This window comes from Streptomyces sp. NPDC005799, from assembly GCF_040630525.1.
Classification (GTDB): domain Bacteria; phylum Actinomycetota; class Actinomycetes; order Streptomycetales; family Streptomycetaceae; genus Streptomyces; species Streptomyces griseorubiginosus_B.
Genome location: NZ_JBEXXQ010000029.1, coordinates 1 through 56,908 on the forward strand (window position 1 = coordinate 1; position 56,908 = coordinate 56,908).

At 72.6% G+C, this 56,908-nt stretch carries 51 protein-coding genes and 2 pseudogenes (1 of these 53 cut by a window edge); 26 read left to right on the forward strand and 27 right to left on the reverse strand.

What is annotated here, in order from left to right; all coding sequences use genetic code 11:
• The 4 genes from ABZ453_RS26820 to ABZ453_RS26835 all read right to left on the reverse strand — a co-directional run.
• Positions 1–689 (reverse strand): homocysteine S-methyltransferase family protein (locus ABZ453_RS26820; protein ID WP_359018475.1); only part of this gene is annotated, 689 nt, incomplete at its 3' end.
• Entirely contained in the window at positions 686–1,669 is a 984-nt protein-coding gene (locus tag ABZ453_RS26825) for a carbohydrate kinase family protein (RefSeq protein ID WP_133043075.1), read from the reverse strand. The genes ABZ453_RS26820 and ABZ453_RS26825, both read right to left, overlap by 4 nt.
• A 1-nt stretch (position 1,670) precedes the next feature.
• Positions 1,671–2,834, reverse strand: coding sequence for a methionine adenosyltransferase (gene metK, locus ABZ453_RS26830; protein WP_359018477.1), 1,164 nt, complete (start codon positions 2,832–2,834; stop codon positions 1,671–1,673).
• Positions 2,835–3,018: 184 nt separating this feature from the next.
• The gene (locus ABZ453_RS26835) at positions 3,019–4,803 is read right to left on the reverse strand and encodes an MFS transporter (RefSeq protein WP_359018479.1); all 1,785 of its coding nucleotides are present in this window, start codon (positions 4,801–4,803) and stop codon (positions 3,019–3,021) included.
• Positions 4,804–4,933: 130 nt separating this feature from the next.
• On the opposite strand from ABZ453_RS26835, the gene ABZ453_RS26840 reads away from it, so the two are divergent.
• Together ABZ453_RS26840 and ABZ453_RS26845 are read left to right on the forward strand one after the other, a co-directional pair.
• The gene (locus ABZ453_RS26840) at positions 4,934–5,620 is read left to right on the forward strand and encodes an N-acyl homoserine lactonase family protein (RefSeq protein WP_359018481.1); all 687 of its coding nucleotides are present in this window, start codon (positions 4,934–4,936) and stop codon (positions 5,618–5,620) included.
• A gap of 17 nt (positions 5,621–5,637) precedes the next feature.
• On the forward strand, positions 5,638–6,024 hold the full coding sequence (locus tag ABZ453_RS26845; protein WP_359018483.1) for an antibiotic biosynthesis monooxygenase family protein: 387 nt from the start codon (positions 5,638–5,640) through the stop codon (positions 6,022–6,024).
• Between the two features lie 61 nt (positions 6,025–6,085).
• Here the strand turns inward: ABZ453_RS26845 and ABZ453_RS26850 are convergent, their stop codons facing one another.
• The 5 genes from ABZ453_RS26850 to ABZ453_RS26870 form a co-directional block, all read right to left on the reverse strand.
• A complete protein-coding gene (locus tag ABZ453_RS26850; protein ID WP_359018485.1) occupies positions 6,086–6,487 on the reverse strand; it encodes a cupin domain-containing protein in 402 nt (133 codons plus the stop codon).
• Between the two features lie 4 nt (positions 6,488–6,491).
• Positions 6,492–8,402, reverse strand: a complete 1,911-nt coding sequence (locus ABZ453_RS26855) for an AMP-binding protein (RefSeq protein WP_359018487.1) — start codon at positions 8,400–8,402, stop codon at positions 6,492–6,494.
• Positions 8,402–11,935, reverse strand: a complete 3,534-nt coding sequence (locus ABZ453_RS26860) for an FAD/NAD(P)-binding protein (RefSeq protein ID WP_359018489.1) — start codon at positions 11,933–11,935, stop codon at positions 8,402–8,404. Before ABZ453_RS26860 ends, ABZ453_RS26855 begins: the two co-directional genes overlap by 1 nt.
• The gene (locus tag ABZ453_RS26865; protein WP_133043067.1) at positions 11,932–12,387 is read right to left on the reverse strand and encodes a cobalamin-dependent protein; all 456 of its coding nucleotides are present in this window, start codon (positions 12,385–12,387) and stop codon (positions 11,932–11,934) included. The genes ABZ453_RS26860 and ABZ453_RS26865 overlap by 4 nt, the downstream gene beginning before the upstream one ends.
• A gap of 65 nt (positions 12,388–12,452) precedes the next feature.
• Positions 12,453–13,382, reverse strand: coding sequence for a hypothetical protein (locus tag ABZ453_RS26870; protein ID WP_359018492.1), 930 nt, complete (start codon positions 13,380–13,382; stop codon positions 12,453–12,455).
• A gap of 168 nt (positions 13,383–13,550) precedes the next feature.
• Between ABZ453_RS26870 and ABZ453_RS26875 the strand changes: the two genes are divergently transcribed.
• From ABZ453_RS26875 to ABZ453_RS26885, 3 genes are all read left to right on the forward strand, one after another.
• A complete protein-coding gene (locus ABZ453_RS26875) occupies positions 13,551–14,306 on the forward strand; it encodes an SDR family NAD(P)-dependent oxidoreductase (protein WP_359018684.1) in 756 nt (251 codons plus the stop codon).
• 360 nt (positions 14,307–14,666) lie between these two features.
• Positions 14,667–16,103, forward strand: coding sequence for a multicopper oxidase domain-containing protein (locus tag ABZ453_RS26880; protein WP_359018494.1), 1,437 nt, complete (start codon positions 14,667–14,669; stop codon positions 16,101–16,103).
• A gap of 40 nt (positions 16,104–16,143) precedes the next feature.
• The gene (locus ABZ453_RS26885) at positions 16,144–17,349 is read left to right on the forward strand and encodes a cytochrome P450 (RefSeq protein ID WP_359018496.1); all 1,206 of its coding nucleotides are present in this window, start codon (positions 16,144–16,146) and stop codon (positions 17,347–17,349) included.
• Here the strand turns inward: ABZ453_RS26885 and ABZ453_RS26890 are convergent.
• Entirely contained in the window at positions 17,324–17,824 is a 501-nt protein-coding gene (locus ABZ453_RS26890; RefSeq protein WP_359018498.1) for a MarR family transcriptional regulator, read from the reverse strand. The genes ABZ453_RS26885 and ABZ453_RS26890 overlap by 26 nt on opposite strands.
• Before the next feature lie 164 nt (positions 17,825–17,988).
• Between ABZ453_RS26890 and ABZ453_RS26895 the strand changes: the two genes are divergently transcribed.
• From ABZ453_RS26895 to ABZ453_RS26910, 4 genes are all read left to right on the forward strand, one after another.
• Positions 17,989–18,483, forward strand: coding sequence for a hypothetical protein (locus ABZ453_RS26895; RefSeq protein WP_359018500.1), 495 nt, complete (start codon positions 17,989–17,991; stop codon positions 18,481–18,483).
• Positions 18,484–18,700: 217 nt separating this feature from the next.
• Positions 18,701–20,047: a hypothetical protein gene (locus tag ABZ453_RS26900; RefSeq protein ID WP_359018502.1), complete on the forward strand. Its 1,347-nt coding sequence runs from the start codon at positions 18,701–18,703 to the stop codon at positions 20,045–20,047.
• 44 nt (positions 20,048–20,091) lie between these two features.
• Positions 20,092–20,883, forward strand: coding sequence for a hypothetical protein (locus tag ABZ453_RS26905; RefSeq protein WP_359018504.1), 792 nt, complete (start codon positions 20,092–20,094; stop codon positions 20,881–20,883).
• The gene (locus ABZ453_RS26910; protein WP_359018506.1) at positions 20,883–22,592 is read left to right on the forward strand and encodes a hypothetical protein; all 1,710 of its coding nucleotides are present in this window, start codon (positions 20,883–20,885) and stop codon (positions 22,590–22,592) included. The genes ABZ453_RS26905 and ABZ453_RS26910 overlap by 1 nt, the downstream gene beginning before the upstream one ends.
• Before the next feature lie 584 nt (positions 22,593–23,176).
• Here ABZ453_RS26910 and ABZ453_RS26915 read toward each other — a convergent pair.
• Positions 23,177–24,745 carry an FAD-dependent oxidoreductase gene (locus ABZ453_RS26915; RefSeq protein ID WP_359018508.1) on the reverse strand — a complete coding sequence of 523 codons (1,569 nt, stop codon included), beginning with the start codon at positions 24,743–24,745 and terminating at the stop codon, positions 23,177–23,179.
• The gene (locus ABZ453_RS26920) at positions 24,742–25,710 is read right to left on the reverse strand and encodes a methyltransferase (protein WP_359018510.1); all 969 of its coding nucleotides are present in this window, start codon (positions 25,708–25,710) and stop codon (positions 24,742–24,744) included. The genes ABZ453_RS26915 and ABZ453_RS26920 overlap by 4 nt, the downstream gene beginning before the upstream one ends.
• 299 nt (positions 25,711–26,009) lie before the next feature.
• Here ABZ453_RS26920 and ABZ453_RS26925 point away from each other — a divergent pair, with 299 nt between their 5' ends.
• The 5 genes from ABZ453_RS26925 (at position 26,010) to ABZ453_RS26945 (ending at position 31,965) form a co-directional block, all read left to right on the forward strand.
• Positions 26,010–26,501, forward strand: a complete 492-nt coding sequence (locus ABZ453_RS26925) for an SgcJ/EcaC family oxidoreductase (protein ID WP_359018512.1) — start codon at positions 26,010–26,012, stop codon at positions 26,499–26,501.
• A gap of 79 nt (positions 26,502–26,580) precedes the next feature.
• Positions 26,581–27,066, forward strand: coding sequence for a MarR family transcriptional regulator (locus ABZ453_RS26930; RefSeq protein ID WP_133043057.1), 486 nt, complete (start codon positions 26,581–26,583; stop codon positions 27,064–27,066).
• Positions 27,067–27,158: 92 nt separating this feature from the next.
• Positions 27,159–27,737, forward strand: a complete 579-nt coding sequence (locus ABZ453_RS26935; protein WP_359018515.1) for a DUF4865 family protein — start codon at positions 27,159–27,161, stop codon at positions 27,735–27,737.
• A gap of 96 nt (positions 27,738–27,833) precedes the next feature.
• Positions 27,834–30,011, forward strand: coding sequence for an MMPL family transporter (locus ABZ453_RS26940; protein ID WP_359018517.1), 2,178 nt, complete (start codon positions 27,834–27,836; stop codon positions 30,009–30,011).
• Positions 30,012–30,456: 445 nt separating this feature from the next.
• Positions 30,457–31,965 carry a peptide MFS transporter gene (locus ABZ453_RS26945; protein WP_359018519.1) on the forward strand — a complete coding sequence of 503 codons (1,509 nt, stop codon included), beginning with the start codon at positions 30,457–30,459 and terminating at the stop codon, positions 31,963–31,965.
• A gap of 15 nt (positions 31,966–31,980) precedes the next feature.
• Here ABZ453_RS26945 and ABZ453_RS26950 read toward each other — a convergent pair whose 3' ends face one another.
• Positions 31,981–32,703, reverse strand: a complete 723-nt coding sequence (locus ABZ453_RS26950; RefSeq protein WP_359018521.1) for a transglycosylase SLT domain-containing protein — start codon at positions 32,701–32,703, stop codon at positions 31,981–31,983.
• Positions 32,704–33,031: 328 nt separating this feature from the next.
• On the opposite strand from ABZ453_RS26950, the gene ABZ453_RS26955 reads away from it, so the two are divergent.
• Together ABZ453_RS26955 and ABZ453_RS26960 are read left to right on the forward strand one after the other, a co-directional pair.
• Positions 33,032–33,868: a prephenate dehydratase gene (locus ABZ453_RS26955; protein ID WP_359018523.1), complete on the forward strand. Its 837-nt coding sequence runs from the start codon at positions 33,032–33,034 to the stop codon at positions 33,866–33,868.
• 85 nt (positions 33,869–33,953) lie between these two features.
• Entirely contained in the window at positions 33,954–34,319 is a 366-nt protein-coding gene (locus tag ABZ453_RS26960; protein WP_359018525.1) for a DUF4440 domain-containing protein, read from the forward strand.
• 217 nt (positions 34,320–34,536) lie between these two features.
• On the opposite strand, the gene ABZ453_RS26965 is transcribed toward ABZ453_RS26960, so the two are convergent.
• A complete protein-coding gene (locus ABZ453_RS26965; RefSeq protein WP_359018527.1) occupies positions 34,537–35,100 on the reverse strand; it encodes a CGNR zinc finger domain-containing protein in 564 nt (187 codons plus the stop codon).
• A gap of 310 nt (positions 35,101–35,410) precedes the next feature.
• Here ABZ453_RS26965 and ABZ453_RS26970 point away from each other — a divergent pair, with 310 nt between their 5' ends.
• Positions 35,411–36,325: an LAETG motif-containing sortase-dependent surface protein gene (locus ABZ453_RS26970; RefSeq protein ID WP_359018529.1), complete on the forward strand. Its 915-nt coding sequence runs from the start codon at positions 35,411–35,413 to the stop codon at positions 36,323–36,325.
• 89 nt (positions 36,326–36,414) lie between these two features.
• On the opposite strand, the gene ABZ453_RS26975 is transcribed toward ABZ453_RS26970, so the two are convergent.
• From ABZ453_RS26975 to ABZ453_RS27010, 8 genes and pseudogenes are all read right to left on the reverse strand, one after another.
• Entirely contained in the window at positions 36,415–37,284 is an 870-nt protein-coding gene (locus ABZ453_RS26975; RefSeq protein WP_359018531.1) for a sugar phosphate isomerase/epimerase, read from the reverse strand.
• On the reverse strand, positions 37,281–38,294 hold the full coding sequence (locus ABZ453_RS26980) for a Gfo/Idh/MocA family oxidoreductase (protein WP_359018533.1): 1,014 nt from the start codon (positions 38,292–38,294) through the stop codon (positions 37,281–37,283). Before ABZ453_RS26980 ends, ABZ453_RS26975 begins: the two co-directional genes overlap by 4 nt.
• A 73-nt stretch (positions 38,295–38,367) precedes the next feature.
• A complete protein-coding gene (locus ABZ453_RS26985; protein WP_359018535.1) occupies positions 38,368–39,318 on the reverse strand; it encodes a TIM barrel protein in 951 nt (316 codons plus the stop codon).
• Between the two features lie 74 nt (positions 39,319–39,392).
• A pseudogene (locus ABZ453_RS26990) lies at positions 39,393–39,704 on the reverse strand (PfkB family carbohydrate kinase); the annotation flags it as partial.
• A gap of 186 nt (positions 39,705–39,890) precedes the next feature.
• Positions 39,891–40,601: a DUF4232 domain-containing protein gene (locus ABZ453_RS26995; protein WP_359018537.1), complete on the reverse strand. Its 711-nt coding sequence runs from the start codon at positions 40,599–40,601 to the stop codon at positions 39,891–39,893.
• Positions 40,602–40,740: 139 nt separating this feature from the next.
• Complete coding sequence (locus ABZ453_RS27000; RefSeq protein WP_359018539.1) at positions 40,741–42,357, reverse strand: MFS transporter; 1,617 nt, start codon at positions 42,355–42,357, stop codon at positions 40,741–40,743.
• A gap of 129 nt (positions 42,358–42,486) precedes the next feature.
• Positions 42,487–42,906 carry a MazG-like family protein gene (locus ABZ453_RS27005; RefSeq protein WP_359018541.1) on the reverse strand — a complete coding sequence of 140 codons (420 nt, stop codon included), beginning with the start codon at positions 42,904–42,906 and terminating at the stop codon, positions 42,487–42,489.
• A 23-nt stretch (positions 42,907–42,929) separates the two neighbouring features.
• Positions 42,930–43,499 carry a DoxX family membrane protein gene (locus tag ABZ453_RS27010; protein ID WP_359018543.1) on the reverse strand — a complete coding sequence of 190 codons (570 nt, stop codon included), beginning with the start codon at positions 43,497–43,499 and terminating at the stop codon, positions 42,930–42,932.
• Positions 43,500–43,630: 131 nt separating this feature from the next.
• Here ABZ453_RS27010 and ABZ453_RS27015 point away from each other — a divergent pair, with 131 nt between their 5' ends.
• Together ABZ453_RS27015 and ABZ453_RS27020 are read left to right on the forward strand one after the other, a co-directional pair.
• Positions 43,631–43,957, forward strand: coding sequence for a nuclear transport factor 2 family protein (locus ABZ453_RS27015; protein ID WP_359018545.1), 327 nt, complete (start codon positions 43,631–43,633; stop codon positions 43,955–43,957).
• A gap of 83 nt (positions 43,958–44,040) precedes the next feature.
• A complete protein-coding gene (locus ABZ453_RS27020; RefSeq protein ID WP_359018547.1) occupies positions 44,041–45,027 on the forward strand; it encodes an aldo/keto reductase in 987 nt (328 codons plus the stop codon).
• A 13-nt stretch (positions 45,028–45,040) separates the two neighbouring features.
• Here the strand turns inward: ABZ453_RS27020 and ABZ453_RS27025 are convergent, their stop codons facing one another.
• Entirely contained in the window at positions 45,041–45,751 is a 711-nt protein-coding gene (locus ABZ453_RS27025; protein ID WP_359018550.1) for an ABC transporter ATP-binding protein, read from the reverse strand.
• Between the two features lie 78 nt (positions 45,752–45,829).
• A complete protein-coding gene (locus ABZ453_RS27030; RefSeq protein ID WP_359018552.1) occupies positions 45,830–47,281 on the reverse strand; it encodes an FtsX-like permease family protein in 1,452 nt (483 codons plus the stop codon).
• Positions 47,282–47,481: 200 nt separating this feature from the next.
• Between ABZ453_RS27030 and ABZ453_RS27035 the strand changes: the two genes are divergently transcribed.
• Entirely contained in the window at positions 47,482–48,618 is a 1,137-nt protein-coding gene (locus tag ABZ453_RS27035) for a serine hydrolase (RefSeq protein ID WP_359018554.1), read from the forward strand.
• A gap of 242 nt (positions 48,619–48,860) precedes the next feature.
• Here ABZ453_RS27035 and ABZ453_RS27040 read toward each other — a convergent pair whose 3' ends face one another.
• Complete coding sequence (locus tag ABZ453_RS27040) at positions 48,861–49,619, reverse strand: SDR family oxidoreductase (RefSeq protein ID WP_359018556.1); 759 nt, start codon at positions 49,617–49,619, stop codon at positions 48,861–48,863.
• A 65-nt stretch (positions 49,620–49,684) separates the two neighbouring features.
• On the opposite strand from ABZ453_RS27040, the pseudogene ABZ453_RS27045 reads away from it, so the two are divergent.
• A pseudogene (locus ABZ453_RS27045) lies at positions 49,685–50,119 on the forward strand (alkaline phosphatase D family protein); the annotation flags it as partial.
• Here the strand turns inward: ABZ453_RS27045 and ABZ453_RS27050 are convergent.
• Positions 50,106–51,134: a Gfo/Idh/MocA family oxidoreductase gene (locus ABZ453_RS27050; RefSeq protein WP_359018558.1), complete on the reverse strand. Its 1,029-nt coding sequence runs from the start codon at positions 51,132–51,134 to the stop codon at positions 50,106–50,108. The pseudogene ABZ453_RS27045 and the gene ABZ453_RS27050 sit on opposite strands and share 14 nt — an antisense overlap.
• An 87-nt stretch (positions 51,135–51,221) precedes the next feature.
• Between ABZ453_RS27050 and ABZ453_RS27055 the strand changes: the two genes are divergently transcribed.
• From ABZ453_RS27055 to ABZ453_RS27075, 5 genes are read left to right on the forward strand one after another with little or no spacing between them, the layout of a single operon-like run.
• Positions 51,222–52,520, forward strand: a complete 1,299-nt coding sequence (locus ABZ453_RS27055; protein WP_359018560.1) for a multidrug effflux MFS transporter — start codon at positions 51,222–51,224, stop codon at positions 52,518–52,520.
• Positions 52,472–53,665 carry a serine hydrolase domain-containing protein gene (locus tag ABZ453_RS27060; protein ID WP_359018562.1) on the forward strand — a complete coding sequence of 398 codons (1,194 nt, stop codon included), beginning with the start codon at positions 52,472–52,474 and terminating at the stop codon, positions 53,663–53,665. The genes ABZ453_RS27055 and ABZ453_RS27060 overlap by 49 nt, the downstream gene beginning before the upstream one ends.
• Positions 53,666–53,677: 12 nt before the next feature.
• On the forward strand, positions 53,678–54,673 hold the full coding sequence (locus tag ABZ453_RS27065; RefSeq protein WP_359018564.1) for a small ribosomal subunit Rsm22 family protein: 996 nt from the start codon (positions 53,678–53,680) through the stop codon (positions 54,671–54,673).
• Positions 54,674–54,698: 25 nt separating this feature from the next.
• A complete protein-coding gene (locus ABZ453_RS27070; protein ID WP_359018566.1) occupies positions 54,699–55,394 on the forward strand; it encodes a TetR/AcrR family transcriptional regulator in 696 nt (231 codons plus the stop codon).
• Positions 55,395–56,129, forward strand: a complete 735-nt coding sequence (locus ABZ453_RS27075; RefSeq protein ID WP_359018568.1) for a bifunctional DNA primase/polymerase — start codon at positions 55,395–55,397, stop codon at positions 56,127–56,129.
• 143 nt (positions 56,130–56,272) lie between these two features.
• Here ABZ453_RS27075 and ABZ453_RS27080 read toward each other — a convergent pair whose 3' ends face one another.
• Positions 56,273–56,908: the 3' portion of a hypothetical protein gene (locus tag ABZ453_RS27080; RefSeq protein ID WP_359018570.1), read on the reverse strand. 357 nt of this gene lie beyond the right edge of the window; only the last 636 of its 993 coding nucleotides appear in the window; the start codon falls outside the window, past its right edge; the stop codon is at positions 56,273–56,275.

Consider the following 56,908-nt stretch of genomic DNA (forward strand, 5'->3'; position numbering starts at 1 on the left):
GCGCAGTTCAGGCCGATCATGTCGATGCCCAGCGGCTCCAAAGCGGTCAGCGCGGCACCGATCTCCGAGCCCAGCAGCATCGTGCCGGTCGTCTCCACCGTCACCGACACGATCAACGGAACGTCGGCGCCCAGTGCTTGGAGTGCGCGTCGGGCGCCGAGGACCGCCGCCTTCGTCTGGAGCAGGTCCTGCGTGGTCTCCACGAGCAGGGCGTCCGAGCCGCCCGTGAGCAGTCCCTCGGCATTCTGCTGATAGGCGTCGCGCAGGACGCCGTACGACACATGCCCCAGGGTCGGCAACTTCGTGCCCGGGCCCATCGAACCCAGCACCCAGCGCAGCCGGCCGTCCCGGGCGGCGAACTCGTCCGCCGTCTCACGGGCGATCCGGGCCCCGGCCTCGGACAGCTCGGCGACGCGCTCGGGGATCTCGTACTCGGCGAGCGCCGCGTGGTTGGCGCCGAAGGTGTTGGTCTCGACGCAGTCGACGCCCGCGTCGAAGTAGGCCGAATGGACCGAACGGACGATGTCGGGGCGGGTGACGTTGAGGACCTCGTTGCAGCCCTCCAGTTGCTGGAAGTCGTCGAGGGAGGGGTCCTGGGCCTGGAGCATCGTGCCCATCGCCCCGTCGGCCACCACCACCCGGGTGGCCAGGGCCTCACGCAGCGCCGCGGCCCGGGCCGCCGGTGTCATGACAGCGCCCCCAGCCTGGGGATGAGACGGCGTACCGCGCCGGCGCCGTAGGTGCCGCACAGCCGGTCCAGGAGGTCGTTGCCGTCCAGGGCGTAGGTCTGGGTGCCGCGGCTCTCCAGCACCACCGAGGCGACGGCGCTGCCCAGCCGGGCCGCGTCCTCCAGGTCCAGCTCCCAGGCCAGGGCGGCGAGGAAGCCGGCCCGGTAGGCGTCCCCGGCGCCCGTGGGATCGACGGCGCCCCGGGACGCGACGGCCGGGACGAGGGTCGTGGTGCGGCCCGCGCGGGTGATCCGGGAGCCGCGCTCGCCCTGCGTGGTGACCCAGGTGCCGACGCGGCCCAGCACCTGCTGTTCCGTCCAGCCGGTGCGCTCCTGGATGAGCAGGGCCTCGTACTCGTTGGTGAACAGCCAGCGCGGGGAGTCGAGCAGGGCCCGCGTCTGGGCGCGGTCCAGCCGGGCCAGTTGCTGCGAGGGGTCGGCGACGAAGGGGACGCCGAGGCGCACGCACTGGCGGACATGACGGACCATGGCGTCCGGGTCGTCGGGGGAGATGACGACGAGGTCGGCGCCGCCGGTACGGGCGAGCAGTTCGGGCAGGTCGATGTGGCGGGCCTCCGCCATCGCGCCGGCGTAGAAGAAGCCGATCTGGTTCTGGGCGGTGTCGGTGGCGCACACGAAGCGCGCGGTGTGCAGGGTGTCGCTGATGCGCACGCCCGCCGTGTCGACGCCGTGTTCCTTCAGCCAGACCTCCTGGTCGGCGAAGTCGGCGCCGGCCGCGCCGACCAGCAGCGGGTCGAGGCCGAGCGAGCCGAGCCCGAAGGCGATGTTGGCGGCGACCCCGCCGTAGCGGATCTCGAGTTCGTCCGTCAGCAGGGAGAGCGAGATCCGGTCCAGGCGTTCCGCGAGGAGCTGGTCGGCGAACCTGTGCGGGAAGGACATGAGGTGGTCCTTGGCGATGGACCCGGTGACGGCGATACGCACCTCACACCCCCGCGGCCTTGCGCAGGGCGTCCACGCGGTCGGTCTTCTCCCAGGTGAAGTCCGGGAGTTCACGGCCGAAGTGGCCGTAGGCGGCGGTCTGGGCGTAGATCGGACGCAGCAGGTCGAGGTCGCGGATGATCGCGGCCGGACGCAGGTCGAAGACCTCGTCGATGGCCTTCTCGATCTTCTCGTGGTCGATCTTGGCGGTGCCGAAGGTCTCCACGAACAGACCCACCGGCTCGGCCTTGCCGATCGCGTACGCCACCTGCACCTCGCAGCGCGAGGCGAGACCCGCGGCGACGACGTTCTTGGCCACCCAGCGCATCGCGTACGCCGCCGAGCGGTCCACCTTGGACGGGTCCTTGCCGGAGAAGGCGCCGCCGCCGTGCCGGGCCATGCCGCCGTACGTGTCGATGATGATCTTCCGGCCGGTCAGACCCGCGTCGCCCATCGGGCCGCCGATCTCGAAGCGGCCGGTCGGGTTGACCAGGAGACGGTAGTTCTCGGTGTCCAACTTCAGGCCCTCGGTGGCCAGTTGGCCGAGGACGTGATCCACCACGTGCTCCCGGACGTCCGGGGTGAGCAGCGAGCCGAGGTCGATGTCGCTCGCGTGCTGGGAGGAGACGACCACCGTGTCGAGGCGGACCGCCCTGTCGCCGTCGTACTCGATGGTGACCTGCGTCTTGCCGTCCGGGCGCAGATAGGGGACCGTCCCGTCCTTGCGGACCTCCGACAGGCGCCTGGACAGGCGGTGTGCCAGGGAGATCGGCAGCGGCATCAGGGTGGGCGTCTCGTCGGTCGCGTAACCGAACATGAGCCCCTGGTCGCCCGCGCCGCCGGTGTCCACGCCCTGGGCGATGTCCGGCGACTGCGCGCCGATCGACACCGACACCCCGCAGGAGGCGCCGTCGAAGCCCTTGGCCGAGGAGTCGTAGCCGATCTCGGTGATCCGGTCGCGGACCAGCTGGGCGATGGGCGCGTAGGCCCGGGTGGTGACCTCGCCGGCCACGTGCACCAGACCGGTGGTGATCAGCGTCTCGACGGCGACCCGGGAGGCCGGGTCCTCACGCAGCAGCGCGTCGAGAACGGTGTCGCTGATCTGGTCAGCGATCTTGTCGGGGTGACCCTCGGTCACGGACTCCGAGGTGAACAGACGACGGGACACGGACCCTCCAGGGGGACGACAGCCGGACCGCGGTTGCGCGGCCAGCGTGGCGCCGGGTTCTGCAGAGCGGCTCGAAGGGCTCTACAGCCCGGCGCACGGCGAGGCCGCCGTACGCGGGTGTGCGCGTACGGCGGCCCCGGACGCCCGGTCCGGTCCTCCGGGCGTCGGTCTCCCCGCGAGTGGGTCAGGCGCGTTCGGCGGTGTGCGCCCGGGGCGCCGGGCCGGAGCCGCCGCTCTCCGGCGTCTCCTCACCACCCGCGTCGCCCTCGTCGCCCTGCTCCCACTCGGGCTTGCGGGCGTACTTGGGCAGCATGAAGGTGAGCAGGAAGCCGAGGCCGATGACGCCGACCTCGTACCACAGCACATGGCCCGTGGCCTTGGCGTAGCCCTCCTTGCGGGCCTTGTCCGAAGCCTTGGCGAGCGCCTTGCCGACGCGCTGCTCCTGGCCGGCGGGCACCGCCCCGGCCGGGACGATCCGCCGGCACACGGCGGGCGGGGCACCCGCGTCCTCGTTCTTGCCGCTCTCCTTCGCGCAGGCGCGGAAGTTGGCCGCGATGGTGTCCTGGGCCGGCGCGGCGACCCCGGCCGCGGTGAGCTCCTTGCGCAGTTCGGGAAGTGCCGTGTTCGCGCCGGGCACCGCCTGTCCCGCCAGCAGGTTGAAGAACAGCACGCCGATGACGGCGACACCCGCGGCGGCACCGAGCTGGTCGGCGGTGCTCAGCACCCCGGAGCCGGAGCCGGCGTGCTCCACCGGGACCCCGCCCAGCACGATGTCGACCACCGGCGAGATGACGAAGCCGAGGCCGAGACCGAGCACGGCGAGCGCCGGCGCCAGGTCCCAGCCGCCGGTGGCGGAACCGAAGTGGTCGATCGTCCAGATCAGGGCGACCATGCCGACACCCATGATCACCATGCCGATGCTGAGCACCTTGCGGCCCATCTTGATCGCCAGGACCGCCGAGAACGACGAGGTGATCATCGCGCCGAAGGAGAAGGGCACAGTGGCGAGACCCGCCGCCAGCGGCGAGAACCCGAGACCTACCTGCAGATACAGGGTGAACGGGAAGAACAGGCCCGAGATGATGGCGAAGAAGCTCAGCATCACCAGGAGACCGGCCACGAACGACCGCTCCTTGAACAGGCTCGGCTCCACCAGCGCGGAGCCGTCCCGGGACGCCTTGCGCCGCTCGTACAGACCGAAGATCACGAACAGCGGCACCGAGCAGCCCATGGCGACGAACGACCAGGTGGGCCAGCCGTCCTGCTCGCCCTGCACCAGCGGGTACAGCAGCGACAGCAGGGCCAGCGTCACCAGGGCGACACCCACCAGGTCCAGGTGCTTGACGTTGGGCGAACGCGACTCGCGCACGTACAGGTTCACCCCGATCAGGGCGAACAGACCGACCGGCACGTTCACCAGGAAGATCGGGCGCCACGACCAGCCGAACAGGTCGGCGTTGACGAGCACGCCGCCCAGCACCGGGCCGAGCATCGCGGCGACCCCGGACAGGGCGCCGAACATGCCGAAGACGGCGGCGCGTTCCTTGGGCGGGAAGCTGACCTGGAAGACGGACAGTCCCTGGGTCATCACGATGGCGCCGCCCAGGCCCTGCAGCACCCGGGAGGCGATGAGCATCTCCGTGCTCTGCGCCGCGCCGCACAGCAGCGAGGCGGCGACGAACACGACGATGCCGATGGAGATCATCCTCTTGCGGCCGAGCATGTCACCGACCCGGCCGACGGTGATCAGGCTGAGGGCGAAGGTGAGCGTGTACGCGGCGGCCACCCACTGGAGCGCCGCCTTTCCGGCGCCCAGGTCGGTCTGCAGCACGGGCAGTGCCACGTTCACGATCGTGGTGTCGATCAGGTCGAGGGCGATGGCCACGAGGATCACTGCGGCGGCGCGCCACCGCTGCGGGTCCGGCTCTCCCTCCCCTGCCAGGTACGTCTCGTCTGCTGCGTGCGTCACGGGGCTCTCCTCTGTCCGACGGCGCGCTTGCGCCGAGTGTGATCGCCTCCGCTTGAGCGCCGCTCGAGCGCGCGCGCCCACCATGCCGGGCGGCAGCGGCAACCCGCCGCGCCGGAAGGGAACGCGCAGAATGAGGCTGTACTTGCTGAGGCTGGGCACCATCCCGGGGCTCCAGGCGCCGGTGCCCGGCTATCTGATCCGCACCGACGACGGGCGTACGGTGCTGGTCGACACCGGGGCGGCGCCGGGCGGCGGGCCCGTCCAGGTCGCCGAGGGCGAGGACGTGGTGGCGACGCTGTCCCGCCTCGGCGTCCGCCCCGAGGACGTCGACACCGTCGTCTGCTCCCATCTCGACCCCGACCACGTCGGCGGTCATTCCGCTTTCACGGGCGCCGAGTTCGTGATCCAGCGCGAGCACCTCGACCTGGCCCGCTCGGGCACCGTGCCGCGGCTGGAGGCGTCACGTCCGCTGTGGGACGTGCCGGGCCTGCGCTACCGCACGGTCGAGGGCGACACCGAACTCCTGCCCGGCGTCGAGCTGATCGCCTCCGGCGGCCATGTGCCGGGCCACCAGTCCGTCCTGGTCCGCCTGGCGCACACCGGGCCCGTGCTGCTGGCCGTGGACGCGATCCCCGTCAGTGCGGCCCTGGACGCCGACAAGCGCCCCGTCCTCCCCTTCGACCTGGACGAGAAGGAACTGCGCGCCTCCACCCGCCGGTTGGTGGAGCTGGCCCGCGCCGAGAACGCCCTGATCGTGCACGGCCACGACGCCGAGCAGTGGCGGACGCTGCGGGTCGCACCCGAGTACTACGACTGACGACAGGGGCTGAGCTGATGAGTACCGAGGCGATGAGCAGCGAGGCGAAGAGCAGCGAGGCGATGAGTACGGAGGCGATGCGTACCGAGCGCATCCGTGTGGTCATCTATCTGCGGGCTCCCGAGGAGGGGACCGAGCCGCTGGAGGAGGCGTACCGGGAGATCAGCTGGGTGCGTCCCGGCGCCATCCCCGGACTGCTGCGCAGCGAGCTGCTGCGGGACGTGGACCGGCCCGACGAGTTCGTGCTGCACGGCGAGTGGGAGAGCCTGGAGGCTTACCGCACCTGGCAGTTCGGCCCGGACCACAAGGACAACCCGTCGGCGCTGCGGCCGTACCAGGACCGCTCGCGCGGCCGGCACTACGCCGTCTACGGCATCGCGTCCGAGGAGATCCGGGGCGCCTGAACCACGCGGAGGGCCGCCGACACCGTTGCGGTGCGGCGGCCCTTGGCGTGTGCGCCCCCGGTCACTCCACGGGTTCCGCCGGCTCCACCGGCGCCTCCCACACCACCAGCATCAGCGCGCCCTGTTCCGTGCGCGGGGCGTGCACGCTGCCGGGGGCCATGACCAGCAGGGAGTTCTTGGGGTGCCGTCCGTCCTCGGTGATCAGCTCGCCGTCGAGGACCAGGATGATTTCGTAACTGGTGTGCCGGTGCGGGGCGGCGGCCGCGCCCGGGTGGTAGCGCACCAGCGAGGCCGCGGGGCCCGTCGGGCCGGTCTGCTCGGTGGTGTAGAGCGGGAAGACCTCGACACCGACCCGCCCGTCCGCGGTCAGCGGTGTGAACTTCAGCTTCCCGAGGAGTTCCTCGGGCCGGTCGAGCCCCTCGACGACCAGGGGAACGGCGGCTGTGGCCCGCTGTACTGACATGACGTCAACTCCTTGACTGAGAAGTGATGGTGGATCGGTGCGGCGTTCCGTACTCCGCCAATTGCTCGCGCACCGTCCGCCGCTGGACCTTGCCCGAGGTGGTGCGGGGCAGCCGGTCGGTGAAGCACAACTGCTCGGGGCGGCCGACGGGGGAGAGGGTGCGCTCGGTGTGGGCCAGCAGTTCCGCGGCGAGCGCCGGGTCCGCCGTACGGCCGGGGGCCGGGACGACGACGGCGAGCGGCAGCAGACCGGCCGTCTCGTCGGGCACCGGCACCACCGCCACCTCCGCCACGGCCGGGTGGGCGCGCAGCGCGGCCTCCGCCTCGTACGGGGAGACGCGGTGGCCGTGGGACTTGAACACGTCGTCGCGCCGGCCCAGGACCCGGATCCAGCCGTCGGCGTCGCGTTCGCCGAGGTCGCCGGTGGCGTACCAGCCGCGCCCCAGGGCCCGTTCGGTGCGCTCGGGATCGTCCGGATAGCCGGCCATCACACCGACCGGCCGCCCGCCGTCCGCGCCCCGCTCACCAACCTCAGGCGCCAACTCCACGCAGATCTCGCCCACTTGCTCATGGCGCTCGCCGGTGTCCGGGTCGCGCAGGGTGATGCGGTAGCCGGGCAGCGGGCGGCCCAGCAGTCCGGGCCGGGGAGTGCCGCCGGGTGGGGTGCCGATCAGCGCCGTCGTCTCGGTCTGGCCGTACCCGTCGCGTACGACGACACCCCAGGCGTTCCGTACGGCCTCGGCGAGGTCCGTCGGCAGGGGCTCCCCGGCGCTCGTCGCCTCCCGCAACCGGGGTGCGGCCGAGCCGAGATGGGGGCGCAGGGCCTGCCAGGTGCTCGGCGGGGCGCAGAAGCTGTCCGCCGCGAGCCGGTCCAGCAGCCGGGGCAGCCCCGCCGGGTCCACCGGGCCCTCGGGCAGCGCGACGATCGTGGCCTCGGCGTTCCACGGCACGAACAGGCTGCTCCAGGAGTGCTTGGCCCAGCCGGGGGAGGAGACGTTGACGTGCCGGTCGCCGGGCAGCAGGCCGTTCCAGTAGAGGCTGGAGAGGTGGCCGGCCGGATAGCTGAGGTGGGTGTGGGCGACCAGCTTGGGCGTGGAGGTGGTGCCGGAGGTGAAGTAGCAGAAGGCTACGTCGTCGGCGGGGGTGGGGTCGTCGGGTACGAAGGGCTCGCCGACCGCGTGACTGTCGCCGTAGTCCGTCCAGCCCCGGGGTACGCGCCCGTCGGGTCCTGGCACCGCGACCCGTATGCCGGGGACGGTCACGGACGCGAAGGCGTCGGTCGACGCGGACCGGCACACCAGATGCGCGAGGCGCCCGCGGCCGACCCGGTCGGCGGCCTGGTCCGGGGTCAGGTCCGGGTGGCTGGGCACCACCACGGCCCCCAGTTTCAGCGCCGCCAGCAGCACCTCCCACAGCTCCACCTGCGTACCGAGCACCACCATCAGCCGGTCATCACGGGTCACTCCCAGCCGGGCCAGCCACATGGCCACCGCGTCCGAGCGCCGGGACATCTCGGCGTACGACACCCCACGCACGGTCCCGTCCCGCCCGACCAGCTCCAGCGCGGGCGCCTCGTTTCCCTCCGCGACCACGTCGAACCACTCCAACGCCCAGTTGAAGTACGCGGGCCGCGGCCAGCGGAAGCCGGCGACGGCGGCGTCGGGCTCGGTGCGGTGGCGGAGCAACAGGTCGCGGGCGGCGCGGAAGTGGTGGTGGGCCTCGGTGTGACGAGCGGAACGGTATTCCGTGCCCTGGCGGGTGACGGCCCGGCGCGGGGCGTCGTTCGACTCCTCCCGCGCCGGGTGTGGACGACCGGCCCGGTGGGCGCCGTCCGCACCGGCCGGCGGTGCGGCGGCCAGTGGCGGTGTCCCGGTGTCGTCCGTCCGGGCGGATCCCGTGACGCTGCGTGCCGACATCACCGTTCTCCCTCGTCGTCGGTCGTGGTCAGTGCCGTGCGCCAGCGGGGGCTCAGGACGACGCCGGTCAGTTCCGGGTGGTCGGGGGTGGTGTGCGCCCCGGTCAGGGCGTCCTCGGCAATCGCGTCGGCGTCGGCCGTGAACTCCCCCCACACGCCTGGGCGTCCGCTGCCGACCTGGGTGAACCAGCGGGCGAACTCGCTCGGGATGCCCAGCACGTACATGCCGGTCTCGGGGCGTCCGTCGGCGCGGACCGGATGGAACGGCGAGCCCGTGACCGTGACACCGCCGGTGGCGAACTCCCCGCCGTCCGGGCCCCGGTTGACGTACGGCGTGAGCAGCCCCTGGTCGCGCAGCCGGGCGGTCAGGTCACCGTGGGCCCGGCGCAGGTCGGGCTCCGGGATGCGGGCGTCGATCAGCACGTCCAGCGCGCTGCGGCTGTCCGCGACATGCGGGGACTCCACGAAGAACCGGCCGGTGTCCTCGTCGGCGCCGAACCGGGCGTCCGGCCCGGCGACGCGCAGCAGCCCGGCGTCCAGGAGCGCCAGCAGCTGCTCCAGCCGGACCATGGGCGGACCCGTGGTCAGCCGGGACACCATTGGCACGAAGTCCGACAGGAAGTCCCCGCGGTGCGAGTCGGGTGCGAGCCCGGAGAAGTCCACCGCGGTGCGCAGCACTCCGCGCACGTCCCGGATGGTGTCGAGGCACGCCTTCACCGGCCCCTCGGCGTTGCCCTCGGCGGCCAGCTCCAGATCCCGGCGCAACAGTGCGGCCAACTCCGCCTCGAACGCCTCGGGACTCGCGAACCGCCGCCCACGAAACGGCCAGGCCCACTCCTCCAGATCCACCGCCCGCCACCCACGCAGCCCACAACGCGCCGCCGCCCGCACCACCACATCCTGCGGCCCACGGACCGGCACACGCACTGCCCGCGGGCCGCCTGGTGTACGAACTGCCTGCGGGTCGTCGCCCGTTGCACGGGCTGCCTGTGGGGCGTCGCCAGTGGTGCGGCCTGCCCGGGTTTCGTCGGTGGTGCGGACTCCCCGTGGGGCGCCGCCGGTGGTGTGGACTTCCCACGTATCGCCGCCTGTTGCGCGTACTCCTCGTGCGTCGCCGCCCGTCGCGCGCACCGCCTCCCGGCCATCCCCCCACGCGCGTACCGCCTCCACCGCCTCGTGGCGGAAGCGTTCGGCGATGTCGGGGCCGTAGGCCCGTTGCAGTGCCGTCGCGCAGCGGACCAGTTCCACCTCGGCCAGCAGCCATGGCAGGACGTCGGCCCGGAAGTCGAGTGGTCCGCGGCGGCGCAGCGCGCGGATCCGTTCCCGGGTGAACAGCAGCGGCCGGTAGGTGTGCCGGGGCCCCTTCTGGTTGCGGCCCCGGGCGAGCAGCGGCACCCCGCTGCGGGACCCGGCCACCACCACCGGCTCCCGCCCGCAGGGCACATACCGCAGTCCGCCCCCGTCGGCCGGTACGAACCGGCCGCCGCGCCCGGTGGTGAGGGCGGCGAGCACGTCGTAGAAGGACAACCCGAGGCCGATGACGCCCACGGTGCTGCCGGGCGGGACGTCCGCCAGCGGCATGTCGACCGCCGAGTCGCCGCGCACGTACCGCAGCCCGGGGCGCGCCGCCGCGAAGTCGGCCAACGCACGCTGCTCGGGCCGGAGTTCGGGCAGCGGGTGACCGGTCGTCAGCACCACCCGGTCGGCGCGCAGCTGCTCCCCACCGCCGAGCGAGAGCAGATACCGTCCGTCCGGCTCGCGGACGACCGTCTCGACGTACCGCCGCAACCGCCGCAGCCGGAACGTGTCCGGCGGCAGCGTCTGTTCGATCCGGTCCAGGGCGTAGGCGAGGTACTGGCCGTACAGCCCGCGCGGCGCGCACACGTCGGGGGCGGCCCGGTCCGGCTCGACGACCCGCCACCACTCGTACAGCGAGGGCCCGGCGCCCGCCCGGGCGGGACCGGAGTCCGGGAGCCCGGAGAAGATGGTGACCTCGCCGCAGACCGTGTTCATCATCGACCAACGCGGCTGGTCCGTACGCCAGATACGGCCCGGCCCCACCTCCACCGCGTCGATGGCGTACACCTCGACGGGACGCGGCGCGGGCCGCTCGGCGAGGCGGACCGCCAGCCGTTCCAGCACGGAGATGCCGCGCGGCCCGGTGCCCACCACCGCGATCCGGTACGGCTCGGGCGGCGTGTCCCCGGGCAGCGGCTCGGGGAATCCGGCCGAGCCCGACTCCGGGGCCCCCTCCAGCGCCAGCAGATCGTGCCGGTCGGCGGTGTAGCGCAGCATCTGCAGCAGCCGTCCCGCGGTCACCGGACCCGGGGACGCGCCCACCCGGCGCGGCAGCGGCATCCGCCCGGTCCTCGTCCAGCGCAGCCGGCCCTCCCCGTCGACCGCCGCCTGGGTCAGCCCCCGGTTGTCCTCGTGCAGACAGAACGGCACGTCCAGGATCCCGGCGGCGAAGGCGCGGGTCAGCGCGGTGCCCACGTCCTCGTGCAGCTCCAGCGTCGCCTCGACCAGCGCCCCGGCCTCGGCCAGCACCTCACCGGGGTCCACCTCGTGCGCCCACGGGATCCGGCTGTCCGCCCGGGCCCGCTCGGCGGCGCGGTCGGCCGACCTGAGCGAGGCGATGTTCTCCGCGACGGTCGGCAGCCGTAGCGCCTCCGCCGGGGTCTTCACCACGAGCCGCTGGGCGCCGCCGCGCACCGCGAGCTCCGCGCTGCGGTCCATCAGCAGCCGGGCGCCCCGCGGACTGCCCGGGAAGACACCCATGTACGTGTAGAGCACCAGATGCCGGTCGACATGGCCCGGCAGCCAGGCGTCCGCGAGCATCCGCAGCGCGGTCAGCGCCTCCACGTCCTGCCGGGCGTCGGTCTGCTGGGCGTAGCTCAACGAGACGCTGGGCGTGCCCTGCTGCACGAAGAACAGGGCCTCCAGCAGGCTCGTCGCCACCAGCAGGGAGGGCGGGCAGAGCTGGCCGAGCAGGCAGCCGCCGAAGGTCTCCAGATGCGCGCGCAGCCCGCGGTCCCGGCTCAGCCCGGCGAACTCGGCTGTCGCGGCACGCCAGTTGGCGACCGACTCGGCGAGCGGGGTGCGGCCGTAGGGCAGGCAGTACGACACCGGGCCGCCCTCGCTCGCGGACAGCCCGGCGCGCACCATCGTGCGGAAGATGTCCCGCGGCAGCGCGGAGCCGTGCCGCACCTGCACCGGCCGCCCCCCGGCCGCCCGCGCGACCTCGGCGGCGACCCGCGGGCCGTGCGCCACCAGCGGGAAGCCGTTGAGCGGGTCGCCCGCGGCCAGTGCCGCCCGCGCGTGGTCGTGGTCGCCGACCCGGGTGTAGCTGTCCAGCGTGAGGGTGCCCACGGTCGGGAACGGCAGCGAGCACACCGCCCGCAGCCCCGCGGCCATCGCGTCCGGGGCGGCCATCCCCATCCGGGGCTGTACGACGAGACGGCCCGCGTCCGCCGCCCGGCGTACCTGGTCGCCCAGGTCGGCGGGGGAACGGCCGAGCACAGACTGCTCCGTCATACCGCCCTGCCCTCCGCGGCCCGCTGCGGCAGCGCGCCGAGGAGCCGGCCGATCGACGAGGCGTCCGCGGTGTCGGTGAACACCGCGTCGAAACCGGCGTCGACCAGGGCCCGGGCGGCCGCGGTGCCCTCGTCGCCGTCGATGCCCAGCTTGCCGCCGATGACGGCGGGGACGTCACCGGCCACGGGGTCGGCGCGCAGCTTGCGGATCACCCGTGCCCCGTCGAGGCGGCCGTGGCCGTTGACGGTGCTGACCACCAGCAGGTCGGGCCGGACGCGGCGCATGGAGTCGAGCAGCAGCCGGTCGGGTACGCACGGCCCGAGATTGACGACCTCGTGGCCCATCTCCTCGAGCAGCAGCTGCAGGAAGACCAGGTTCCAGGTGTGGGCGTCCGAGGAGACCGTGGACAGCAGGACGCGCCGTCGCCCGTCTCGTGGGGCCACCGTCCTCATAGTTGCTCATCTCTCTCTCGCGTAGGACTGGCTGATGGCTCTCGTGGGGGAGGGGCGACGGCGGGTCAGCGGAGCGTGACCAGCTGCCACATGCCCTCGAAGGCGCGCTTGACGAGCGTCTGCCGGTTGCTGATGAAGGAGGTGAGGAGGTAGCCGCCGGGCTGCAGGGCGAGGGAGAAGACCGCGGAGGCACCGGGCTGCAACGGCGTGAGTCCGACGGGCACGCCGACGAAGGGGTACACCGGCGGCTGCTGGCCCTTGCGCAGCGCCTCCATGCAGGCGGTGACGTCCGCCTCGGTGGCGCCCGGGGTGGTGCGCAGGAACATCACCTCGTTGAGCTGGGCGGTGTGGTTGACGACCTGGAAGGTGCCGTCGGCGGGCAGGGTGGGGGCGGTGAGGTAGCGGCCCTGGTCGCCGTCGTCGTACGGGGCGATGGTGTGCGCGGTGACCGGGAGGCGGCCCTGCGGGCGGGTGCCGGTCACGGTGAGGGTGCGCACGCGCTCGGGGTGGGCGGGGTCGACGGTGGTGTAGTCGAGCAGGTGGTAGGTGCCGGGCGCGAGGATCCAGCTCGTCTCGACCGGGCCGCCCACCGCGCTGACCGCCGGTCCGCCGAAGTAGCGGGCCTCGCTGTCGATGAGGGCGAGGCCGGCGCGGCGCTCGGCCGGGTCGGTGGCGGTGGCGGCCTGCCGGTAGTGGGTCAGGAAGTCCACCAGGGTCACGCCGGGCCGCAGCCTGACCAGCCCGAGCGGGTGCTGCTGCTTCTGGTCGGGGGTGGTGGCGCGCAGGGTCACGGCGCCCGCGGCCACCGTGTCCGTGCTGAGGGTCAGTGCGTCGGGCGCGGCCACCGCCTCCACGACCTGCACGGCATGCCGGCCGCGCTCGCCCTGCTGGGCGAGCGCGGGCGTGGGCAGCAGCGCGACCGCGCCCGAGGCCATTCCGAACAGCACTCCACGGCGCCCGAGCCTCGCCGACCCGTCGCTGACGTTCGCTTGCATCACCGGTTCCTCCTCTTTGCTCCGAGGCCCGGCATGCTCCGTAGACCGGCTCAAGGGTGACTTCAGGGCGTATCGAGAGGGGGGCGGCACGGTGCGGGGGTCTCGGTCCGCGGAGTCCCTGGAGGTACCCCCATGAGCCGCACAAGCCCCGTAAGCCCCGTAAGCCGTATGGGCACGGCCACCGCCGTCGTCACCGGAGCGGGCAGCGGGATCGGTGCCGCGACCGCCCGTCGGCTCGCCGCCGCCGGGTACCGGGTGGTGCTGGCCGCCCGCCGCAAGGACCGCCTCGACGAGGTCGCCGCGCGGATCGAGGCGGACGGCGGCCGGTGTTCCGTACACGCCCTCGACGTCACCGACCGCGACGCCGTACGGGCCTTCGCCGACGGTCTGGACCGGGTCGACGTGCTGGTGAACAACGCGGGTGGCGCGCTCGGCACCGAGTACGTGGCCGTCGCCGACCCCGCCGACTGGTCGGCGATGTACGAGGTGAACGTCCTCGGCGTCCTGCACGTCACCCAGGCCCTGCTGCCCGCGCTCGTGGCGAGCGGCGACGGCACGGTCGTGGTGCTGTCCTCCACCGCGGGCCATGTCGCCTACGAGGGCGGCGGTGGCTACGCGGCAGCCAAACACGGGGCGCACGCGCTCGCGGCCACGCTGCGGCTGGAACTGTGCGGCGAGCCGGTCCGGGTGATCGAGATCGCACCCGGCATCGTGCGCACCGAGGAGTTCGCCCTCCACCGCTTCCGCGGCGACGAGGACGCGGCGGCCGCCGTCTACCGGGGCATCGAATCCCCCCTCACGGCCGAGGACATAGCCGACACCGTCACCTGGACCGTCACCCGCCCCACCCACGTCAACATCGACCTGATCGTCGTCCGCCCCCGAGCCCAGGCAGCCCAGCACAAGGTCCACCGCACGGCGTGAGGTACGGCGGTCTGGCCCGGCCCGGTGGATGACCGCCCGGCACGAGGCGCGGCGACATCCGCCGTCCCGGGCGGCTGGGGGTAGGGGGTGCCGCGGCAGCCCGGGTGTGCCGGCGGGGGGTGTGGGGGGCGGTGTCATCCGCCGTCCTTCGAGGGCCCGCACGGCGTGAGGTACGGCCACCCCGCCGACCTCGACCCCGACCCCCCACCACCGCACAACCCCGCACACGCCCCTCCACCCCGACGTACCCGAAGAGCCCCCCGGTGTACCGCCGCTCAAGCGGGCGCCTAGGCCGCTGCGGCTGAATGTGCGCTGCCGGTCCCGAGCGGCGCCGGAACGAGGTGACGAAGGAGAGTGCACGTGCTGACGCGCAGGCAACTGATCAAGGCGGGCGCCGCCACCGGCGTGCTGGCGGCCGGCTCCGCCTCCGGCATCGCCCTGGCCGAGGGGTCCGGCGGTGCGGCGGCCGACGAGCCCTTCGGTGTCCCGCTCAGGCCCGCCCGGGTGCTGAGCCCGGTCCGGCAGGGGCGCGGGCGGTCCAAGGGGTGGTACGACGTCTACCGGCTCAGCCCGAAGGAGGCCGATGTCGCCGTGCTGCCGGGGACCACCACCCGGATGCGGCTGTTCAACGGCGAGGTCGCCCCGGTCATCAAGGCCACCCGCGGCCGGCCGGTGTTCATCGAGCAGACCAACGCCCTCGACGTGCCGTTCGCCATGCATCTGCACGGCGGCCACGTCCCGGCCCGCTACGACGGACACCCGGCCGAGGAGGTGCGCCCCGGCGGCAGCCGCGTCTTCTTCTACCCCAACGAGCAGCGCGCCTCGACCATGTGGCTGCACGACCACTCGCTGGAGGCGCACACCGAGAACATCTACCGCGGCACGGTGGCCGGCTACCTCCTGACCGACGAGTTCGAGGAGCGGCTGCCCCTGCCCAAGGGCCGGTACGACGTCCCCCTGTACCTGCGGGACGCCAAGTTCGCCGCCGACGGCTCACTGGTGTACGCCATGGACGGCTTCCGCGACCGGCCCACCCTCCTGGTCAACGGCAGCCCGCGCCCGTACTTCGAGGTCGCCGCCCGCAAGTACCGCATCCGCCTGACCAACACCTCCAACGAGCGGGCGTTCCTGCTGCAGTTGGGCGAGGGCGACGAGATGACCCACATCGCTTCCGACGGCGGCCTGCTGCCCGCCCCGGTCTCCGCCCGGGTGCTGGAGATATGGCCGGCCGAACGGCAGGAGGTCGTCATCGACTTCTCCCGTTACCCCGTCGGCTCGAAGATCGTCCTCGGCAACAAGGTCGCCTTCCCCGGCGAGGCCCCGGAGGTCATGCGCTTCGACGTGGTGCGCACCGCGGAAGACCCCTCCAGCGTCCCCGACCGGCTGCGCCCGGTGCCCGACCTCGGCACCCCCACCGTCGAGCGGACCTTCGTGATGTCCTTCGACGTCGCCACCGGACAACACCTCATCAACGGCAAGCCGTTCGACCCCGAGCGTGTCGACCTCCGGCCCCGACTCGGCACCACGGAGATCTGGACCGTCACCAACACCGACACCAGGTTCGGCATCCCGCACTCGATGCACACCCACCTGGAGCACTTCCAGGTGGTGGACCGCGACGGCACGGCCCCCGCGCCCGGCGAGTCGGGCCTGAAGGACACCGTCACGGTCATGCCGGGCAGGACCGTCCGCTTCAAGCTCAAGTTCACCGACTACACGGGCAAGTTCATGTACCACTGCCATCTGCTGGGCCACATGACCATGGGAATGATGGGCCAGATGGAAGTCGTCGACTGAACGGCCCGCCGCGCCTCATCGAGCATCCTGGAGGACCGTCTTGTCCGACGACATCCCGGACGAGGGCCTGCGCTTCCCGTTCGAGACCAGCCGCCTGTTCGATCCGCCGGCCGAGTGGCGACTGCTGCGGGAGAGCTGCCCGGTGGCCCGTGCCGACCTGCCCACCGGGGACCGGGCCTGGCTCGTGACCCGGTACGAGGACGTCCGCGCCGTGCTCAACGACCCCCGCCTCAGCCGCGCGGCCACCACCCGGCCCGACGCGCCGCGGCTCGGCCCGGCACGCCCCGAACCGGACTCCATCATGGCGATGGACCCGCCCGACCACACCCGGCTGCGCCGGCTGCTCGCCCCCGCCTTCACCGGCCGTCAGGCCGAGCGGTTACGGCCGCGGATCGCCCGTACCGCCGAGCGGCTGCTGGACGACATGGCGGAGATCGGGCCGCCCGTCGACCTGGTGGAGCACCTGGCCCGCCCGCTGCCCATCATCACCATCTGCGAACTGCTGGGCGTGCCGGACGAGGACCGGGAGTCCTTCAAGGAGTGGACGGACGCGGCCCTGACCCTCGCCCCGCACGCGGCCGGCGCGGTCACCGGCGCCCGGGAGCGGCTCGCCGACTATCTGCGGCACCTGATCGCGGAGAAGCAGGAGAAGCAGCAGACCCCGGGCGACGACCTGCTCGGCACCCTGATCGCGGCCCGCGACGAGGACCGGCTGCGCCCCGCGGAACTGGTCACCGTGGCCGCCACGCTCATCACCGCCGGCTACCACACGGTCGCCAACTCCCTGGCCAACTCGGTGCTCGCGCTGCTGCGCCACCCCGGACAGCTGGACCCGCTGCGTGGCGGCCCGTTCCCGGCCGAGGCAGTGGAGGAACTGCTGCGCTGGACCCCGGGGCCGGTGAGCGGCGGCACCATCAGGATCGCCACCGAGGAGGTCAAGATCGGCGCCACGGTGGTCCGGCCCGGCGAGGCGGTGATCCCGTCCACCGCGTCCGCCAACCGGGACGCCGAGGCCTTCGAGGACCCCGACGTCCTCGACCTCGGGCGTCCGGAGAACCGGCACATCGCCTTCGGGCACGGCATCCACCGCTGTCTCGGGGCGCCCCTGGCCCGGGTGGAGCTGCAGGTGGCACTCGACGCCCTGGTGCGCCGCTTCCCCGCCCTGCGGCTGGCCGTCACCGAGCGGGAGCTGAGCTGGGGGACCGGGATGATCCGGGGCGTCAACGCGCTGCCGGTGGCGTGGTGAGCGGCGCCCCGGGCAACTGGTGCGTCAGATCCCGCAGCAGGTCGTTGACCCGCCCGACGAACCCCGCGATGAGCTCCAGCTGTTCGTCGTCGTACGACTCCAGGACGGCCGTCATGACGTCCTTGAGCGGGGCGAACGCGGCGGCCAACTCCTGCTCGCGGCGGCCGGTGGAGACCACGATGACCTTGCGCCGGTCGTGCGGGTCGCGGACCCGCTCGATGAAGCCGGCCTTCTCCATCCGGTCCAGCACGGCCGTGGTCGCCGACGTGCTCATGCCGGTGATCTCGGCGAGCCGCCCGGCCGTCAGCCGCTCCTCGCTGCGGGCCAGGTCGACGCACTTCATGTCGGTCGGGTTCAGCCCGAACCGCTCGGCGATCGCCTGGTGGAGCAGCTGCCCGCGCCCGCCGTTGTCCCGCACGGCGTCCTCGATCGCCGCCATCAGCTGGGTCCTGCGACGACTGGGCCGGGTTGACATGGACCACCTCCAGGAGGAAAGTATTTCGATAGATCGAGATATTCGATCAACCGAGATATTTGATCAAACGAGATATTCGATGATCGGAGATGCTCGATCGATCGATATATCCGAGACTCCGAGAAGTCCCACGTATGGAATTAGTTTAGCCTTGAGGGGTAGTCATGAACACATCTGCGGCTGAGCAGGCCAAGTGGCGCGTCGAGGGAATCGTCGAGGCCCCCGTGGAGCACGTGTCAGAGGCCCTGCTGACCGTGCGCGAGGGTGAGGCCGGCGTCGACGGCAACGCGCTGGTGCTGGCCGGCGACCACACCCGGGAGAGCGGGGCGGTGACCCTGGAGGGCGGCCCCGACAAGTTCGTCGGCCGCTTCGGCGACTCCGGCGCCGACTACCTGGAGCTGACCGTGGACCGCGTGGCCGGGGCGGTCGCCGTGCAGACCTGGTTCGGCGGCACGTACACCGTCGAGCCGGCGGGCGGCGCGAGCCGGGTGGTGCTGAGCGTCCACAACCTCGTGCCGGGCTCCGGGCGGCTGGGCCGCAAGGTCGCCGAGATCGGCGTCGAATCCCGTCTCGAGCGGGTCCTGACCGGCGTCCTCGGCGCCCTGTCCGACCACCTCGGCGCCCCGACCCCCGCCCCCGCGAGGGCCGCCGCCAAGTAGCCGCCCACGGCGCCTCCCCGCGCCGCCCCCCGAACCCACAGCCACCCGGGCATCATTCCCCCGCCGCCCGGGTGGCTGTGCGCTTCCCCGGCTGCCGAACGGCCGCGCCGATCACGCCAGTTGGCCGGTTCGAGGTCCATTGGAGCACCGCACGAGGCCCGGGTGTGACCCTCTCCGCGACCGTGCGCCGCCGGGCGCAGGGCACGAGGAGGGCAGTATGAGAAAGGACCGAACGGCTCCCGCGAGGGCCATCCGGGGGGCGCTGCCGGTCGCCGCGCTCGCACTCGTGGCGGTGGCCGCCGCACCCGGCCCCGCCACCGGGGCCACCGGTGACGGCGGTACGACCGTCCTGGTCAGTGTCGGCCTCGGCGGCCGCCCGGCCAACGGGCCCAGCGAGCGGGCCTCCATCAGCGCCGACGGCCGTCTGGTCGTGTTCACCTCGCACGCGAGCAACCTCGTGCGCGGCGACCGCAACGACTGCACCGACGTGTTCCTGCGCGACCTCGACCGCGGCACCACCGTCCGCGTCGACCGCGGCTGGGACGGCACCGAGTCCGACGGCTGCACCGGCATCGACCCGATCATCAGCGCCGACGGCCGCTACGCGGTCTACTCCGCCGACTCCACCAACCTCGTCCGCGGGGTCCGCGACGGCCGCTCCCACATCTACCGCACCGACCTGCGCACCGGCGCGACCGTGCTGGCCTCGGCCGCCGCCGACGGCACCCCCGGCAACGGCGACAGCATGCGCCCGACGCTCTCCGCCGACGGCCGGTACGTGGCCTTCGCCACCGCCGCGAGCAACCTGGTCCCGGGCACCCCCTCGGGCACCTGGGACACCGTGGTCCGCGACATGAACAGCGGCAAGGTCGTCCGCACCAGCGCCGCCTCCGACGGCACCCCGGGCAACGCGGCCAGCGACGGCACCCAGATCAGCGCCGACGGCCGGTACGTCACCTTCTTCTCCAACGCCACCAACCTGGTGGCCGACGACACCAACAAGAAGGTCGACGAGTTCCTGCACGACACCGCGACCGGCCGCACCACCCGGCTGAGCGTCTCGACGGCCGGCGTCCAGTCCGACCAGATCACCATCGGCGGCACCATCAGCGACGACAACCGCTACGTCGTCCTGAACTCGCACGCCACCAACCTCACCGCGGACAGCCCCGCCACCGGCGCCAACCACATCTACCTGCAGGACCTGGACGACAACACCCTGCAGCTCATCGACAAGGGCGCCGACGGCGTGCCCGCGCCCGGCGGCACCTTCTGGGCCAGCATCAGCGGCGACGGCAAGCACATCCCGATGGCCTCCGCCGGCGGCGACCTGGTGCCCGGCGACACCAACGACGTACGCGACATCTTCGTCGCCGACCTGCCCGGCCCGACACTGCGCCGGGTGAGCGTCGGCACCGACGGACAGCAGGCCGACGCCGCGAGCTACTTCCCCGACGCCGACCAGCACGCCGACGCCGTGGTGTTCACCTCGTACGCCACGAACCTCGTGGCCGGGGACACCAACGGCCGGCCGGACGTCTTCGTCCACCGCGACCAGCCGTGAACCGACCGCCCGAGCAGCAGCACACGCAGAGAGGGAAGCACACCATGGGGATCACAGCCGGCCGGCGCACGGCGGCGCTCGCCGCCACCGCGGCCCTGACACTGGTCGGGGTCGGCGTGGGCGTCACCCACGGAGCCACCGGATCCACGGCGGCCGACACCACGGTGCCCGGCACCGTGGTGGTCGAGGAGAACGCGCACGGGCGGGTGCTCACGGCCGACCCGTCCGCCCACGACAAGCAGGCGCTCGTCGACGCCGTGCACGAACTGCGGCGCGAGCGGGAGCGGCAGACGAGCGACCCGACCCCGACACCCACCTCCACCGGCGGCGGGGGAGGACACGGCGACCAGACCGGCTTCCCCGTCCGCGACTCCTGGCTGACGTCCGCCAAGAGCAAGCGGGTGACCGTCCCCGGCGGCAAGGGCGGCATCGAGGCGGCCGGCGCGAGCTTCGTCAAGGTGCCGTTCATGGAGTACTACGCCATCTTCACCGACACCTCCTCCGACGTGGCCTGGCTCGGCGAGCGGCCCTTCAACGCCGACAGCGTCCAGCACACCGACACCTGGGACGTCGGCTCCGTCGGCGCGCCCTTCTGGGTGGTCGGGGCGCCGCAGGGTGCCAGGACGACGAGCAGCGGCAGCGGGGCGCAGGCCAGCTGGAGCACCACCGTCCAGAACAACTGGTACAGCGAACACGCCTACGACCAGGTCGCGTTCTACCCGCCCAACCAGGACGACTACTCCAACGTGTTCCGCATCAGCCACTCGGTCACCGGCACCTTCCAGTTCGGCTCGTCCTTCTACACCGTGACCAGCCGCGACCGGGCCTACCGCTGATGCCCCTCCCACGACTGGCGGCCCGGCTGGTGTGCTGGGCGGCGCTGACCGCCGTCGCCGCCGCGTGCGGGCCCGCCGGCACCCCCGAGCCGGACGCCGTGACCCCGGCCGCCGTGCGCGTCGACACCCGTCAACTGCTGCGCGACGCCTGGGTCACGGACGGGCGGCACGGCTACTTCGTGGACGGCGCGGACTCGGCCACCGGCACGCCGTTCTCCCTGTACGAGACCGCGTGGCGGCTGCGGCTGGCCACACGGTCGGGACAGGACCCGCGCCGTCTGGTCGACCCCGGCCGGCTCAGGCTGTGGCTGACGGCCGCCGAACGCGGCCGGCTCGACTCCTCCAACCTCCCCGCGGTCGCCCAGCTCGACCTGGCGGTGGACGCCCTGCTCACGACGGGCGGCACGGTCGACCGTACGGAGGTGGCCCACACCCTGGAGTCCCTGCGCGCGGGCGGCAGTTACCGCACGGCCCCCTCCGCCCGGACACCGGACGCGGGCGCGACGGCGGTGGCGGTACGAACCCTGACCCGCCTCGGGCTGCCGGTGCCGGGGCCGGTGCGAGCGGCCAACTCCCGCGCTCTGACGGACCTTTCCACCGCCCGCCACGCAGATGTCGCCCCCGACCAGGTGGTGTCCGTGCTGCAGACCGCCGCCGCATTGCGGGTGACCGGTGTCGATCGGGAGCGTGCGGCTCGGCTTGCGCGGGCTGCCGAGGGGGACTTGGGCCGACTGGGCGCCGATCCTGTGCGGCTCGCGTCCGAGGGTGCCCTGCGTGACGTGGCCGGTCCGCTCGGCGTGCGGTTGCCCCGCTTCGACCCCGCGACCTGTGACGGGCGAGTGCGGCGAGACGGCGGCATCGCGCTGCCGGGTGGCACACAGAGCGATCCGCAGGCCACGTACTGGGCGCTGCGGCTGGGCTGTTCCGCAGTCCGTGCCCCGGCGCCGGGCGCCCACTCGCGGGCCGGCTGGCCGACCGAGCAGGCCCGGGAGTCGGCGCTCAGCGCATCGGCGGCGGCGGTCGCGGTGGCGGCCCGGTCCGTCGGCGGCGTGGCCGAGTTCGCCGGACCGCTCGCCCGTCAGGTGCGTGAGGTGTGGCTGCCCCGGGCGGCCCGTCCGGCGCCGTACGACACGGCGGTACTGGTGGACCGGGTGAACCTGCGTCAGACCGCCGCAGTCCTCGGCCCGTCCGTCACTCACGACGTGGACAAAGGCCTGCCCACCCCCACGCTCCGGGGTGTCAAGGCGACCGACGACGCGCGTCTGCTGCTCAGCACCCTGGACGCCCGCGACTCGACACCGGCCCGGCACGCCCTGTGCTCCGCGGGCTCCACGCTGCGTACGGCGGCCGCACGGTCCGGCGGCTCGCTCGTACGGGCGGCCTGGCTCGCGGCCGCGGCCGACCTCTGCCACGACCCGCGCCTGCGCACCCGCGCGATGAAGACGGCCCGAACCGCACGCGTCACCGCCGCGGTCTACCGCGCCGGCGCCGATCCCTCCTTCGAGGCCTCGGTACTCGGCACCTGGATCGAGCGCCCCCGCACAAACGCCCTGACCGCCTGGACCCACACGGGCCTGTGCCACGGCGACCGCTGCGCGGACACCCCGACCCGCTTGCGGACCACCGACCACACCCCCCTGCGCACCCTCGCCGTCCTGCTGGCAGCGAAGGCCGGTGACTACGGCGGCGTGTTCCCCGTGGCTTTCTGACCGCGCACGCGACACAGGGGGCCCACCCACCAGCACCGGTGGTCGGGCCCTTGGGGTTGCGCCTTCGTCGTCCTGCGCGCCGCCTGGGGCGATGACTACGGCGGCGTGTTCCCCGTGGCTTTCTGACCGCGCACGCGGCAAAGGGGCCCGCCCACCAGCACCGGTGGTCGGGCCCTTGGGGTTGCGCCTTCGTCGTCGTGCCCGCCGCCTGGGGCGATGACTACGGCGGTGTGTTCCCCGTGGCTTTCTGACCGCGCACGCGACACAGGGGGCCCGCCCACCAGCACCGGTGGTCGGGCCCTTGGGGTTGCGCCTTCGTCGTCGTGCGCGCCGCCTGGGGCGATGACTAGCGGCATGTTCCCCGCGGCTTTCTGACCGCGCACGCGACAACAAGTCCACCCCACCCGGTGGTCGGGCCCTCCGGCGTTCCCCGGACTCCGCTGCGTGCCCTCGCCGTCCGTAGCGGCCGCCGGTCCCGCCCGCGGTAAGGGCCTGTCCCGCCCGCTGGACCGTGCCCTTCGCGTTCCACCCCAGCCGCCGAGGGACCCGCCCCACCCGGTGGACGGGCCCCTCGGATCTCCCGCTCAGGCCAGCGCCAGCGCCACGTGCTGGTCCAGGGCCGCCCCGTCATGGACGCCGCCGCGGAACGCCACGTAGCCGTCGGGGCGGATCAGCAGCAGTGCGCCGGTCTCCGCGCCGAGCGTGGTGCGCAGGGTGCCCGAGGTGTCCTCGACGGCCTCGCGTCCGGCGGTGGTCACCAGGTGGACCGGGATTCCGGCGCGCCGGGCTCCCGCCGACGCCGACTTGGCGGCCACGTCCGCCGAGGCCGGGTCGGACGGGTCGTCGGGGAACGCCAGCAGCGTCCAGTCCCCTTGGCCCAGGAGCCGGAACAGCCGTTCCGTGCCGCCCCGCGCCGGGACGTCCGGCACCCGGGAGCCCGGGCCGGGTGCGCCCGCAGGCCCGAGGGTGCCCGCGCTGAGCGGGCTCTCGGGGTAGGCCAAGGGGAGCCCCGTGTGGCCGGCCCCGGCGTCGGTGAGGCGGGAGTGCAGCAGCTCGAACGGCGGGACCGGGCCGACCCCGCCCCAGTAGGTGCGCCGGTTGCGCTCGGCCAGTCCCAGGGCGATCGGCCGGCGTTCCGCCTCATAGGTGTCCAGAAGGCGCGCGGAGGCCCGGCCCTGGACCACCGCCGCCAGCTTCCACCCCAGATTGAACGCGTCCTGGATCCCGGTGTTCATGCCCTGCGCGGTCACCGGCATCACGGTGTGCGCGCTGTCACCGGCCAGCAGACAGCGGCCGACCCGGTACGTGCCGGCCACCGCGTTGTAGAGCCGCACCCGCCAGTTGAAACGGCCGTCGTGGAAATCCAGGTCGGACACGCCGCTGACCCGGCGGACGGCGTCGAGCACCTCCGCCACGTCCGGGTCGCCGGTGCGGGCCGGGTCGGGGTCGGCCACACCGGCGTAGAAGCGGTGGCGCCCGTCCGGCAGCGGGGCCGTGCCGAGCGAGCCGGCCTCGGTCAGGAAGAGGTGGCAGTGCGCCGGATCGCCGGGCAGCGAGCCCGTCCAGCGGGCGTCGATCTGCAGCAACTGGGTGCCGGGGCAGGGCTGTTTGTCCCAGCCGGCCCCGATCTCGTCGCGCACCGTGCTGTGCGGGCCCTGCGCCCCCACCACCCAGTCGGCCCGCACGGTGTGCACGTCGCCGTCGGCGCCGGAGAGACGGACCGTGACCCGCGCCGGGCCCTGCTCGACGGCGACCGCGGTCAGGCCCCGCTCGACGCGCACGCCGAGCCCGGCCAGATGCCGGGTGAGCATGTCCTCGGTGGCGGACTGGCCGATCAGCAGGGGCCGCGGATACGGCGTACCCGGCTGGTCGGCGGGCCGCACCAGCGGCGGCAGACCGGCGAAGTGGTGGGTGCGGTGGGTGTAGGGGACGCCGGAGTCCAGGTAGCCGGCGACCGGCAGGCCCATGAGGTCGAAGACCTCCAGGGTGCGCTGCCACACCGTGCAGGCCCGGGTGCCCCGGCGGGGTTCGGCACGCCGGTCCACGATCCGTACCCGCACACCCCGCCGGGCCAGTTCGATCGCCGTGCACAGGCCGACCGGCCCGGCGCCGACGACCAGCACCTCCGGGTCGGTGTCGGCGGCGCGGCTCACGCCCGCTCCCAGAAGAGCAGCGAGTGGTGCGAGGGCAGTTTCGTCACGCCCGCGAGCCGCAGCCCCGCCTCGGCGGCGAGCGCCGCGAATTCCTCCACCGTGCGCTCGCGGCCCTTGTTGAACACCAGCATCCGCAGGTCGTACTCGGTGTTGAGCTGTTTGCCCGCGTCCTCGGCGATGACCCGCTCGACGACCACGACACGGCCGCCCTCGGGCAGCGCCTCGGCGCAGCGGGCGAGGATCGCCACGGACTGCTTGTCGTCCCAGTCGTGCAGGATCTGGCTGAGCAGGTACAGGTCGGCGCCCGCGGGCAGCGGGTCGAAGAAGGACTGCCCGACCACCTCGACGCGCTCGGCGAGCCCGGCCGCCGCGAACCGTTCGGCGCCGCCCTCGACCGTGCCGGGCAGGTCGACGAGCGTGCCGCGGGTGTCGGGCGCGGTCTTCAGGATCGCCTCCAGCAGGGCGCCCGTACCGCCGCCGATGTCGGCGATCCGGCGGGCCTCGTGCCAGGGGTGCGCGGCGGCCGCCTCGGGGGCGAGACGGCCCTGGACGGCGGCCATCTGCGCGTTGAAGGAGTCGGTGAGTTCGGGGTGGCGCTCCAGGTCGTCCCAGAACGGGACCCCGAAGACGGCGTCGTACCCCGGCTCGCCGGTGCGCACCGCGTGCAGCAGCCCGCCGCAGGCGGCCAGGTCGATCCGGCCGCTGGCGCCCTCCAGGTCCAGCCAGTGCCGCATCCGTGAGGGGTGCGAGTCCAGCAGCAGGCGCGAGGTGGCCGTCAGGCCGTACACGCCCGGCTCGTCCTCGCCGAAGACGTCGCGGCAGGCGAGGAAGCGCAGGAGCCGGCCCAGCGAACCGGGGTCGGTCGAGGTCTTCTCGGCCAGCTCCTCCCGGGTGCGCGCGCCCGCCTCGATGTGGTCGGCGATGCGCAGCGTGGCGGCCACGCGCACCGCGATGGGAGTGAACACGTCGACGAAGGCCGGGCGCCCGCCCGGCCCCTTGGGTGTCGGCTGCTGCGAGTGCTCCGTGTGCGTGTCGATGGCAATGCACCTCTTCCGGAAGTCCGTGTGCTGCTGCGTGAAGCGGTGCGCCGATGGTCCTGACGACGCCTCGACGGGCGCTCAAGCGCGGGTGGCGGGCCGGATGCGGGGGAGGGGTTGACACCCATCCCAGATTCTCTCTAAATTAGAGATACACGGAAAGAGAGAAGAACGAAATCAGAGCGAACCTGTGAGAGCAGGCCGCCACGGACCGAAGGAGCACCGACATGAACGCCACCCACGAGACCCGCGCCACCGACCTCGACGCCCGCGCCGTCCTCGCCGCGCTCGCCGACCGCTGGGACGCCGCCGACGGCCACGGCTACGGCGAGCTGTTCACCCCGGACGCCACCTACGTGCAGTTCAACGGCGTCCTGCTGAACGGCCGCCGGGAGATCGCCGAGATGCACGACCTGATGTTCCGCACGATGCTCTACGGCACCCGCCTGGTGACCGGCGAGATCGAGAGCGTCCGCCGGCTCGGCGAGGACCACGCCGTCGTCGTCTCCACCGGCGCCGCCCTCTACCCCTGGCAGAAGGAGGCCACCCCCAAGCGGCTGTCGCGGCAGACGCTTGTCCTGGAGCGCCGGGACGGCCGTTGGCTGGTGGCCGGCTTCCAGAACGCCCGCATCAAGCCCTTCCCGACGAGCGGCCCGCTGTTCGAGGTCGCGAGCAGGGCCGTCCGGCTGCGGGTCGACCGTGCCCGGCGCGCCGCCTGAGCCGCCACGGCCGTACGGACGGATCACGGCCCGCGCCAGTACGCTGGCCGGAACCCGACGGCAGAAAGGCACCCCGACGATGCGACCGCAGAGTGAAGAGGACCGCTCCCTGGGCGTCCTGATGTCGCTGGCCACGGCCCTGCGGGTGCAGGCGGCCAGGACGGTCCTCTTCCAGTCCGCGGTCGCCCAGTCGATCGGGCTCAACGCCACCGACTTCAACTGCCTGAGCCTGCTCGACCTGGAAGGCCCGATGACACCCGGACGGCTCGCCGAGCGGGTCGGACTGAGCCGGGGAGGCGCCATCACCACGGTGATAGACCGCCTGCAGAAGGCCGGATTCGTCCGCCGCAGGCCGGACGCGGGCGACCGCAGGCGGGTCATCGTCGAGACGATCCCCGAGGCCTTCGCCGAACGCGTCGACACCGTCTTCACCGACTACCGCGCCGCACTCGGCAAGCTCCTCGCCGAACTCACCCCCGAGCAGCAGGAGTTGCTGCTCGACGTCACCAACCGCGGCAACGAGATCTTCCACGCCGAGACCCTGCGGCTGCAGTCACGGGCCTGAGCGCCCGCCCCACCGCCGCTCCAGCGCGCGGCGCCACACTCCGGGCGCCGACGGCAACCGCCGCCGGACACCGAGGACCCGGATGAGGTGACGTGTCCGTGCTGACCGCGCACTACTCGATCCCGCTGCCCGCCGACTACGACATGAGCGTCATCGCCCGACGGGTGGCGGACCGCTCGGCCCCCTGGGACCGGCGGACCGGGCTGCTGCTGAAGGCGTTCTGCGTCACGGACGCCGGCGACGGCGGGCACAACAGCTACGCCCCGTTCTACGTCTGGGCCGCCCCGCACGAGTTCGCCGGCTTCCTCACCGGCGCCGAGTACGCGGGACTGTGCGCCGCCTTCGGCCCGGTACCCGTCCGCACCGGCACCGTCCTCCACTGCGGCCTCGGCTCCGGTCCCGCCGGCCACCTGGTCGTCGCGACCGAACCGCTCGGCCCGGTCAGCGACCTGCGCGACACCGTCCGGGCCGAGACCGAACGCCACCACGCCGTGCTGGCCGACCCGGCCGTGCACTCGCACGTCGTCGACCTCGACCCCGCCACGATGACGCTCACCCGGCGCACGCTCCTGCACGCCGGGAGCGACGCCCCCGTACCGAAGAGCGGCGAACGGGTCCTGCGCGTGCTGCACCTGTCCCAGCCCCAGCCCCCGCACCACACCCACGACTGACGCCCCGTCACGGCACGGCCCGCTCCAGCGCGGCTCCAGCCGCCCCCGAGCGTGCCGTGACACCTCTGGGCGCACTGTCTCTCCAAGGAGTGCAAGGTGACCACTACTCCGGTCCGAGGCGCCACCCCCACCGCGCCACCACCCCCACACGGCCGCTCCCTCCTCGAGCGCACCGCCGGTTTCGCCCAACGGCACCGGTGGACCGCCCTGCTGCTGTGGGGCGTCGTCCTGTTCGCCGTCTGGGGCGGGGCCTCCGCCGTCGGCGACGCCTACCGCGACGACTTCTCCCTGCCCGGCACCGAGACCCAGCAGGCCCTGCAGACCATGGAGGACCACGGCTCCGCCCAGGCCGGCGACAGCCTCCAGATCGTGCTGCACGACCGGCAGGGCCTCGGCGACGCAGCCACCCGTGCCCGGGTCACGGCCATGCTCGGCAAGGTGTCGGGCCTGCCCAAGGTCGCCCAGGTGCGCAGCCCGTACGACGACCGGCAGGCCGTCTCCAAGGACGGCACCGTCGGCTACGCCACCGTGGTCCTCAAGGGCAAGTCGGAGGACATGGCCAAGGCGGACACCCAGCGGATCTACGACACCGCCCGCGCCGCCCGCACCGACGCGCTGGGCGTCGAACTCGGCGGTGACGCGGCACGCAAGCTCGGCGAGGCACAGGGCGGCGCCGCCGAAGGCATCGGCATGCTCGCCGCGCTGGTCATCCTCGGCCTGATGTTCGGCACGGTCATCGCGGCCGGGCTGCCCGTCATCACCGCGGTGTTCGCGGTCAGCAGCACCCTCGGCGTGATCATCCTGCTGTCGCACGTCTTCACGATCGCCAGCTACACGCCGTACATCATGATGCTCGTCGGCCTCGGCGTCGGCATCGACTACGCCCTGCTGATCTTCGCCCGCTACCGGGCCGAGCTGGTGCGCGGGGCGTCACCCGAGGACGCGGGCCGACGCGCGCTGGACCTCGCGGGACGCACCGTGTTCTTCGCCGGCTGCACGGTCATCGTGGCCCTGCTCGGACTGGTCGCCCTCGGGCTGGGCTCGCTGCAGGGCACCGCGGTCGCCGTGGCCCTCACCGTGCTGGTGACCATGCTCGCCTCGCTCACCCTGCTGCCCGCGCTGCTCGCCCTGTTCGGCAAGCGGTTCGCCCGCCAGTTCACCGCGAAGGCGGCGCGGCGCGAGGCGAAGGGCAAGCCGGTCGAGGGCGGGGCGCGCTGGCGCCGCTGGGCGGGCCTGGTGCAGCGCAGGCCGCTGGTCGCCCTGCTGCTGGCGGTGGCCGCGCTCGGCGCCCTCGCCGCGCCCGCGGTCGACCTGCGGCTCGGTTTCGCCGACGCGGGCAACGACCCCGCGAAGACCACCAGCCGCAAGGCCTACGACCTGCTCGCCGACGGCTTCGGCCCCGGCTTCAACGGCCCGCTGGTCGTGGTCACCGAGGGCGGCGCCAGGGCCGGCGCGACCCTCTCCCAGACCCTCAACACCACCCACGGCCTCGCCGCCGCGACGGGACCCATCCCCTCCCGGGACGGCAAGGTCTCCACGGTCATCGCCTTCCCCACCACCTCCCCGCAGGACGAACGCACCACGCGACTGGTGCACACCCTCCGCGACGACGTCCTGGTGAAACTGCGTCAGCGGACCGGCGCCCACTACCTCGTGGGCGGCTCCACCACGGCCGTCATCGACTACGCCGACACCGTCTCCGCCCGCATGCCGCTGTTCATCGCCATCGTGGTCGGGCTGTCGCTGCTCATCCTGGTCATGGTGTTCCGCTCGGTGCTGGTGCCGCTCAAGGCGGCGCTGCTCAACCTGCTGAGCATCGGGGCGGCGCTGGGCGCGATGACGCTCGTCTTCCAGAAGGGCATGTTCGGCCTGGAGCCGGGCCCGATCGAGGCCTACCTGCCCATCATGATCTTCGCGATCGTCTTCGGGCTGTCCATGGACTACGAGATCTTCCTGGTCTCCCGCATCCGTGAGGAGTGGAACCGCACCCGTGACGCCTCGGTCGCCATCCGCGAGGGCCTCGCCCACACCGGCTCGGTCGTCCTGGCCGCCGGCGCGATCATGGTCGCCGTCTTCGGTGCCTTCATCCTCGGCGGGGACCGGATGCTCCAGCAGTTCGGGTTCGGCATGGCGGTCGCGGTCTTCGTCGACGCCGTCGTCATCCGCTGCCTGATCGTCCCCGCCGCGCTGCAGCTCATGGGCCGCCGCGCCTGGTGGATCCCGGCGGGCCTGGACCGGATCCTGCCGAAGGTCGACATCGAGAAGCACGACTGACGAGGAGACGGACGCGGACGGCCGTACGACACCGCTACGGCCGCCCCTGAGACGGAGCCCGGGTGCCCCTGACGGCGCCCGGGCTCCCGCATGAGCCGGATCCGAGCGGAACCCGAGCAGCGGGGCGTTCTCTGGAGGGGTGAGGGGAACGGCTCCCGAGCGCGGGCGGCGCCGGATGCCGGACCGATCCCCGGGACGAACGCCGGCGGCATCCCCCCGCCGCCCGCCTCCCACGGTCCGCCCCGCTCCCCTCACCCCCGGCGCCCGGCAGCTCCCCCCTGCCGGGCGCCGCGCCATGTCTCCCCGCAGCGGCTCGAAAGGTCCTGCACCGGCCAGTCGCAGGCGTCCGGTGTCTCCCCAACGCGCTCGAGAGGTCCTCCACCGGTCGTCGACGGCGGCGGGTGAATCTCGCCCTGCACCCGTCCCACGCCCGCAGGGAGGCACCGTGACCGCCCCGCCGCATCCGTCCGCCGCCGACCGGCGCTCCCGGCCGGCCGGCACCCCGGCCCGCCCCGGTGGCCCGCTCGCGCGCCCGCGTTGGTTCGTGACCCTCTTCGGCACCGACGTCTGGGAGCGGTTCAGCTTCTACGGGATGACCGCGATCCTCGTGCTGTACGCGACGGAGGACACCCGGCACGGCGGTCTCGGCATGTCCTCCGGGGACGCGGCGCTGCTGTACGGGCTCTACCTGGCCGCCGTCTTCCTGGCCTCCGTACCCGGCGGCTGGATCGGCGACCGGATCCTCGGTGCCCGCCGGGCCGTCCTCCACGGCGGTGTCCTGATCGCCCTCGGGCATGCGGCGATCGCCGTGCCGGTCACCGGCTCCCTCTACCCGGGCCTGCTGCTCGTCGCCTGCGGCACCGGACTGCTCAAGCCCAACATGGCGAGTCTGCTGAGTGCCTTCTACGACCGCGACGACCGCACCGGACGCGACTCCGGCTTCGCCGTGTTCTACATGAGCGTCCAGGTCAGCGCCCTGATCGCGCCGATCGTCGTGGGCGCCCTGGGCGAGGGCGTCGACTGGCATCTGGGCTTCGGCGCCGCCGCCCTCGGCATGGCCGCCGGTCTGGCGCACTACGTCCGCGGCTCCCGCCACTTCGGCGCCACCGGTACCGCCCCGGAACTCCCCGCCCCGCCCGCCGAACGCGCCCGCGTCCTGCGCATCGCCCTCGCCGCGACCGCCGTCACCGTCCTCGGCTACGGCACCGACGCCGCCCTCGGCACCTTCCGGCTCGCCCATCTCATGGCGCTGATCGGCCTGTTGTGCGTGGTGTCCCCGGTGATCTGCTTCTGGCGGCTGCTGCGCAACCCCCTGCTCACCGCCGCCGAGCGCGTCCGGGTGCGCACGTACGTCTGGCTCTTCGCGGCCTCCGCCGTGTTCTGGGCGCTGTTCCTGCAGAGCGGCTCCGCCTTCGCCCTGTTCGCCAAGCACGCCACCGACCGCCGGGTCCTGGGCCGGACCGTGCCCGCCAGCTGGTTCCAGGCGGCGATCCCGTTCTGCGTGCTGCTGCTGGCGCCACTGTTCGCCCGGCTGTGGACCCGGGCCGGCGACCGGGTGCCGACCGCGGTCAAGTACGCCCTCGGCATGGGCACCACGGCCGCCGCCTACCTGGTCACCGCGGTCGCCGCCGAACTCGCATCCGACGGCGCCCGGGTCTCCCCGCTGTGGCTGCTGCTGGCCTTCCTGCTGCTGGCAGCCGGGGAGGTGTCCTTCGGGCCGGTCGGGATGAGCGCCGCCACCGCGATCGCCCCGGCCGGCTTCGTCAGCCGGATGGTGGCCCTGTTCTGGCTCTCCGGGGCCCTCGGCGGCGGCATCGGCGGCAACGCCCTGAAGGCCTCCGGCGACCATGTGCCCGGCCCCGGCTACTTCCTCGCCCTCGGCGCCGCCGCCCTCGCCACCGGCGCGGCCCTCTTCCTCACCCGCCGCCCCCTGACCCGACGGCTCGGCGTCTGAGGGCCGCCGCGGGACTCAGTAGGCGTGGTTGGCCTGCCAGTACGTCCACGCGTCGCAGGGGCTGCCGTAGACGCTGTTCATGTAGTTGAGGCCCCACTTGATCTGGGTGGCCGGGTTGGTCTGCCAGTCGGCGCCGACGGACGACATCTTGGAGCCCGGCAGGGCCTGCATCAGGCCGTACGCGCCGGAACTCGGGTTCACGGCCCGGTAGTTCCAGCCGGACTCGCGCTCCACGATGTTGCTGAAGCACTGGAGCTGGCCGCCCGGCACGATCTGCGCGGCGATCGCCTTGATCTGCGCGGTGGTGTAGGAGCTCTGGACGGGGATGTTGGAGGAGCCGCCGCCCTGGGAGGAGCCGGAAGAGCCGGAGGAGGCGGAGGTGGTCTTCGACTCGGCGCGCTCCTTGGCCTCCTTGGCCTGCTTCGCGGCCTTCTCGGCATCCGCCTTCTTGGCCACGGCGGTCCGGGCGGCGGCCTTGCGGGCAGCCTCCTCGGCCTCCTTCTTGGCGCTCGCGTCCGCCTGGACGGCCTGTGCGTCGGCCTGCTGCGTCAGGGACTCGGTCTGCACCTGGGCCTGCTGACCCGCGGGGATGTCCGCGAGGAGCGTGGCGCCGACCGCCGTCGCCTCCGCGCCGCCCGGCTGGGCGCTGCTGCCCGAGGCTATGCCGACGACGCTTCCGACGGCGGTGACCGCGGTGGCGGAGGCCGCCGCAAATCCCCGTACCGATATCGGGCTCACGCGTCTTCCTTCCGGTTCGTCCGTAGGGTCGTGCCGCGACGGCCGCAGGTAATTCGCCTGCCGGGCCCGGCAGTTGGAACACTCTGCCGTGCCCGGGCGGATGACGCAATCATGGAGCGGGTGTGCATGCTCACACACGGAACCTTCCGCATCTCAGGAACCGCCCACGGATTTTTCACATCGACCGGTGCCCGTGCGCCTCACGTCCCGTCTCACGCTCCGGGCACCCTCCGGCCCGCGGCGCGCGTTCCCCGATACTTCACGGGTGCGGTTCGCGACAGTGCGTGCGCGGCCCGCGACAGGAGCTCCTCCAGGAAGGCTGACCACGGTGACGACCGCCGCATACCAGGGTGAACCCGGATCCAACTCGGCGACCGCCGCCGCGGCCCTCTACCCCGGGGCGGAGGGGATGCCCTGCACCAGCTTCGAGCAGGCGCTGGACGCCGTGACGCTGGGCACCGCCGACGTGGCCGTGATCCCGGTGGACAACTCCGCGGCCGGCCGCGTCGCGGACGTCCACCATCTGCTGCCGGAGTCCGGGCTGTTCATCGTCGCCGAGTACTTCCTCGCCATCCGCTTCGACCTGATGGGCGTGCCCGGCGCGACCCTGGAGGAGGTCGAGTGCGTACGCAGTCATGTGCACGCGCTCGGACAGTGCCGCAAGATCGTGCGGGAGGGCGGCTGGCGCACCCTCGTCAGCGACGACACCGCCGGAGCGGCGCGCGAGGTGGCCGAGCTGCGCGACCCGCGGCACGCGGCGCTCGCCCCGCCCGCCGCGGCCCGGCTCTACGGCCTGGACGTGCTGCGCTCCGAGGTCGAGGACGACCCCGACAACACCACCCGCTTCGTCGTCCTGTCCCGGGAGGCCGCACTGGCCCCGCACACCGGGGAACCGACGATGACGAGCCTGTTCTTCTGCGTGCGCAACATCCCGAGCGCGCTCTACAAGGCGCTCGGCGGGTTCGCCAGCAGTGGCGTCAACCTCACCAAGATCGAGAGCTACCAGCTGGGCGCGGGCCTCAATCCCAGCCGCTTCTACGTCGAGATCGAGGGCCACCCCGACGAGGAGCGGGTCGCCCTCGCCCTGCACGAACTGCGCTTCTTCTCCTCCGAGGTGCGCATCCTCGGTGTCTACCCCGCCCACCCGCACCGCCTGGACCACTGACGGTCCTCATCCGCCGTCAGGACGCCCCGAGTCCGTTCAACACGGCACTGATGTGACAGGTGGGGCATGTCCGTAGGGTTCCCCCATGACGGATGAGAGCGAGCGGGCCGTCCGAGCCGCCATCGAGGGGGAGTTGCGGCTCCTCGACCCCGAGGTACGCGCCTCGCCGGCGCGGGTCCTGGAGCTGCTGGACCCGGAGTTCACCGAGATCGGGGCCTCCGGCCGCCGCTGGGACGCGGAGTCGATCCTCACGGTCACGAGCGGCGGCTCGGTCTCCCCGGACTCCCCGGTCGAGGTCACCGGCATGGCCGGAGTCCTCCTCGCCCCGGGCGTCGTCCACCTGACGTACTTCGCCGACAACCAGGGCCGCCGCGCCTGGCGCAGCTCCGTGTGGCGCCTGACGGAGACGGGCTGGCGCATGTACTTCCACCAGGGCACATTGGCCGATTGAGGGGGTGGCGGGGGAGTTCAGAGGTGAGGACGACGCCGTCCGCATCGCCCATGACTTCCGAGTACGGCCTCTCCGGTGCCCTTTCCTGCCGCGTCACCTCCTTGACCGGTGATGAACGCGTCTGTCAAGCTGGCGTCACCCCTCAGGCCCACCCGGAGCGGGCCGGTTGCGGCACCTTCGCCGCCTTCAAGGACACCGCCGGCAACGAGTGGTTCCGTCAGTGCGCGGACGTCGCCGGTGCCGTCTTCCTGCGGGCCCGGTACGCGGCCGCCTTGATCTTGTTGCCGCAGGACTCCATGCCGCACCACTGGCGTCGCATGCCCCGGGAGCGGTCGATGTAGACGCGCGTGCACTCGGGGTTGCCGCACTCCTTCAGCAGGGGGACGTCCGGGCCGCTGAGCAGTTCGACGGCCTGCCGGGCGACGGTGGCCAGGGCCTGCTCAGGGGTCGCCTCGGTGTGCCGGCCCCCCAGGGTGAGCTGCGGTGTCGCGGGCGTCCTGCGCGCGGCGCCGTTGAGCACGGCGAGGGCCTCCCGGTCGAACCCCTCACCGAGACGACGGTTGGTGACGAGCCGGTAGAGGGCCTCGCGCACCGTCGTCGCCGCCCGGACGTCGTCCTCCTCGCCGGGCGTGATCGTGTCCACGAGTCCGGACTCCAGGTACCAGGCGTTGAGCCGCTCGGGCGTCACGAACATCTCGAACCGGGTCGAGCGCCGGGCCCGTAGGGTGGCCACGAAGTCGAGGGCCGGGTGCCCGCAGACGAAGACATGATCAAGATTCACATCACCATTCTGACGGGTGACTGCGGGGCGAGGCAAGGATCGTCACCGCTTCAGGTGGGGTCGATGCGGGACGGCGGTGCCCTCGCCTCGCCGGCCGGAGCCGTCGTCCTCCGAGGCGGTCGCTCCGTACGTGATGAACTCGTGGAGGATTGACGGCAGTTGTGAAGGGCGACAAGAATGCAGCTCACTCGCTGTGTTTGAAGTGAGTGAAGTGACGTGAGTGGCTCCCCCCGCCCTCTTTCCGCCCGTGGACATGGGCTGCTCACGCCCAGCCACCTCCCACGCCTCGATGCCACAGGATCAGACCTTGATGCGCTCGTCACGCTCCAGAACGGCGGCCGCCGTCGCCGCAAGCGCTCTCTTCGGCGCCACCGCACCCCTCCTCGGTGCCACCACCGCAAGCGCCACCACCGGGGGCGACTGCCAGTCCGCCACCGTCCAGTACCGCATCGTCGACAGCAGCGGAAACCCGGTCGGGTCCGACTGGACCTCCCAGGGCGGCTTCCACCAGTGGAACGCCGCGCCCGGCACCGTCGAGGTGCGCCTGGCCCCCGGCCAGAACATCGGCGAGAGCTGCAAGTACCCCGTCTCGCTGGCCGAGTACACGACCGAAGGCCCCAACTGGCCCACCTCCGGCCACCAGACCCTCGTCGACCACGCCACGGTCTACCTCACCTCGAAGGACGTCGCGGGATCCGACGACGCCCAGCGCGACTGGCAGAAGCTGGCCGTGAAGACCCCCGACTGCTACGGGCAGATCGACCTGTACGGCGACGACGTCATCTACGACGGCCAGTCGGGAGACGGGCACGGCCCCGCACCGTACGAGCCCGGCAACGTCGTCACGCCGTACCACCTCATCGCCGCGTGGAACGGCGGCGACAAGGCCTGCACCCCCGACAAGCCGACCTCCCCGACGCCGACGCCCACCGCGTCGACGCCGACCAGCCCCGCCACCAGCCGGCCGCCGGCCCAGGAGTCCACCCCGCCGGCCACCCCCACGAAGCCCTCCACCTCCACCACCCCGCCCACCACGCCGCGCGTCCCCCCGGTGACGTCGACCCCGCCGACGACCCCGACGCCCTCGCCCAGCGAGAGCACGCCGCCCCTGGCCGAAACCGGTTCCAGCGCGCCGGTCGGCCTGATAGCCGGCAGCGGCGCCCTGGTCATCGCCCTCGGGGCCGGCGCGGTCTACATGACGCGCCGCCGGGCACGCCGTTCATGACGCGAAGCTGACAGAGACAGGGCCCTGCCCCTCCGGTCGTACGATCGAGAGGGGCAGGGCCCCGTCCGTGGATCCCGTGGATCCCGCTGTCAGCCCGCCAGTTCCTTGCGGATCCGGTCCAGCATGAACGTCGACGACTCCCGTGCCCGCTCCTCCCAGGCGAAGACGCAGGCGGTCGCCACGCCGTCGAAGTTCAGTTCGCGCAGGGTGCCGAAGAAGGCGTCCCAGTCCACCTCTCCCTGGCCGATGTCCAGGTGCTGGTGGATACGGGCCGCCGTCCCGGGCGGGTTGAGGATGTAGCGCAGGCCCGACGACCCCTTGTGGTTGAAGGAGTCCGCGATGTGGACGTGCCGCAGCTTGTCTCCCGCGTACCGCATCATCGACGCGATGTCCGCGCCCACCTCCGCCGCACCGGAGAGATGGAAGGAGTGCGGCGCGCAGTAGAGGTAGTTCACCCAGGGCTTGTTGATCGCGCGGACCAGGTCCACCGCCGGCGTGTTCTCCTCGCAGAAGTCGTCCGGGTGGGCCTCCAGGTTCAGGGCGATCCCCTCGCGCTCGAACAGCGGCAGCAGTTCCTCCAGCGAGCGCCAGAACGCCGCCTCGCTCTCCGCCGCCCGCTCGGGCCGCCCGTTGAACTCCGAGTTCATCAGCGGGCATTCGAGGTCCGCCGTGATCTCGATCATCCGCTTCCAGTACCGGACCGCCGCTTGGCGCTCCGTCTCGTCCGGGGACGACCACTTGTACAGCGGGAGCACCGAGGACAGCTGTACGCCGTGCCGGCGCAGGGCGTTCTTCAGCTCCGTCACCCGCTCGTCGTCCGCGCGCGGATGCAGGAAGAACGGAATGAAGTCGTCGCGGGGCGACAACTCGATGTACGCGTAGCCCAGTTCGGCCACCGTGCGCACCATGTCGTCGATCGGCAGGGCGCGGAACATGTACGGGTCGAGGGCGATTTTCACGCGGTGCCTCCGTAGAGGGTCGGGCGGGGCTTGAGGTCGGTGCCGACGACCCGGCCCGTTTCGAGGGCCTCGACCGTCGCGGCCGTGATGACGGTGGCGGCGTAGCCGTCCCACGCGGAGGGGCCCGTCGGCTCCTCACCGGCCGCCACCCCGGCGAGCCACTCGCGGAACTCGGTGTCGAAGGCCTCCGCGAAACGGCCCACCCAGTCCGTCAGGACCTCCGTGCTGTGCCGGGCCGCCGTGCGGACGCCGACCGCCGCCGGGTCGGGCAGGCGCACCAGGCCCTCCTCGCCCACCGTCTCGCACTGGATGTCGTAGCCGTACTGGCAGTTGACGAAGACCTCGAGGTCGATGCGGACGCCCTTCGCCGTCTCGAAGAGCATGATCTGCGGGTCCTTCAGATGCTCGAACCGCTTGCTCGTCGAGCGCGGAGTCACCACCTGCGCGGAGACGATCTCGTCGTCCAGCAGCCAGCGCAGCACGTCCACCTCGTGGACCGCCGTGTCCAGGGCCGCCATCGCCGAGGTGTACGACTCCGGGACCGTCGGGTTGCGGTGGGCGCAGTGCACGATCAGCGGTTCGCCGATCCGGCCCGAGTCGATCACCTGCTTCATCTGGCGGTAGCCGGCGTCGTAGCGGCGCATGAAGCCGACCTGCACCAGACGGCGGCCGTGGGCCGTCTCCGCCTCCAGGATCCTCAGACAGTCCTCGGCGGTGGTGGCCAGGGGCTTCTCGCAGAACACCGGCTTGCCCGCCGCGATGGCGTTCAGGACGTGCTCGGCGTGGGTGGTGCCCCACGACGTCACGAGGACGGCGTCCACGTCGTCCGCCACCACGGCCGCGCCGTCCGGCAGCACCCGGGCGCCCACCGACGCCGCCGCCTCCTCGGCGCGGGCCGCGTCGATGTCCGTCACCGCGGTGACCCGGGCACCGGTCACCTGGTGCGTCAGACGCCTGATGTGCTCGTGGCCGATCCAGCCGGCGCCGATGACTCCAACACGTACAGTCATGGTCAGTCCTTCGAAGGGGGAGTCAGAAGGGGAGTCGGAGGGGGCAGTCAGGAGAGGCGTCCATGGCCGTCTCCTACCGGGAGATGCTCGGACGCCGGGTACCCGACAGTCCGCAGCCGGCCAGATGCTCGCGGGTGCCGACCGCGATGGGCAGCGGCACCTCGGGCGCGCAGGGGTACAGGTCCTGCTCCACGATGACGAACAACTCGGCGTCCAGCTTGGCCAGTTCGGCCACCACCTCGGCCGGGTTGGGCACCCCGGCGGGCGGCGACACGCACACGCCGCGCTTGACCGCCTCCCCGAACGACAGGTCCTCGGCGGCCACTTGGGCCAGCACCGCCGGGTCCATCTGCTTGATGTGCACGTACCCGACGCGCTCGCCGCACCGGCGGATCAGGTCGAGGTTGTCCCCGCCGCCGTACGCCACGTGCCCGGTGTCCAGGCAGAGGTTGGTGTACCGGGAGTCCGACTCGTTCAGCAGCCGCTCGATCTCGGCCTGCGTCTGGATGTGGCTGTCGGCGTGCGGATGCAGGACCAGACGTACGTCGTACTCGTCCAGCAGCAGCCTGCCCAGCCGGTCGGCGGCCCTGCCGAAGCCCGCCCACTGCTCGGCGGTCAGCTCCGGCGACTCGGTGAACGCGCCGGTCTTCTCGTCCCGGTACATCGGCGGGATCAGGACCAGATGGTGGGCGCCCGCCGCCGCCGTCAGCGCGGCGACCTGGCGGACGTGCGCGAGCATCGAGTCCCAGGCCTCGGGCCGGTGCAGCGCGCCGAAGGCCGTACCGCCGGAGACCTTCAGGCCACGGGCGTCCAGCTCCTCCTTCAGGCGCCGCGGGTCGGTGGGCAGGTAGCCGTAGGGGCCGAGCTCCAGCCACTCGTACCCGGCCTGGGCCAGTTCGTCCAGGAAGCGGGTGTACGGCACCTGGCGCTCGTCCTCGGCGAACCAGATGCCCCAGGAGTCGGGCGCGGATCCCAGGCAGAGGTTGCCTGCGACGGTGCGGAGCGTGGATGGCGCCGTTGCCATGGCGTCTCCTTAGGGGGAGGGTCAGTTGGAGGTGGGGAAGGTGAAGCCCGCGGCGACCTGCTGGCTCTGCTGCGGAGCGGGAAGTCGTCCGGCGGGAAGATCTCGCAGAACGTCACCGGGGTCGGCGCGATGTCCGACGTACCGACGAAGCGGCTGTCGACGCCGTAGCCGTCCAGCGCGGTGCGCACGAAGTCGCCGAACGGGTCCCGGCCGGTCTTCGTGATCACCGCGGCCGACCGGCCGTACCGGGCCGCCGCCACCGCCACGTTCGTCGGGCTGCCGCCCAGGTACTTGCCGAACGAGGTGACCTCGGCCAGCCCGAGACCGGTCTGGAGCGGATACACGTCCACTCCCACCCGGCCCATGGTCAGCACGTCGAACGGCATCGCGGGTCCCCTTCACGGGTAGCTCTGGCGCGCTCTACTAGCGCGCTCTAGTCTCGTACGATGGCCCCTGTTCAAATGTCATGTCAATACCTTGTCACCGTGAGATTGCGAGGCCGCCGGGCGCCGACATGGAGGAGCCCATCCATGGCATGGACGGGCTCTTGATCGTTTGAACAGGTGCTGGGCCTACGACAGTGCCGCCGCCGACACCGCCGTGGCCGTCACCGTGTTGTCGCACTCGGCGAACACTCCGTCGTCCAGGGCGACTTGGTGCGCACCGGCGCCCGGCAGACCCACCACGAGCGTCGGGTACGTCACCGGCTGCGAGCCCGACTTGCAGTAGCCGTCGGCCTCACCCTGCACCTGGACGAACGTCAGCTTCACCCGTGCCGTGCCGCCCGGGGCGAGGCGGATCACGGGGGCGGGGCCGACGGGGGTCACCTTCAGCGGGGCGTTGTGCTCGGGGGAGCCGTTGGCCGCTCCGGCCACCGTGGGGTGGCCCTGGAGGAGGCAGGGGTGGGTGGAGGTGTTGGTGAACTCGACGATCGCCGCGCCCGTCCCGGTGCCGGCCGGGCGGTCGGCGGCCTGGTGCGCGGTGGCCTTCAGGGCGGAGACGGCGCAGGTCTTGACCTTCGTGCCGGTGGTGCCGGAGACGGGGGAGGCGGTCGCGGTGGTCTTGGGGGGCGCGGAGGACGGGGCCGTGGACGGCGACGAAACCGAGGACGGCGTGGACGACGCGGAGGGTGAGGACGCCGACGACGGTGCCTTGCTGGTCGGGGCCGTCGAGGAGGACGTGGTGCCGGAGGCGGTGTCATTGCCCTGGCAGGCGCTGAGCGACAGGGCGGCCGAGAGTGCGGCGACGGCCAGTGCGGTCTTGCGGATGCTGACGTACGGCATGAGGTCCCCCGAGGTCGGATGCGCGGCGCCGGTCTCCGCCGGCGCTCGCCGATGGAGACCGGACGGCCTCACGTGGGGTTCCCCTGTGCGTCAGCTGTGACGCGGCGGTGACGAGATCACCGCCGCTCCAAGACCTTGGTCATCGGATCGCCGTGGCCGCCGCCGCTTCCTCCTCCTTCTCGATGCCCACCGTCGCGTCCTGGTCGCCCTTGCCGCGCAGGGCGACCATGCTGAGCAGGCAGCACGCCAGGGCGGCGATGCCGCAGACGACGTAACCGATGGCGTAGCCGTTGCCGAGGGCCTCCAGGGCGATGGGGACCGCGCCACCCGGCGGGGAGGCCGGCGGGACCGAATTGGAGGCCAGCGGGCCGCCCTCGGCCGCGACCTGCCCGGCGGCCGCCTTGACCTGGGCGGAGAGGCCGGAGGAGGCCAGGTTCCGGGTGAACTCGTCGGCCGCGTGGCTCAGTGCGATCGCACCGATGACCGCCGGGCCGAGCGTGAAGCCGAAGTCGCGCAGCAGGCTCGTCGAGGCGCTCGCCATGCCCGCGTAGTGGACCTCCACGGTGTTGACGGCGGTCGCGGTGATGGAGGAGACGGTGAGCGCGAAGCCGATGCCGACCAGGCCGATGGGGAGGATGAGCGAGGTCAGCGCGCGGTCGTGGACCGAGAGGGTCGCGGCGATGAAGTCGCCGGTCGCCATCAGGGCGAGTCCCGCGCCGAGCACCCAGCGCGGGCTGACCTTCTCCAGCAGCCGAGAGATCAGCGGCATCAGCAGCAGCGTCCAGGCGTTGAGCACGATGAAGGCGAACGAGCCGCGCAGGGGGCTCTGGTGCTGGATCGGGCCGAGCCGGATGCTGGTGGCGTAGGCGGTGCCGAGGTAGCTGAACATGCCGACCACGGCGACGAACGACGCCACCGCGAACGCCCGGTTCCTGAACAGGTCGAGCCGGAGCAGCGGGGCGGCGGCCCGGTGTTCGGCCAGCAGGAACAGCCCGATGAACAGGGCCGCGACCACGTACGCGATCACCACGGGTGTCGCCGTCCAGCCGTCCGCCGGGCCCTGGATCACCGCGTACAGCAGGGCGAACATGCCGATGCCGATGGTGATCTGGCCGGCGAGGTCGAGTGAGCGGCCTTCCGGGGCGCTGGAGTTCTGCGCGAAGAGCTGGCTGAGCAGGGTGCTGACCAGGGCGAGGCCGGTCACCACGATGAACGCCCAGCGCCAGGAGCCGTAGTTGCCGGTGATGCCGCCGAGCACCGGTGCGACGAAACCGCCGCTGGACAGGGCGGCCGCCCAGATCGTGATCGTACGGGCGCGGTCGCGGGCGGAGTGGGTGCCTGCGGCGATCATCGCGAGCGAGGTCGGGAAGAGCGCCGCCGCGCCCAGGCCGGCGATCGCCTGGCCCACCCACAGCATGTGGATGCCGGTGCTGGCGGCGGCCAGCGCCTCGCCGGCCACCAGCAGACCGCCACCGCCGACCAGCAGCCGCTTGCGGCCGAAGAGGTCACCGAGGACGCCGAAGGTCAGCTCCAGGACGGACACGGGCAGCAGGAAGGCGTCCGAGATCCAGGTCAGCTGGGAGCCGACCGGATGCAGGTCCTGCTGGAACAGGCCGTTGAGCGTGGCCGGCATGGCGAGGGCGATCTGGGCCAGGCAGACCGCGAAGCAGCCGGCGACCAGGGCGCCGACGGGCAGGCCGCCGGACGCGGGCCCGGCGGCGGTGGACCCGGGTTGGGTGTGCGTTTCGGTGGACACGAGGGGCTCCCCTTTGAGCGGGTGTACGGGGGACGACGGCGCCGTGAAACGCTGCGAATGTAGGGCGTTTTTTCAACGACGGTCAATAGTGTGCCCAACATTGGGGGAGTCCGGTCCTATCGAGTCCGGTCAGGTCGCGGTGCCCGGCCAAGGGGTGCTGAGGGAGCGTTCCGTCACCCGGGCCAGATGCCGGGTGAACGTCTCGCGGGTGTCCGGGGTGAGGGTGCGCAGGGCGATCAGCGCGGTGATGACGACGTCGCACAACTCGGCCTCGACGTCGTCCCAGGTGTGGGTGGTGCCCTTGCGGGGGTTCTGGCCGGTCGCGCCGATCACCGCCTCGGCGACCTCGCCGACCTCCTCGGACATCTTCAGGACGCGCAGCAGCAGGCTCTCGCGGCCGCCGTGCGGGCGACCCTCTTCCAGCCAGGCCCACAGGGCGTCGACGGCGGACCAGAGGTCGTCGGGGGAGGCGGGGGCGCCGGGGGAGGCGGGGGAGGCGGGGGCGCCGGGGGAGGCGGGGGCGCCGGGGGAGGTGTTCCGATCTGTCATGGGCGCAACCCTGCCCCAGCGGGTCACTCCCCGGACAGCGGCTCCTGCGACTCGAACCGGTCCTCCGCCGCCCCGTCCTGCTCCGGCTTGCGCAGCCGCTTGTTCCGCGCCCCCACGACCACAGCCGTCGCAGCCGCGGTCGCGCCGAGTGCCGCCGGGACCATCCAGCCGCGGTCCAGGACGTGGCCCAGGGCGTGGTCCAGGGAGAGCCGGCCCGGTCCGGTGACCGCAAGTCCGGCCGCGGCGAGGCCCAGCGTGGCCGCGTACTCGAAGCCGCCCTCCTGGTTGAAGAAGCCGTTCGGCGCGTGCACCGCGGACGCCCCTGCCATCGCGCCGGCCGCCGCCGCGCCCGCCGCCGGTGTCGCGAGGCCCAGCGCCAGCAGGGTGCCGCCACCGGCCTCGGCGAGCCCCGCCGCCGTGGCGCTCGCCTTGCCCGGCGCGTACCCGACGGATTCCATGAACTGTCCGGTCCCCTCGATGCCGTGGCCGCCGAACCAGCCCAGCAGTTTCTGCGCGCCGTGTGCCGCCAGCACGCCGCCGGTGCCCAGCCGGAGCAGCAGCAGGCCCAGATCACGACGGTCGAATGCATTCACGATGACTCCCGGGGCAGACAACAGGTCGGTCCCCCTCCGCGTATCCACCGTCGCACCGCCGACACCTGCCCAGCCTGTTCGCGCGGCCGTTCGGGTGGCGGCCCCGGGGGAGCGGTGTGAGTCTGACTGGCATGACGATTCAGCCCGCCAGACTCAGCGACCCGGCGGTCCGCGCCTTCGTCGCCGCCGTCAACGCCCATGACCGCGAGGCGTTCCTGTCGCTGCTCACCGACGACGCGACGATGTCCGACGACGGCTCCGACCGCGACCTCGGCGAGTGGATCGACCGCGAGATCTTCTCCTCCAACGGCCATCTGGACGTCGACAACGAGTCCCAGGGCGGCCGCGCGCTGATCGCGAACTACCGCAACGACACCTGGGGCGAGATGCGCACCCGGTGGAGCTTCGACGTCACCGAGGACGGCCGGATCTCCCGCTTCGAGACCGGGCAGGCGTAACAGACCTTTATGAATCCCCCTGTGAATCCCCTTGCACTGACCCCTTGTGCTGAAGTGCGCTCCAACTCCTAGGGTCCGTGGGCATGGAGACGAACAGGACACTGGGCCGCAGCGGTATCCGAGTAAGCGCTCTCGGCTTCGGTTGCTGGGCCATCGGCGGGGAGTGGCAGGACACCGACGGGCAGCCGCTCGGCTGGGGCAAGGTCGACGACGAGGAGTCCGTACGGGCGATCCGGCGCGCCCTCGACCTCGGTGTGACCTTCTTCGACACCGCCGACACATACGGCGCAGGGCACAGCGAACGCGTCCTCGGGCGCGCCCTCGGCAAGCGCCGGGACGAGGTGGTGATCGCCACCAAGTGGGGCAACCTCTTCGACGAGGACACCCGCACCCGCACCGGCAGCGACGACTCCCCGCAGTACGTCCGCCGCGCCCTGACCGCCTCACTCCGGCGCCTGGACACCGACCATGTCGACCTCTACCAGCTGCACATCTCCGACGCCGATCCCGAGCGTGCCGCCGAACTCCGCGAGGCCTGCGAGGAGTTGGTGGACGAGGGGTTGATCCGTGCCTACGCCTGGAGCACCGACGACCCCGCCCGTGCCGCCGTGTTCGCCGAGGGTGAGCACTGCACGGCCGTGCAGCACGCGCTCAACGTCTTCCAGCCGGCACCCGACATGCTCGCCCTGTGCGACGAGCTGGACCTCGCCGGCGTCAACCGCAGCCCGCTCGCCATGGGGCTGCTGTCCGGCAAGCACCGCAGCGGGCAGGCCCTGGAGGCCGGGGACATCCGCAGCCGGCCGCCGGCCTGGCTGCCCGGCTTCACGGAGAACGGCGGCGCCGAGGAGGACTGGGTCGCCCGCGTGGACGCGCTGCGGGACGTACTGACCAGCGACGGCCGTACGCCCGCGCAGGGCGCCCTCGCCTGGATCTGGGCCTGCAGCCCGCGCACGGTTCCGATCCCGGGCTTCCGCTCGGTCACCCAGGCCGAGCAGAACGCGGCCGCCCTCGAGAAGGGCCCACTCACCCCCGCCCAACTGTCCGAGGTCGACACGATCCTCGGGAGGTGAGCGGCCCCGGCCGTCAGGACACGTACGACTGCTGTGCGTATCGCCCGTCGTCCTGCTCCGTCAGGGTCAGCTGCCCGGCCTTGATGGTGGCAAGACGCGGGGCGCGGCGGGCGATGGAGGAGTCGTGGGTGACCATGACGAAGGTCAGCCCGTGCTCGCGCCACAACCCCTCCAGCAGGGCCATGATGTCGTCGCGGGTTCCCTCGTCGAGGTTGCCGGTGGGCTCGTCGGCCAGGAGCACCTTGGGCCGCTTGACCAGCGCGCGGGCGATCGCGACGCGCTGCTGCTGGCCGCCGGAGAGCTCCGCGGGCGCATGACTGAGGCGTTCGCCGAGGCCCACCGAGCGCAGGGCCTGCGCCGCCCGCTCGCGGCGCTCGGCGGGCTTCACCCCGAGGGGTACGAGGGCCGTCTCGACGTTCTCCTGGGCGGTGAGCGTCGGGATGAGGTTGAACGACTGGAAGATGATGCCGATGTTCTCGGCCCGCACCCGGGTCAGCCTGGTCTCGCCGATGCGGGCCAGGTCGACGCCGTCGAACTCGACGCTGCCCTCGGTCGGGCGGTCCAGCCCGCCGATCATCTGCAGCAGCGTCGACTTGCCGCCGCCCGTCGGGCCCTGGATGACGAGCTGGTCGCCGTCCTCGATGGTGAGGTCGATGCCGCGCAGCGCCTCCACCGTCTCCCTGCCCCGCGTGTAGCGCTTGGTGACGCCGGTGAGTCTGTACATGGGGTTCTCCACAGGAACGTAGGGGTGGGGCGCCGCGCCCCGAGGGGAGGGGGAGGCGGCGCCTCGGCTTGGGGTGCGTTACGAGACGCTGCGCAGGGCGTCCGCCGGGCGCATACGGGAGGCGCGCCAGCCGCCCATCGCACCGGCGATCAGACCGCCGGTTACCGCCAGGGCCACCGCGAGGGCGATGGTGGTCAGGGAGACCGGTGCGGACAGGGCGATCTCCATGGTGGAGGCCGACTGCCGGCCGGGGCCGCCCCCGCCCGGACCGCCGCCGGGTCCGCCCGTGCTGCCGAGCTGCGCGGTCAGCTTCGGGCTGATCGCGGTGACCGCGTAGGCGGCCGCGAGGCCGAGCGCGATACCGAGGGCGCCGCCGATCAGGCCGTTGACCATGGACTCGCCGACGACCTGCCGGGTCACCTTGCGGCTCGGCCAGCCCAGCGCCTTCAGCGTGCCGAACTCACGCACCCGGCGGGAGACGGCCGAGGAGGTCAGCAGCGCCGCCACCAGGAACGCCGCCGCCAGCACCGCGATCGACAGCCACTTGCCGACGCTGGTGGCCAGGTCGGACGCGGTGGACAGGGAACCGGAGACGGTGGAGGCCAGGTCGGCGGAGGTGGTGACCGTCGTACCGGAGATGTTGGACTGGATCTCCTTCTTCACGGTGGAGATCTGCTTCGAGTCGGTGGCCTTGACGTAGATCGTGGTGACCTTGTTCTTCGCGTCGCCCAGCGTCTGCGCCTGTTTCAGCGGCAGGAAGACGTCGACGGTGGAATCACCGCTGTCGGGCGTCGCGATGCCGATGACCGTGTAGGTGGTGCCGGAGATCTTGAAGGCCGTGCCGACCTTGTACTTCTTGGACTTGGCGTACGAGGCGCTGACCACGGCGACCTTGGCGGTGGTCTGCGACGACGTGAACGTCTTTCCCGAGGTGATCTTCGAGGTGGCCAGCGGGCCGAGCTCCTGGTGGGTGACGTCGACACCGGCCACCGAGTAGGAGTTGACGTCGAAGGAGGCGCCGCCTCCCTGGACCTGCGGCTGGCCGCCGCCACTGCTGCTGCCGCCGGGCCCGCCCTGCTGCCGGCTGCCGCTGCCGCTCGTGGAGCTCTTCGCCTTGCCCTGGGTGAAGGAGCCGTCGACCTTGGTCACGTTCAGGGTGAGCGCACCGACCGCGGCGGCCACGCCCTTCTGCGCGGCGACCTTGGTGACCAGGGAGGACGCCAGAGCCTGACCGCCCTGGGTCATCACCCGGTCCGAGCTCTGCCTGGTGCTGCTGCTCGACTTGGCGTCGAACTGGAAGTTCGGGCCCTGGGAGCTGCCCGCCTTGGGCGCCGACCGCGCCTTCGTGACGGTCATGTCGGTCCCGAGACCGTACAGCGACTTGAGGACCTTGCCCTGGGCCTGAGTCATGCCGGCCGACACCGAGTTGACGGTGATCACCAGCGCGATACCGAGCGCCAGACCCATGGCGATGACCAGAGCCGCTTTCTTTCTGCGGCTCAGTTCGCGCTTGAGATAGATGCCAAACATCCCGTTCCTCGCAGGTTCTTGGCGCCCGCTGTGGGCGCTGCCACACGTTATGGAGGAACCTTTGCTTCGCACTGAGTAAAGGATGTGTCGGAGCTGAGAAAGCGGGGTATGACTTCAAATTTTCGTAAGACAGGTAATTCCTGAGCAGTAGAGGGGCTACTGCCAGGAAACCCCTGTTGAGTGGGTGTTAGCGTCCCCGGATGCATGGTTCCTCCCCGCTCTCCCGGCGTGCCGCGCTGGGTCTTGCCGCCGCCGCGATTCCGCTCGCCTCGGCGTCCCCCGCGCACGCCACGACCGTCGTCGGCGGTGCCCGTCTCGCCCGCGCCGGAATTCAGGGCACCGCGCTGCCCCGGAAACTCACCGCCGCCGCCTGGCTGGTCGCCGACTGCGACAGCGGAGAGGTGCTCGCCTCCTTCAACGCCCACCGGCGTCTCGCGCCCGCGTCCACGCTGAAGATGCTCTTCGCCGACACGGTGCTGAAGAAGTTCGCCCCCACCGAGCGGCACACGGTCACCGACGCCGAGATCGCCGACGTCCCCTCCGGCTCCAGCCTGGTCGGCGTCAAAGCCGGGATCACCTACACCGTCGAGCAGTTGTGGCAGGGCGTCTTCCTCCGCTCCGGCAACGACGCCGTGCACGTCCTGGCCCACATGAACGGCGGTATCGCGAGGACGGTCGCGCAGATGCAGGCCACGGCGGAGGACCTGCAGGCATTGGACACCCATGTGGTCAGCCCCGACGGCTTCGACCACAAGGGACAGCTCTCCTCCGCCTACGACCTCACCCTCTTCGCCCGGCACGGACTGAGGGACCCCGATTTCCGCGCGTACTGCCACACCCGGACCGCGAACTTCCCGGCGGGCGGCAGGAAGACCTTCCAGATCCAGAACACCGACCGTCTGCTCACGGGCGCGTGGGGCGTGAAGACGTACGACGGGCTGATCGGCGTCAAGAACGGTTACACCAGCGCCGCCGGCAACACCTTCACCGGCGCGGCCACCCGTGGCGGCCGGACGCTGCTGGTGACCGTGATGCATCCGAGGAGCGGCTACAACGCCGTCTACGAGGAGACGGCCACGCTGCTCGACTGGGGCTTTTCGAAAGGTGGTTCGGCGCCGGCGGTCGGCACGCTGGTCGAGCCGCTGAGCGAGGGCGGGGCGAAGGCGACGCGGGGCGGGAAGAGCGCTCACGCTGCGGGCGGGGCGCCGGGCGCGGCGGCGGGGGCGAGCTCGTCGTGGAAGCTGCTGGAGGGCGCGGGCGGCACGGTCGCGCTGCTGGCGGGCGGGGCGTGGGTGCTGCGCAGACGGCGCAAGGGCGGGGCGGAACAGGCCGGTTGACGTTCGCGGCAGCCGTTCCGGCGCACCGGTGCGTACCCCGCGGTCCCGCGCGGGATCCACCCCCACCCGGTGCGGTGGAACGGCTGCCGCCACCCCCCTCGGTGTGGCCTGCGGAACTTCATCTCCTCAAGTGTGAAGCTCCTGTGTAGATGATTTGAGCATAGGTCTGCGACCGGCCGCAATGGTCCGGATGTTGAAATTCCGTTTGTAAGAGTTGACGAGTTGACGGTCGGTCGGAGCCGTCAGCCCCGCCCCACGTACGGCATCGCGGTGGCCAGCACCGTCGCGAACTGCACGTTCGCCTCCAGCGGCAGCTCCGCCATGTGCCGTACCGTGCGCGCCACATCGGCGACGTCCATCACGGGCTCCGGCACCACCGAACCGTCCGCCTGCAACGCCCCCGTCTCCATCCGCCGCGTCATGTCGGTCGCCGCGTTGCCGATGTCGATCTGCCCCACCGCGATCCGGTACGGCCGCCCGTCCAGGGACAGCGACTTGGTCAGGCCGGTCAGCGCGTGCTTGGTCGCCGTGTAGGCGACGGACAGCGGCCGGGGCGTATGCGCCGAGATCGAGCCGTTGTTGATGATCCGTCCGCCCTGCGGATCCTGCTGCTTCATCTGCCGGAAGGCCGCCTGCGCGCACAGGAACGCCCCGTTGAGGTTGGTGTCCACCACATGCCGCCACGCGTCGTACGGCAGTTCCTCCACCGGCACCCCGCCCGGCCCGAACGTCCCCGCGTTGTTGAACAGCAGGTCCACCCGCCCGAACCGCTCCACGGCGGCGGCGAACAGCGCGGCGACGTCTCCCGGTTGCGACACGTCGGTGCGTACGGCCAGTGAGGCCCCCTCGGGCACCAGCGCCGCCGTCTCCGCCAGCGTCTCGGGCCGCCGCCCCGCCAGCGCCACCGACCAGCCCGCCCGCGACAGCTCCACGGCGACCGCCCGTCCGATCCCGGACCCCGCACCGGTCACCACAGCGGTCTTCGATTCCCTCTCCGTCATGTCCGGCAGCGTAGGCGAGCGTCCGGCACGTGGAACCGGCCCGTCCGCCATCCGGGCGTTGTGGACCCGACAAGGTCTCCATGGACGCCTGGGACGGCTACCCGGCCTCCCGCCGCCGCCTCCTGGACGGCGCCAAGGCGGCCGGGGTGGCCAACCTGATGGTGGTCGGCGGCGATGCGCACGTGGCGTACGCCGTCGACATCAAGGACGACTTCGACGACCCGTCCTCGCCCACCCTGGGCACCGAGATCGTGGCCACCTCGATCGCCAGCGGCCAGGACGGCACCGAGAAACCCGCGAACTGGGACACGGACATGACCGCCGACCCGCACCTGAGGTTCTACGACGGCCGGCGCGGCTATGTGAAGGTCACGCTGGAGGAGACGGCGGCGCGGGCCGACTTCAAGGCCGTGCCGTACGTGACCACGACCGGCGCGCCCGTCCCCACCGCCGCCTCCTTCGTGACGGAAGTGGGCGCGCAGGGGCTCAAGCCGGCGTGAGGGCCGGGTCCGGCGCGCCGTCCTCCCCCGGGTAGCGGACGCCGACGCGCTCACGGATCGCGTCGAGCGTCCGCATCACCGCGAGGGTGCCGTCGAGCGGCACGAGCGGCGACTCGGTTTCACCGGCCCGCAGCGCGCGCATGACCTCGCGGGCCTCGTGCCGGAGACTGTTGCGCGGCCCGTCCGCCGGATCGGCGGCGAACTCCTCCGGGTCGCGGCCGTCCCGGTGCAGCACGAACCGGTCCGGGAAGAAGAAGCCGTGCGGAAGGTCGATGCGGCCCTGCGAGCCGGTGACGGAGGCCGAGGTCGCCGTACCGCCGACGATGGAGCAGTGCACCGAGGCGAGAGCGCCGCTCTCGAAGGAGAGCAGTGCACCCGTCTGGAGATCGACGCCCTCGTCGGAGAGCACCGCTCTCGCCGTCACGTCCGACGGCTCCCCGAGCAGCAGCTGCGCGAACGACACCGGGTATACCCCGAGATCCAGCAGCGAGCCGCCGCCCTGCGCGGGGTCGCGCAGCCGGTGCGAGGGCGGGAAGGGCCCCGCTAGCCCGAAGTCGGCCTGCACATGGCGCACCTCGCCGATCGCGCCGTCCTCGACCATCCGCTTCAGCCGCCGCACGAGCGGATTGCAGTACATCCACATCGCCTCCATCAGGAAGCTCCCGCGCTCCCGCGCCAGCGCGACCAGCTCCTCGGCCTCGCGCGCGTTCAGCGTGAACGCCTTCTCGCACAGCACGTTCCGCCCGGCCTCCAGACACAGACCGGCGGCCGCCCGGTGCGCCGAGTGGGGGGTGGCGACGTACACGACATCGATGTCCGCGTCCGCGGCGAGGGCGGCCCAGTCGCCGTAGGCCCGCTCGATGCCGAACCGCTCCGCGAACGCCTTCGCCGACGCCTCGGTCCGCGAGGCCACCGCCACCACCTCGGCGTCCGGCAGATCGACGAGATCGGCCGCGAAAGCGGCCGCGATCCCACCGGTCGCCAGGATGCCCCACCGCACACGCTCCGCCGTCATGTCCGCCCCACCCTCGCTCGTGCGATCCTCGCCACTGTGTACGAGCTGAGAGCATAGGTGGCGTATCGAATGGAAAGGGAGGGGCACATGGCCGAGCAGGGGGCCTCGACACCACAGCTGACACAGGCGGCCGGAGCGGAAGCGGAACCGGCCGCCGTCCGCGCCGTACGCCGGACCGGTCTGCTCGTCACCTTCATCCTGGGCGGCCTCACCGCCACACCGCCGCTGGCGATGGACATGTACCTCCCCTCGCTGCCCGAGGTCACCCACGCCCTGCACGCCCCCGCCGCCACGGTCCAGCTCACCCTGACCGCCTGTCTGCTCGGCATGGCGCTCGGACAGCTGGTGGTCGGCCCGATGAGCGACAAGTGGGGCCGTCGCCGTCCGCTGCTCACCGGCCTCGCGGTGTACGTCCTCGCCACCGCCCTGTGCGCGTTCGCCCCGAACGTCGAGGCCCTGGTCGCCTTCCGGCTGGTGCAGGGCCTCGCGGGCGCGGCGGGCATAGTGATCGCCCGGGCGGTCGTGCGCGACCTCTACGACGGCACGGCGATGGCCCGCTTCTTCTCCACCCTGATGCTGATCTCCGGGGTCGCCCCGATCGTCGCGCCGCTGATCGGCGGACAGATCCTGCGGGTGACGGACTGGCGCGGGGTGTTCGTGGTCCTCACCGTCGTGGGTCTGCTGCTCGGCGCCCTGGTGTGGACGCGGCTGCCCGAGACCCTGCCGCGCGCCGAGCGGCACGCGGGCGGTGTCGGCGAGGCCCTGCACTCGATGCGCCGGCTCCTGGCCGACCTGCCCTTCACCGGCTTCATGCTGGCGGGCGGCTTCGCGTTCGCCGCGCTGTTCGCCTACATCTCGGCCTCCCCGTTCGTCATCCAGGACATCTACGGCGCCTCCCCGCAGACTTTCAGCCTGCTGTTCGGCCTGAACTCCGTCGGGCTCGTGATCGTCGGGCAGATCAACGGGAAGGTGCTGGTGGGGCGGGTCAGCCTGGAGAAGGTCATGGGCGTGGGCCTGGCGCTGGTGATCGCCGCCGCGACCGCGCTGCTGCTGATGTCGACCGGCACCCTCGGCGCGGTGGGCCTCGCCCCCGTCGCCGCCGCGCTCTTCGTCCTGATGTCGGCGATGGGTGTGACACTGCCCAACGCCCAGGCGCTCGCCCTGATGCGCACCCGGCACTCCGCCGGCTCCGCCTCCGCGCTGCTCGGCACCTCCTCCTTCCTCATCGGCGCCGTCGCCTCCCCGCTGGTCGGGATCGCCGGCGAGCACACGGCCGTACCGATGGCCGTTGTCCAACTGGTGGCCGCACTGGTGGCCCTGGCCTGTTTCATGGGAATGTGCCGTCCCTGGAACACACGTGCGGATACGGAGGGAGCAGGGAGCTGAGCGCGCCGAGACTGCGCGGCGACACCGCGGAACGGGCCGGACTCGATCCCGTGGAGCTGCGTCACCTCGTCCAGGAGGTCACCGACCTCACCACCGGGGCACGCCCCTGGGCCGCGGGCACCGTCGTGGTCGCCGGACGCGGGCCGGTGATCGCCGTCGAGGAGGCGGCGGGGTGGGCCGTACGGTACTCCGGCTACGACGAGGAGACCGACGCCGGCATCGAGCTGCCGGCCGCGGCACGCGTCCCGATGACCGTCGGCACGCCCTTCGACCTGGCCTCCCTCACCAAGCTGTTCACCTCCGTCGCAGCGGTCCAGCAGATCGAGCGGGGCACCCTCGGCATCGACGCCCGGGTGGGCGCCTACCTGCCGGAGTTCCGGGCGGCGGCACGGCACGGGATCACCGTGCGGGAACTGCTCACGCACACCTCGGGACTGCGGCCCGAACTGCCGCTGCACGACTGCGCGGACGACACCGGGCGCATGGCGATGCTGCAGGCCGAGGCCCCCATCGGCGTGCCCGGCACCTACACCTACTCCGACCTCAACATGCTGCTCCTGCAGTACGTCCTGGAACGCGTCACCGGCCGCACGCTGGACGTCCTGGTCCACGAGGGCATCACCAGGCCGCTGGGCATGACCGCCACCGACTTCCGGCCCTGCCCCGGCGCGGCGGCGACCGAGGACCAGCGGCGGCCGTGGGGCAAGGCGGACCGGGGGATGCTGCGGGGCGTCGTCCACGACGAGAACGCGTGGGCGCTCGGGGGAGTGGCCGGGCACGCCGGGCTCTTCTCCACCGCCGGGGACCTCGCGGTGTTCTGCCGCACCCTGCTGGCCGGCGGCTCCTACGGCCCCGCCCGCATCCTCGGCCCGGACTTCGTGGAGCTGCTGCTGACGCCCCCCGGCCTGGGCTTCGCGGTGGACCAGCCCTGGTTCATGGGCGAACTGGCGGGACGCGGGGCGGCGGGCCACACCGGCTTCACGGGCACGTCACTGGTCCTGGACCCGGCGACGGACACCTTCCTGGTGCTGCTGGCGAACACCGTCCACCCCCGAAGACGGCAGCCGGACAGCAGACCGCGGGCGGCCGCGGCCACCCGACTGGCACGGGCCGTACGCGGGAGCGGACCGGCCGCCAGAACCTGAGAGAATCCCCCGGTGAACGCCCCCGTACCCCCGGCCGAGACCCTCCGCTCCACCCTCGCCGCGCTTCTCGCCGGCCTGCCGCCCAAGCAGGCCGCGCACGCCGTCGACCGGCTGATCGCGAACTACCGGGGCGACACCCCCACCGACGCGCCCATCCTGCGCGACCGCGCCGACGTGGCCGCCTACGCCGCGTACCGGATGCCGGCGACGTTCGAGGCGGTACGGGCCGCCCTGGACGCCTTCGCGGCGGCCGTGCCCGGGTTCGTGCCCGCCACCCACACCGACCTCGGCGGGGGCACCGGGGCCGCCACCTGGGCCGTCAGCGCCACCTGGGGCGGCGAGCGCGACGTCACCGTGCTGGACTGGTCCGAACCCGCCCTCGCCCTCGGCGAGGAACTCGCCGTCGCCAACCCGGGGCTGCGGGGTGCCCGGTGGCAGCGCTCGCGTATCGGAGCGGCGCTCACCCTCGAGAGCACCGATCTCGTCACCGTCTCCTACGTCCTCAACGAACTCACCGAGCCCGACCGCGCCGCCCTCGTCGACGCCGCCGCGGCAGCCGCCCGGGCCGTCGTGATCGTCGAGGCCGGCACCCCCGCCGGATACGCCCGCGTCATCGAGGCCCGCCAGCGGCTGACCGACGCCGGGTTCCACGTCGCCGCCCCCTGCCCGCACAGCGCCCCCTGCCCGATCGCCCCCGGCACCGACTGGTGCCACTTCTCCGCCCGGGTCAGCCGCTCCTCCCTGCACCGCCGGGTCAAGGGCGGCTCACTGGCGTACGAGGACGAGAAGTTCAGCTATGTCGCCGCCACCCGCCTGCCCGCCGCCCCCGCCCCCTCGCGGGTGATCCGGCGCCCGCAGATCAGGAAGGGCCAGGTCCTCCTCGACCTGTGCGAGCCCGACGAACAGCTGCGCCGCACGACCGTCACCAAACGCCACGGCGACCTCTACAGGGCGGCCCGGGACGCCGACTGGGGCGATGCCTGGCCGCCGGACGCGGCACGGCCGTAGAAACGCGACCCGATACCGTCGGACCATGGTCAAGAAGTCCGCGCCCGACTCCGCCCGCCGCAGCGAGAAGTCCCGTCGCGCGATCCATGACGCCGCGCTCGCCCTCGTCGCGGAGGTCGGATACCCGAGGACGACCGTCGAGGGGATCGCCGCGCGGGCCGGCGTGGGCAAGCAGACCATCTACCGGTGGTGGTCCTCCAAGGCGGAGGTCCTGCTGGAGGCCTTCCTGGACCTGGGCGAGCGGACCGCGCGGGAGGCCGGGCAGGAGCCCTGCACCATCCCGGACACCGGCGACCTCACCGCCGACCTCAGGGCCGTACTGCGGGCGACCGTGGACGAACTGCTCGACCCCCGCTTCGACATCCCCTCCCGCGCGCTCGCCGCCGAGGGCCTCGTCAACGAACGGCTCGGCCGTGAATTCGTCGCCAAACTGCTCGAGCCGCAGCTCCAGTTGTACGTCGAGCGGCTGCGCTCGGCCCAGGACGCCGGGCAGGTCCGCGCCGACGTCGACCCGCGCATCGCCCTGGAACTCTTCGTCTCACCCCTCGCCCAGCGCTGGCTGCAGCACACCGGCCCGATCTCCCACGCGTACACCGACACCCTCGTCGACTACGCCCTGTACGGCCTCGCCCCCCGTCGACAGGGACCCCGACACCCCGAAGCGGTGGAAGATGGGACCATAGGGCATGCTGTTCCGCACGACAGCGAGGCGAGGGGATAGATGAGCGCGGAGTTCGGCGGTCGAACCGGCCGGCAGGGCAAACTCTCCCAGTGGCTGCGCGGACGCCGCCCCAAGGAGGACGGCGCCGACGACGGCGGCCGCGAGGCCCTGCTGCTGGCCGCCGCCGGGGCGGGCCTGCCGCTGGCCCCCGCCGCCCACCCCGCCCCCGGCTACCGCTGCTCCTGCGACCGCGTGGGCTGTCCCACGCCCGCCCGCCACCCCGTGTCCTTCGCCTGGCAGACGCAGTCCACCACCGACCGCGCCCAGATCGAGCGCTGGGCCCGCCACCAGCCGCAGGCCAACTTCATCACCGCCACCGGCATGGTCCACGACGTCCTGGACGTGCCGCTGGAGGCCGGCCGGGAAGCGATGGCGCGGCTGCTGGACGCCGGCGTCGACGTCGGCCCGGTCGCCGAGAGCGACGACGGCCGGCTGCTGTTCTTCACCCTCACCCGGGGCACCCCCGAGGACGAGGACGAGTGGTGGCCCTGCGAGCTGGACTGCCACCCCGAGACCATGGACGAGCACCCCGGCCTGCGCTGGCACTGCCGCGGCTCCTACGTCCTCGTACCGCCCGCCCGGCTCCCCGGCGACCAGGGCGTGCACTGGGTGCGCGGCCCCGAGCACCCGCTGCCCGACCCGCTGACCCTCCTGGAGACCCTCACCGACGCCTGCGCCCGCCACGCCGGCGAGGGAGCCGACCACGCGAGCACGGCCTGGCCCCTGCGCCACTGAGCGGCCGGGGCGGCCCTGGGTCCTGTGGCGAAGGTCCCGGCTGCCCGGCAACCAGGGCGTGCACTGGGTGCGCGGCCCCGAACCCCGTTGCCCGACCCGCTGACCCTCCTGGAGACCCTCACCGAGGAGTGGCCAGGGCGGTCCTAGGACCCCTGGGCCGCGGTCAGCCCCTCCAGGCGGGATACCACCGACACCGGGCCGCTGCCCTTCGGGTCCACGGCGACCCCGTTCGAGACGAACTCCATCGTCAGCGACTGCTTGATCTCGCCGCTCGTCAGCGCCTGCACGCTCGCGTTCGGCGTGGGGATCGAGGCGCCCGCCGCGGCGGTCTCCTTCTCGTAGCGGCGGGTGGTGAAGAACACCAGCGCGCCGCCGTCCGCCGTGCGCAGCGCCAGCGGGGCGTAGTCGCCGCTGGTCAGCGGTTCGTCGATGTACTGCGTGACCAGGCCGGGCTTCTTCGCGTCCTTCGCCCGGTCGGCCCGCCAGCCACTGGTGTGCGGTCCGTCGGCGAAGGTCTTCCCGCCGTTCTTCAGGTACGTGGTGTAGGTGCGGCTCATGTCCTGGGGCGAGACGGCCAGTTGGGCGGAGTCCGCGGGGACGGCCTGCGCCCAGCCGTCCTGGTCCGTCCTGATCCGCGGCAGCGAGCCCGGGGTGATCAGCGTCAGGTACGCCACCTGGAAGGGCTCGGCCAGGCTGCCGCGGGTGAACACCAGCAGCCAGTGCAGGTTGCCGCCCTTGTTGCCCTTGGCCTCCGCGACGAACCAGCGCGGCCAGCCGGC

Excerpts from the sequence above, each read along its gene's own strand:
- ABZ453_RS26840 (WP_359018481.1), top strand. The coding sequence starts at position 4,934 with ATGAGGCTGTACTTGCTGAGGCTGGGCACCATCCCGGGGCTCCAGGCG.
- ABZ453_RS26845 (WP_359018483.1), top strand. The coding sequence starts at position 5,638 with ATGAGTACCGAGGCGATGAGCAGCGAGGCGAAGAGCAGCGAGGCGATG.
- ABZ453_RS26850 (WP_359018485.1), bottom strand. The coding sequence starts at position 6,487 with ATGTCAGTACAGCGGGCCACAGCCGCCGTTCCCCTGGTCGTCGAGGGG.
- ABZ453_RS26855 (WP_359018487.1), bottom strand. The coding sequence starts at position 8,402 with ATGTCGGCACGCAGCGTCACGGGATCCGCCCGGACGGACGACACCGGG.
- ABZ453_RS26860 (WP_359018489.1), bottom strand. The coding sequence starts at position 11,935 with ATGACGGAGCAGTCTGTGCTCGGCCGTTCCCCCGCCGACCTGGGCGAC.
- ABZ453_RS26865 (WP_133043067.1), bottom strand. The coding sequence starts at position 12,387 with ATGAGGACGGTGGCCCCACGAGACGGGCGACGGCGCGTCCTGCTGTCC.
- ABZ453_RS26870 (WP_359018492.1), bottom strand. The coding sequence starts at position 13,382 with ATGCAAGCGAACGTCAGCGACGGGTCGGCGAGGCTCGGGCGCCGTGGA.
- ABZ453_RS26875 (WP_359018684.1), top strand. The coding sequence starts at position 13,551 with ATGGGCACGGCCACCGCCGTCGTCACCGGAGCGGGCAGCGGGATCGGT.
- ABZ453_RS26890 (WP_359018498.1), bottom strand. The coding sequence starts at position 17,824 with ATGTCAACCCGGCCCAGTCGTCGCAGGACCCAGCTGATGGCGGCGATC.
- ABZ453_RS26895 (WP_359018500.1), top strand. The coding sequence starts at position 17,989 with ATGAACACATCTGCGGCTGAGCAGGCCAAGTGGCGCGTCGAGGGAATC.
- ABZ453_RS26900 (WP_359018502.1), top strand. The coding sequence starts at position 18,701 with ATGAGAAAGGACCGAACGGCTCCCGCGAGGGCCATCCGGGGGGCGCTG.
- ABZ453_RS26905 (WP_359018504.1), top strand. The coding sequence starts at position 20,092 with ATGGGGATCACAGCCGGCCGGCGCACGGCGGCGCTCGCCGCCACCGCG.
- ABZ453_RS26910 (WP_359018506.1), top strand. The coding sequence starts at position 20,883 with ATGCCCCTCCCACGACTGGCGGCCCGGCTGGTGTGCTGGGCGGCGCTG.
- ABZ453_RS26925 (WP_359018512.1), top strand. The coding sequence starts at position 26,010 with ATGAACGCCACCCACGAGACCCGCGCCACCGACCTCGACGCCCGCGCC.
- ABZ453_RS26930 (WP_133043057.1), top strand. The coding sequence starts at position 26,581 with ATGCGACCGCAGAGTGAAGAGGACCGCTCCCTGGGCGTCCTGATGTCG.
- ABZ453_RS26960 (WP_359018525.1), top strand. The coding sequence starts at position 33,954 with ATGACGGATGAGAGCGAGCGGGCCGTCCGAGCCGCCATCGAGGGGGAG.
- ABZ453_RS26970 (WP_359018529.1), top strand. The coding sequence starts at position 35,411 with ATGCGCTCGTCACGCTCCAGAACGGCGGCCGCCGTCGCCGCAAGCGCT.
- ABZ453_RS26980 (WP_359018533.1), bottom strand. The coding sequence starts at position 38,294 with ATGACTGTACGTGTTGGAGTCATCGGCGCCGGCTGGATCGGCCACGAG.
- ABZ453_RS26985 (WP_359018535.1), bottom strand. The coding sequence starts at position 39,318 with ATGGCAACGGCGCCATCCACGCTCCGCACCGTCGCAGGCAACCTCTGC.
- ABZ453_RS26995 (WP_359018537.1), bottom strand. The coding sequence starts at position 40,601 with ATGCCGTACGTCAGCATCCGCAAGACCGCACTGGCCGTCGCCGCACTC.
- ABZ453_RS27005 (WP_359018541.1), bottom strand. The coding sequence starts at position 42,906 with ATGACAGATCGGAACACCTCCCCCGGCGCCCCCGCCTCCCCCGGCGCC.
- ABZ453_RS27015 (WP_359018545.1), top strand. The coding sequence starts at position 43,631 with ATGACGATTCAGCCCGCCAGACTCAGCGACCCGGCGGTCCGCGCCTTC.
- ABZ453_RS27020 (WP_359018547.1), top strand. The coding sequence starts at position 44,041 with ATGGAGACGAACAGGACACTGGGCCGCAGCGGTATCCGAGTAAGCGCT.
- ABZ453_RS27025 (WP_359018550.1), bottom strand. The coding sequence starts at position 45,751 with ATGTACAGACTCACCGGCGTCACCAAGCGCTACACGCGGGGCAGGGAG.
- ABZ453_RS27030 (WP_359018552.1), bottom strand. The coding sequence starts at position 47,281 with ATGTTTGGCATCTATCTCAAGCGCGAACTGAGCCGCAGAAAGAAAGCG.
- ABZ453_RS27035 (WP_359018554.1), top strand. The coding sequence starts at position 47,482 with ATGCATGGTTCCTCCCCGCTCTCCCGGCGTGCCGCGCTGGGTCTTGCC.
- ABZ453_RS27040 (WP_359018556.1), bottom strand. The coding sequence starts at position 49,619 with ATGACGGAGAGGGAATCGAAGACCGCTGTGGTGACCGGTGCGGGGTCC.
- ABZ453_RS27050 (WP_359018558.1), bottom strand. The coding sequence starts at position 51,134 with ATGACGGCGGAGCGTGTGCGGTGGGGCATCCTGGCGACCGGTGGGATC.
- ABZ453_RS27055 (WP_359018560.1), top strand. The coding sequence starts at position 51,222 with ATGGCCGAGCAGGGGGCCTCGACACCACAGCTGACACAGGCGGCCGGA.
- ABZ453_RS27070 (WP_359018566.1), top strand. The coding sequence starts at position 54,699 with ATGGTCAAGAAGTCCGCGCCCGACTCCGCCCGCCGCAGCGAGAAGTCC.
- ABZ453_RS27075 (WP_359018568.1), top strand. The coding sequence starts at position 55,395 with ATGAGCGCGGAGTTCGGCGGTCGAACCGGCCGGCAGGGCAAACTCTCC.